Raw genomic sequence first — 56,373 nt, forward strand, 5'->3', positions numbered from 1 at the left:
GTTGTTATCTCCTCCTTGCATAAGCGGGGCTCCTGAGCTATAATGGGAACAAATGTTCTTGTTTAATGGGATTGAGATATGGAGGGGTCCATGATGGCCATCGATATGAGCTCGCAGCCGCCCGTTCAAATCGGCAAGGAGCTTGAATTAGTCAAACGTTATATTCTGCTTGGCATTCTGATGCTTATTCTCGATCATGATATTCGCGTCGTCGGCTCCGCGGCGACGAAGCTGCCCAGAGTGTACGAGTCGATGCTGCGCGGGCTGCAGGATCGTGTCATGCTGGAGCTGGCGGCTCTGCGCCGGCAATTTCGCGAAAGCGGGATTCACATCTATGAGGAGAAGCGGGGAGACGGCGGAATTACGACCAAATATATCTGCCAGGGTTATCATCATGAATTTTCGCTCCGCTGGACTTTTATCCGTGCCGAGACGGAGCGGCTTTTAAAGACGTACATGGTCAAATAACGTTCATCGTTTTGTCAAAAAACAAAAAAATTTTATCCCTTTGTGCAGTTTAAGGTTGAGAATAACGGACGATCTTAGGTAATATAGGGAGTAGACATTCTGATGACGAAGGGGAGCAAGGAGCAATGAAGTGGATTATGTTTATCATTTTCGCAGCAGCCTCACTTTTAGGCGTTTTTTTGCTGACAACCCAGCTTCCGGACAAACCTGTAGATGAAGCGGCTTCTCTGCCGCCTGGCACATCGCTCTTGAAGGTGGAAGCATCCAGTGATTTCGTTTATGACCAGAAAGAATACCATGTGAAAACAGGCGATAAAGTGATCCTGAAGCTTGTCAACAAAAGCGGGGTGCACGGATTGGCGATTCCCGAGCTGAATATTGACCTGCAGGGTGATAAATTGGAGCAAGAAGTTACGTTTGACAAACCCGGCACTTATGAATTGCACTGCTCCGTCATGTGCGGCGTAGGACATGCAGATATGAAATCCGTTATTATCGTGGGATAAACGGAAAAAAGGAGCCTAGAGGGCTCCTTTTTTTTGAAAAGATAAGCAATTGTGATTCCCATACCTTGCTTATCTTTCGAGGGGAATAACTTGCCTTGCCGCCGACAATAATGCCAGTCTTCTTGAAATTCACGTTTGTTCAGGTTTGGCTCCGGCGTCTGTCCCGTGCGATCATCCAATCGCAGAACAGACCGATCAAGGCCCAGCTGATAATGGTCAGGATATACATGAGAATCACATTCAGCTGATGAATGTCCATGAACATGTCAGCGAACCAGCCCGGGACGCTAAACATGAAGAACACCATGTTATGGGGATCATATCCCGTATAGTTATAAAGGCATAAACCAATGCCAATCAAGGTTGCTACGGTCGTAACCGGATAACGCACAGATAATCAGCCCCTTTTTGCAAAAGAATTGCCGATGGACGGCAGCTTAGGTTATTATGTGACAAAAGGGGTTTCATCATGCGGTACATAACCCGTAATAAAAAAGGAGAGGTTTTGTCATGATTACGCATATTGTATTTTTCAAATTGAAGGACCGTTCGCCGGAAAGCATTGCCCGCACGGTAAAGGTGCTCAAAGATATGGAGGGCAAAATCGATGAGCTTCGGTCCATTGAAGTCGGCACCGATGTGCTGCATTCCGAGCGCTCCTATGACATTGCCCTGGTTACAAAAGTGGATTCCATGGAAGCGCTCGCGGCGTATCAGGTGCATCCCGTACATAAAAAAGTCATCGAGCATATAAGCGAAGTCAGGGAATCATCGGTGAGCGTCGACTACGAGAGCTAAGTCATCCGTATGGAGCTTGCAGCCCGGGATGGAAATAACTATTCGGCAACAACAAATGCAAAACAGGGCAGGGGCATGATAGCATGTACTATGTGAATCAGGAACAGATATCGGCCAGACTGGACGTCATTCCGCAGCTTGTGGATGCGCTCGGCATGATTGCCGAGGGCTGGGATGGCGGACTGCTCGGCGGGCTTGCGCAGGAGCGGGCGCTGCATTTGGCCATTGAGACAGTTACCGATATTGGGAGCTGTCTGATTGATGGATTCATTATGCGCGATGCCAGCAGCTATGAGGATATCATCGATATTATTGCGGGCGAGGGCGTATTCCCGGAGGATATCCATGGGACTCTGCTGGAGCTGGTTCGGCTGCGCAAGCCGTTGGTGCAGGATTATTACGAGTGGGACAGAGCTCGGCTGCATCCGCTGTCGCTTATCCTTCCGGGTATCCTGCAGCAATTTCAATCCGCTGTACAAACCTATCTGGCGAAGGAATTGGGCGCATAAATACAGGAATTCACGGCATCGGCAGGGAGCATGGACCTTGCCGGTGCCTTTTTTATTGACCGATATAGGTCCCGCGATTTACGAAAGGTTAAAAGTACGATACAATGACGCTATCTAACGTACGGAAATTGCAGCAAGAACCGTGCGGCGCGCAAGGTGGTGGTTAAGGTGGAACAGGATGGCGAATATTTTGCACAGCAGGAGCTGCCTGCCCGGCATGAGGGATCGACGCGCCAAACCGTCCTCCTGCTGCTGAAGACGAAGGGGCAGATGAAGGCCGGTGATCTGGCGAAGCACCTTCAAATTACAGAGATGGCCGTCAGGCGCCACTTGAGCACACTGGAACGGGACGGACTTATTAAGCTTTCTATTGTAAGACAGGCAATGGGAAGACCTTCCCACATCTATCGATTGACCGAGCAGGCGGAGCATCTGTTTCCCAAGAATTATCATGTGCTGGCGATGGATCTGCTCCAGGAGCTGGAGGACGATCCGGATACTGCCGCTTTGGTAGACCGTTTGTTCGAAGGGCGCAAGCGCAAGCTGATCGAGCGTTATGCGCTGCGTATGGAAGGCAAGAGCCTTCCTGAGAAGGTGACGGAGCTTGCGGCGATTCAGAATGACGGCGGTTATATGGTACAGCTGGAGCAGGATCAGGAAGGCTTCGTGCTGCATGAATATAATTGTCCGATTGCCCAGGTGGCAAGCCGTTACCAGCAGGCCTGCCAATGCGAGCTGGCGCTGTTCAGGCAGCTGCTGGACACGGATGTGGAAAGAACGGAATGCCTGGCCAAAGGCGGGAGCAAATGCAGCTACCGGATTTCCGGAGGCTGACACGACAAGTCTGCTTTGATCAGGTGAACCAAGAAAAACTGCGGTTCAAAACAAACACGGCAGCGACTGCCGTGTTTGTTTAATGATCAGAGGCTTCCTGTTCGTTGGAATAGAAATCCAGTTTATGATCGATCATCGACATGAAGGACATGAGCTTATCCGCTTGAGCTTTAACCCGCGCCTTCTGTTTATGAAGCCTGTTCATCCGTTCTTCGATGGTTTCGCTTCCTTGGAGAGTGAGCTTGGCAAATTCCTTCATTTCGAGAATCGTCATGCCCGTGTCACGAAGACAGCAGGCAAATTTTAGCCATTCAATGTCTTCTTCTTCAAAAATCCGTATCCCGTTCTCACTGCGCTTGACAGCAGGAAGAATGCCTTCCTTTTCATAATACCGCAGGGTATGGATCGATAATCCGGTCTCCTCGGCAACTTGCCCGATTGTATAACTCATTTATAAATCCACCTTGTATTTTACGCCTATTATAGCGCTAATCGGGCGTTTAGGAAAAGATTCCGGCGATGTGCCCGTTGAATGCCGTATCGTCCAATTCTTTTCTTAGCTTTAAAACCTCTTTTGCATCCTCGCCAACAATGTATCTCAATTGATTTGTACCGTCGGTTGCCGCCTCATAGATGATTTCCGCAGCGTACTCCGGAGGAGATTGGATACCATTGCCCATTTTTCCGAAACCGGCCCCCGCCTTATTCAGAAATTCCTGATATTCCGTCAGCGACTCATCGTTAAAGAAATCCATGGATCTTCCGCCAAAGTCGGTTTTCACCATACCAGGCTCGATCAATTTGACCCGGATGTTTTGCGGAGCAGGGCCGCGGCTTTTCCGATTCCCGACGATGTTCCTGTTATCAATATGGTTTTCAATAAAGTGTGCCTCCTTGGCATGTTGATTATTTTGACTGCAAACACATCATATCGTCTAGAGTGAACTCTAGGTCAATGGGTTTTTTATGATTTTTGAATTCTCATCTTTCTTTGTGTCAAGTCAAGCCCATGCTGCTTATACTGTGATTAGAAATGGGCATTAGTCTATTGCGCAGCAAAGGAGGACGGATCAGGATGTTGAACCTTTGGCTGACTGCGGCCTTTGTTGCCGCGTTTGTGATGCTGGTGCTGGGCGTGCTCCTATGGCTGAGGTCTGTGGACCGCAAGCTGGATCAGCTGGTTTATGCGGCGAAGGCTATGGAACGCCATGCTCAAGAAGCTGCCGCACAGACCTGTCAGCTCATGGGAGCAGCCTCGGACACAGTCAGGACGCTGCAGAACCAGCTTGATGGAGCATCCAAACTGTTCGAATCCGTACGGCGGATCGGTGAAACGGCGGACCAGACGACAAAAGCAATCAGCAGCTTGTCCGGCGCTTTGTCGCAAACGACAGAGCGGTATGTGGAAAATGCTGGCGGCAAATACCAGCGGCATATTGCCGGCGCGCTGGATTTGGCTGAAGTCGGTTATAGTGCCTGGCAGTTCTGGCAGACAAAGCGCAAAGATAACAAAGATTCCTCTGCATGCACGGAGTATGGAGAAGGGCACGCTACTAAAAACAATCCTAAAAGGAGCGATTGAAATGGGTAAATTGAATCGGAGAAGCAGTTTTATGTTTGGCGCGGTTGCCGGAAGCATCCTCGGATCGGTTACAGCGCTTCTGCTTGCGCCAAAGGCCGGAAAGGAGCTGCGCCGGGATATTTCTGACGGCACACGGCAGGTAACGGACCGGACTGTAAGAGTAGTCACGCATGCCGGAGATTCCACAGCCCGCATTGTCAAGCAGGTGGGCAGCAAAGCCGCGATTCTGAGTGACAAGGCCAAGGATACAGCCGGCAGTGTCATCGGCAGCATCAGCAGCTGGCGCGGATCCCGGAAGGATGAACTGCTGGAGGGTATTGATCTTCCGGAGTTCGATAATACCAAGGAAGCGTTGAAGGAAACATTGGAGGAAGCCAAAGAGGAAATACAAACGATCCGCTAAAGTGTTTCCATATAGCAGATCCCGCATAAGGCGGCACAGTTAGGAGGGCAGGGCCGTCAAAGATGGCTCTGTCCTTTTTCCTGTTGTTGGGCCTGCAGTGACTGGCGATGGCGCAAGCGGTATTCCGAGGGTGCCAGGCCATAGGTTTTGCGAAACTGTTTGGAGAAGTAGAGGGCATCCAGATAGCCCACGGAAGAAGCGATCTGATCAATGGACAAGTGATGCTGCCCGAGCAGCAGCTCGCGCGCCCGTTCCATGCGGACCTTCAGCAAAAATTGCATAGGCGAAACGCCGGTTACCTGTTTGAACATTTTGGACAGGTGGGTACGGTGGTAGCCGAGTTTCCGCGACAAATCCTCAATGGAAATCTGCTGCGCGTATTGAAACGAAAGCCAGCGGACGGCCTGCTTGATCTGCCGCTCTATATCGGGAACAATGGTCAAGGAATTAAAGGCCAGCTTGCCTGCATTGCAGACTCCATATTCCTTAAGCAGGATACGCAGCAGGCCGCTTGCTTCCAGATCGGCCAGCTCCGGATACGGCGCCGTCTCCAGCGTATCCTTCATCCGGCGGTAGAGCTCCCGGAGAGGCCGCAGGTTATCGCTGTGAATAACAGGATTCAGCGGCGTTATGCCCATCGTCAGCAGAAGCGATTCCGCCATATGGCCTTTGAAGGCTACCCAGCGGTACGACCATGGTTCCTGGGCATCGGCGGTGTAGGAGAAGAGTACGTCCGGGAAGATGAAGAAGGTATCGCCTCTTGAGCATTCATACCGTAGGCCGTCGATTTCAAATACGCCCCGTCCGGAAAGAACGGTATGAACAAGGTAATAATTATGAACCGAAGGACCGATCTGATGATTGGGAAAAGGCTTTCCCTCGCCTGCGAACAGGACGGATAATTCTCCATGAGCGGGAAGGGAATTGGACTTTGTCGATATTTTGTAATGATCCGCCATTGCAGCTCATTTCCTTTCAGGGAACAGTTTCATTTCAATCAGAAACAACTTCCCTAAGCGTATAATATAAAACTACATATGTCCATATTGATCACGCAATAATTCCTACTCAACCCTATGTTTTTTCATTTATAGTAGGGATAAGGCAATACATTAAACCGCTTTCTAAGGTTCTAGCTTCAGTCACCTATTCAAGGGAGGATACTCATGTCTAAAATTACGTTTCTTGGAGCAGGCAGTACCGTTTTTGCCAAAAATGTGCTCGGCGATTGCTTGAAAACGCCGGCGCTGCAAGGATTCGAAATCGCGCTGTTTGACATTAATCCGGAGCGGCTGTCCGATTCCGAAACCATGCTGAACCATATTAAAAACACGAGCGGCAGCACAAGCATCATCAAAGCCTATACGGATCGCAAGGAGGCGCTGCGCGGAGCCAAATATGTGGTCAATGCCATTCAAGTAGGCGGCTATGATCCTTGTACGATTACCGATTTTGAAATTCCCAAAAAATACGGTTTGCGCCAAACGATTGCCGACACCGTGGGCATCGGCGGGATCTTCCGCAATCTGCGCACCATTCCGGTTATGCTGGATTTTGCACGCGATATCAAGGAAGTCTGTCCTGACGCGCTGTTCCTCAACTATACCAATCCGATGGCCGTTCTGACCAATGTCATGAACACATACGGAGGGGTGGAAACGGTTGGCCTCTGCCATAGCGTGCAGGCTTGCGTCAGCGGCTTGTTCGACAGCCTTGGCCTTGACAAGACTGGCGTAAAATCGAAAATCGCCGGCATTAATCATATGGCATGGCTGCTTGAGGTATCCAAGGATGGAGTCGACCTGTATCCGGAAATCAAGCGCCGTGCGCGCGAGAAGCAGAACGAGAAGCATTGGGACATGGTCCGTTACGAAATGATGCTGAATTTCGGCTATTATATTACCGAATCCTCTGAGCATAACGCGGAATACCATCCATATTTCATCAAGAAAAGCTATCCCGAGCTGATTGACCGCTTCAATATCCCGCTTGATGAGTACCCGCGCCGCTGTGTTGGCCAAATCAGCAAATGGCAGAAGCTCAAGGATGAGCTGGTTCATAATCCGGAGCTGCATCATGAGCGCACGCATGAATACGCTTCTTATATCTTTGAAGCGATCGAGACGAATGTTCCCTTCAAAATTGGCGGCAATGTAATGAATACGGGCGGTCTGATCTCCAATCTGCCGCGCGAAGCCTGCGTCGAGGTACCGTGTCTGGTTGACCGCAGCGGTGTGACTCCTACCTATGTCGGCGATTTGCCGCCGCAGCTGGCCGCGCTCAACCGTACGAATATCAATACCCAGCTGCTGACCATCGAAGCAGCGATCACGGGCAAGCGCGAGCATATCTATCATGCCGCGATGCTGGATCCGCATACCGGGGCCGAGCTGTCGATGGACGATATCCGCTCGATGTGCGACGATCTGATTGAAGCGCATGGCGACTGGCTGCCGAAATATAATTAATCCGAATCCATGCACAAGAACCGCCATCCTGTCAGGGGATTGGCGGTTCTTTTTTTTTGCATGCAGCCGCCGGTCAACGGCTCCGGGTACTCCGTTATTTCAACTATCCATTGCGTCTGCTGCACATCGGAACAGTCGAATAGGGACCTGCCCGTTCTTGAACCTTGTCCTATTTTAGGCTAAGATGAAGGTACCTTTTCAAACCCGCGTACATATTCTATTGATGTCTCTTAAAACGAACAAGAAAGCGGTGTGTCTGTGCAGCAACCGATAGCAATACTGGATTCCGGCGTAGGCGGCCTTACTGTAGCCAAGGAAGTCATGCGTCAGCTTCCACGTGAGAAAATCATATATTTCGGAGATACGGCCCGTACGCCTTATGGTCCCCGGCCAGCCGACGAAATAACGCGTTTTACGAGAGAAATTGTGGATTATTTGATTCAATATCGGCCTAAAATGATTGTCATCGCCTGCAATACGGCAACAGCGGTAGCCCTTGAGGATATCCGCTCGCGGGTAGCCGTTCCAGTCGTGGGGGTTATCCATCCCGGAGCGCGGGCAGCCAACAGCTCCACGCAAACGGGGGTTGTCGGCGTAATTGGTACGGAAGGCACGATAAGCAGCGGAGCATACGAGAACGCCCTTAAGCAGCTTTCGCCAACCATTGAGGTCGTCAGTCTGGCATGTCCCCGTTTTGTAACGTTGGTTGAGCAGGGGAATTTTCGCTCCGAAGAGACGTTCAACACGGTAAAAACTTCCCTGGGGTCTTTGCAAGCAGGGAATTTGGATACGCTCATCCTGGGCTGCACCCATTATCCGTTTCTGGCTGAAACGATAGGCGAGGTAATGGGCAAGGATGTGAGGCTGATCAGCTCCGACGGCGAGACGGCCCGGGAGATCAGCACCATCCTCCATGACCGCAACCGGCTGGAGCGTGCCGAGGATATGCCGGTGCATCAATTTTTCTGCAGCGGCGACCCGGTAATGTTCAAGAGGATTGCGCAGCAGTGGCTGGGCGAGCAAATCGAGCTCACTCCCATTGTATGGCAGGTCCCCCAGATTGCGAACCGGACTGTAGGTTGAAAATTCCAGGAAGATCCCTGCCAGAAGAATTGATCTGGTGCGGGTCTTCTTTTTTTTTGGTTGATATTCTCATAGTCATGCGGGAAGTGGGGTGTGCATAGCATGGGTCTAGAAGGAGCCATGTCAGCTTATGCCGTCCATATACTCGCGAGGAGGTTTAAATATGCTCCCTTACATCGTTCAACAAGGGGATACTCTGCTTCGAATTGCACGCAGGTTCGGGGTAAACAAGGAGTCGCTGCTCGCCGCAAATCCCCGGATAGCCGCTGCCCAGCAGCTGATTCCGGGCTTGCTGCTGTCTGTGCCTGCCCAGCATGAGACCGTTTATTGTGTTCAGCCCGGCGATTCGCTGCTGGGAATTGCCGAGCTTTTCTCCGCTGCTGTCCCCGGACTCGCCGCCGCTAATCCTCATCTGGATCTGAAGAAGCTGATCCCAGGTCAGCTGATAACCGTTCCGGCCGGGTCTTATGGCCGGATTATCGATGCCAGAGCCGAATATGGCCATGCCGAGCTGCAAAGGGATCTGGATGCGATGGAGAGCGAGTATCCTTTTCTGGAGAGGACTGTTATCGGATACAGTGTGCTCCATAAGCCTATTTATGCTGTTCGTCTTGGTGAAGGCCCCCGTAAAATTCAAATCAATGCGGCCATGCATGCCAACGAATGGATTACGGCTCCGCTGCTGATGAGCTTTGTGGAGGACGCGGCCGATGCATGCGCTCATGGCAGGAATGTTGGCGGAGTGGATATACGCAAATTGATTCAGGGAGCTGAGGTCTGGTTTGTCCCGCTCGTGAATCCTGATGGCGTTGAACTGGTGCAGGAAGGGATGCGTCAGGATCACCCCTTTTTCTCTGAGCTTCTGCAGTGGAACCGGCAGTCGCAGCGCTTCGCCAAGTGGAAGGCAAATATACGCGGAGTGGATTTGAATGACCAATTTCCGGCCTTCTGGGAAGAAGAGGTGAGACGGCGGGAAGCGTCAGGACCAGGTCCCCGCGACTATCCCGGTCCGGCCCCGCTGTCTGAGCCGGAAGCGCAGGCCTTGTACAGCTTCACGCAGGAACGGGAATTTGACATGGTAGTGGCGCTTCATACGCAGGGACAGGAAATTTATTGGAATTATCGCGGTTATGAGCCGGCGCAATCGGAACGGATTGCCCGCAGGCTGGCAAAGGCTGCAGGCTATAAGCCGGTCAAGCTTGGCGGGAGCGATGCCGGCTTCAAGGATTGGTTCATACATGATTTCCGCAAGCCCGGCTTTACGGTAGAGGTTGGCCTGGGCAGCAATCCGCTGCCGATCGACTCCTTTCCGGATCTGTACGATGAACTCCGGCCGCTGCTGCTGGCTGCTGTGGAAGCTGTGGCGCAGGAGGAAATCTGAACTGGCGGCGGCTCTTGATTCCGGGTCGGCAGGAGGACAGGGCTGCTTCTTTACTCCGATGCTCCAATGGACCCCGGCTTCTCCCGGATTCAAGGTCCTTTAGGAGCTTGCTTGCGAGGCATAGTTGAAGGGGGAAGGCTTATTTGTTATAATGAATAGTAAATAGTAATTATTACTGAAAATTACAGAAAGCTGGTGGTTATGTTGAGCATACTGGATGAAGTTGGTGCGGCCAATCGACAGTTAATCGCCATGGGATACAAAGTAACGCGTCAGCGCGAAGCTACCTTGAGAATATTATTTGAGAATGAGACCGATCATCTCAGTGCCGAGGAAGTTTTTATGCTGGTCAAGAAAAGCAATCCGGATATCGGCCTCGCTACGGTTTACCGGACGCTGGAGCTGCTGAATGAGCTGGATATTGTCGAGAAAATAAATTTTGGCGACGGTGTGGCGCGTTTTGATTTGCGCAGCAAGGATCACGAGCATATGCATCATCATCTGCTGTGCAGCGAATGCGGCGGAGTGAAAGAGATCAAGGACGACTGGCTGCAGGAGCTGGAAGAGCGGCTGGAGAAGGAATTTGGCTTCACGGTTTCCGATCACCGCCTGGAATTCACCGGGATTTATAAAAAATGCGCGAACAAGTCCTGCAAAAAAGAACGTAAAGCCGTATCCTGACAAGAAGCCTTTCCGGTGGGAGGCTTCTTTTTTTTTGTTATCCTTTTCTGATATTTTTGAAGAAGAACTAACATGCCGCCAAAAGGACAGTGAAGCCATTGCTTATATGCGCCTTAAATCGTTGATTTGCTGCTCAAGCATAGATGCTTGCCATATGGTAAACTTATAAACAGCAGCAAGAAGCTTGGCTTCGGCGACTGATGGCGGACTCCACGTTTTGCGGCGGCCGTTCATTCTTCCCGGTTTACAGCCCTTAAGGGAGGTTCATGATGAAACTTTTATCGCTCCGCCATTGGCGTCATGTGTTTGTCCGCATTTACCGCCTGCTTGTCTCACGGGATGTGAAGCTGATCCATAAGCTGCTATACGTCGTTCCGGTGCTGCTGTATTGGGTGCTGCCCGATGTCATGCCGTTCATACCGATCGATGACATTGCCGTGACGATGATTGCGGCGGAAGGCTACACGCGGTATATGGAACGCAAATATGGCGACCGGCTAAAGCCGTAAATAAGTGAACGATTGTAAAAAATAGCTGTCGTACATAGTTGAACAATCAGTCCGGTTTCTTTAAAATAGGAAAAGACATGCTTGATCATAAAGGAGATGCTTATCCCAATGAAATGCAAAATAACCCGCAATGCCGCGAAAATTTTACGCCAGGAGCTGGACAACCCTGAGAATGCAGGAAAGCTGCTCCGTGTCTACATTACTCACTCGCATGGCGACCATGCTCACTATGGCATGCGCATGGACGATGCCGGAGAGAATGACGAAATTGTAGAAACCGACAAGGACATAACGGTCGTGCTGGAGAAGAACGTGGAGATGCTCGACGGCGTTAAAATTGATTATCTGTATTTGCCTCAGGAAGGTTTTGTCATCACGAACCCGGTTAGAGGCAATCACGGCGACCACTAATCAGCAAGGCTGAGAGGCAATGGGAGATTGGGGAGACAGACGAATGGCTAATGACATTCGCATTTGCGATAAATGCAAGCATATCCGCACAAAGACGATGCTGCCGAAGCTGGCGCAGATAGCGCCTGAGACAGAAGTGCGGGTAGCCTGCAAATCCTACTGCGGACCATGCTCGCGCTTTGCTTTTATTTTCATTAATGGCCGCTATATCACCGCGCCGACCGAGGATGAAGTGATTGAAAAAGCGCGCAAATATGTAAAATAAGATCATGCCGGCCATCCAGCCGGTGTGCATGAAAGGCAAACGTCATCTTAGGCTGTTGACGTTTGCTTTTTCGTTATGAGGGTAATTGATCCTTGTAATCATCGGTCTTATTTGTGCTTGATTGCTTCCGCGTTGTAGAATGTTGTCAAGAGATGCTTAAATGATTTTGCTTTGCAAAAACGCTGCAGGAGGCCGTATATGAACTCAAAGTACTTGGCGGGATTATCATTAGCCATTATGGCCGCCGGATTTCTGGTTACGTTATTTTTACCCGAGAATACGTTCGTTTTCCTATTAAAGGGTGGCTTTGAAGCCGGATTGGTAGGGGGAATCGCCGACTGGTTTGCCGTCACCGCGCTGTTCCGCCACCCCTTCAGCATTCCCATTCCGCATACTGCGCTGCTGCTTAAGAATAAGAGCAGAATCATCCAGTCCCTGATCTCGGCGATGGAGAATGAACTGTTGAATAAAGAAAGCATCGAGAACAAGCTCAGCAAGCTTCATGTGCTGCGCATGGCTTCCACACAGCTGACCAAGCTGATGAGCAGGAAAAAAGCCAGAATTCAGATTCTCGATTTTCTGGTCCAGCTTATTGTCCGCCTTCCGCTGGAGAAAGCGGTCCCGGTTATTCAATCCTGGTTGGCGGCTTATCTGCTGAAGACGGATATGAAGGCTGTGGCGGAATCCGTGATCACCAAGGTCATGAACGACGGCTACGATGAGAAGGCGCTGGATTTTGTACTGGGCGAAGCGGCCAACTGGGCGGAGCGGCCCGAGACCGGCGTTATGCTGGGCAAGCTGGCGCTGGAGAAGCTGTCTGAGGTCAAGGCGGGCGGATTCATGGGCTTTGCGCTGCAGGCTTTCGGCGGACTGATGAATGAAGAGAAGCTCGGCTCGATTTTGCAGAATATGATATCGAACGGGATCAAGGATCTGATGCTTAAGGAAAGTACATACCGGGAGCTGATCGTCAGGGAAATCCGGATCCAGCTGTTCCAGCTGGCCGATAACGACGAGAAGCTGAATGCAGCGAAGGATTGGGCGCTTGGCCGCATTGAAGGTGAGAGCGGGGAAGCGTTTCTGCAGGCGAGACTGGAAGATTTGCGGAACCTGGCGCTGGCCAGGCTGGAGGAAGGACGTGCAAATGGCGGACGATCGTTATTCCGTGTCTACAGCGCCATCATTCGTCATCTGTCCCGGGAGCCCGAGAAAATTAATGAATGGGAAAACCGTCTGCTTGCGTACCTGATTCAATTGGTGGAGTCCAACCATTTCCGCATCGGGCAGCTGGTGAAGGAAAATCTGGATCAGATGGACGATGCCGCATTGGTCAGCATGCTGGAGGAGAAGGTCGGTCAGGATCTCCAGTGGATCCGTGTGAATGGAGCGCTGTGCGGTTTTTTCGTCGGGATCATCTTGTCTTCCATCCAGTTGTTTACTTAAGGTTTAAAAAGAAGCACCCGCATGGTCACGAAGCTGATGAAAATCAGCCTTTGGACGGCGGGTGCTTTTTCAAGCTTGCAGCATGTATACATTTGACATCATGGGTTTAGGGTCTCAAGGAAGAAACCAGCTTCAGCTGCCAGATGACAGCGAAGACGTTTCTTCTTATTTTTCAATATCAGGCTGCGAACGGAAATTTTTGATCAAATCATGCTCGATGACGCGATCGGACGCGATTAGCTCCTGACGGGCTTCTTCGGCTCCGCCCTTGCAGGCGGTGAGGGCAAGCGCTTGCCCTGTAGAGGCATCCTGACACTTGGCATGTTCGGCTATAAAATCATCTGCCGGCATATAAAACACTTTGCCGTCGGTGTAACCGCCGTTTCGGAAAACGACTTTCTTGCCCTCAAGCGGGTTGTCCGTAACAAGCGGCGTTCCCACCATGGTTTTATCAGCAGAGGAAATCCCGAGCAAATGGAGGACGGTAGGCGTCAAATCCATCTGTCCGCCAACCTGGCTGTAGGTTCCGGCTTTGGCTCCATCCGGCAGATGAACAATCAAGGGTACCTGCTTCAGCACATTCATCCGGTCAAGCTCACTCAGCGGTTTGCCCAGAAACTTCTCGAAGGGTTCCCATTCCTTGATGGAATTGTCGTGGTCGCCATAGAACAGAAAAATCGATTTGTCCCATAAATGCTCGGCTTTAAGCCTGTTGATCAGATCGCCAAGCGAATCGTCGACATAGTGGGCAGCCTCCAGGTAGTCGCCGAATATCGTTCCTTTGAAATCCCCGACATCCAGCGTTTGCGTGCTTGCGGCAAGCTTGTAAGGGTGATGGCTTGACAAGGAGATCAGAAAGGAGTAAAACGGCTGCTGCTCGCTCAGCATCAGATCAACGGACTGCTGGAAGAACGAACGGTCCCCCAGCGACCAGCCCAGGGGCTCGTCGATCGTGTAGCTTTTCTTGCTGTAAAACTTGTCATAGCTCATCGTGCTGTACATCGCATTGCGGTTCCAGAAGCCGCCGTCGTATGCGTGAAATACGCGTGTCTCGTAGCCGTTATCCTTCAGCATGGCAGACATGCTGTCGAAGGTGTTCTGCGCGAAGCGGATAAATACCGAGCCGCTCGGCAAGGGCTGAAGCGAAATATTGGCAGCCAGATCGGCATCGGATGTGCGGCCCTGGGCGGTTTGGTGATAGAAGTTTTTGAAGTACATGGACTCTTCAAGCAGTTTGTTCATATTCGGCGTAACTTCCTGGCCGTTTATCTTCTGGCCGATCAGGAAGTTCTGAAAGGCTTCCAGCTGGATCATGATGACGTTGGCGCCCTTATAGCGTCCGAACATGCTGTCATCCTCAAGCTGCTTGCGGACATTGCCGCGATCCTCGAACCACTGCTTCGCTTCCTGGATTTGATCCTCCGGAAGCTTGTTGTCATGCAGCCAATGATCCTCCGCATACCGGTACAGGTCATATCCGTGGAAGCCGATGACGCCTGTCACATTGTACAGGGACATATTCCACCAGTTGCCGGTGAACAGTCCGACGGCCCAGGTGCGCTGCGCATAGGTGACGGGCACGAAGACGAGCGTAAGGCCGCTTGCAAAAATGATCAGGCTGAGCGAAAGACGGAGCATCATTTTGCGCAGCTTGCTGGGTCTGGCGAAGGATAATGCAATATCGCGCTTGTGACGCTTGCGGAATATTGAATAGACGGCTACAGGCACAATCAGCAGCCAGTCGATAAAAATCCAGATATCCGCCCAGCCCAGCAGAGAGGCGATGCTGTCGCCAAGCGAGCTTACTTGTCCGGCCTGGGTAAGCACCGGTATCGAGATCATATCCTGAAAATAGCGGAAATAAATCAAATCGGCATAAATGATGACCGTGAGCAGCATATTCAGCAGCACGAGAGCGATGATCCGGCCGCGCGGCGGAAGCCACAGCGTCCAGAAGCAGACCAGCGCCAATGTACCCAGCGCCACCAGCACATCCTCCCCGTCCATGGCCATATTCGGAACATGCACGTAGCGGTCGAACAAAACCAGCTTAATCATCATCAATGCGAAGAAAAGCACAAGATCCAGGCCTTTAAGCCGGGCAGCAAGCGCCATGACGACACTTCTCCGCCCGGTTGGCTGCAGCGGTTGAGCCATAACAAGGGTGTCCTTTCCTGTTTACAAAATGTTAATAATGTCTTTCCCATTATAGTACATTTCGTATCCAGATCAAGGAATAGGAGGGCTTGGCCTTATGTTCGGAAAGGAGGCCGCGGGCCAAAATACTGATAAAGGGCGCATTCAATCCGGCCATTGTACAGCTTGCGCCTTTTGTCGGCATTGCGTCCAAAATAATGCTCCACCGACTTGGAAGGGCTAAGAGCGAAGAATGACCAGGTCGGCAGATACAGCGCCGTGTGGCCGAGCTCCCTCAGCGCTTTTTCGGCTTCCGTATCATCGCCAAGCCTCGAACCGTATGGCGGGTTCGTAATAATGCAGCCGTATTCGCCCTCCGGCTTCGCCTTGGACACTGGCAGAACGCTCAGCTTGATATCACGGGCAAAACCGGCCTTCTTCACAGCCGCTTCCGCAACATCAATCGCGTCCGGGTCGATATCGGAGCCGGCAATCGACAAGGGGATGTCGTCCTTCACCGAATCGAAGGCTTCCTCGCGCGCTGCTTCCCACAGCTCCTCGGGGATGAGCGGCCATTGGTCGCTGCTGAACGACCGGCGCAGTCCCGGAGCGATGTTCCAGGCAATCATGGCCGCTTCTATTGGAATTGTGCCTGACCCGCAGAAAGGATCGTACAGCGGACGGTCCGGACGCCAGCGGCTGAGCAGCACCATTGCCGCCGCCATCGTTTCCTTGAGCGGAGCTTCCGTCACCAGCTTGCGGTAACCGCGCTTATGGAGACTCGGACCTGTCGTATCCAGCGTAATGAGCGCCATATCATTCATCAATGAAACCTCGATCACATATTTGGCTCCGTCCTCGTGGAACCATTCCGTGCCGTAGGTTGCCTTCATTTTCTCCACAACCGCCTTCTTGACGATACTCTGGCAGGCTGGCACGCTTGTCAGCTGCGACTTCTGGGAGCGGCCGTTCACCGGAAATTCGCCGTCCTCCGGTATCCAGTCCGCCCAATTGACCGCCTTCGTTCCTTCGAATAATTCCTCGAAGGTGCGCGCGGGATATTCCGCCATCTTTACAAGGACGCGGTCAGAGGTTCTCAGCCACAGGTTGGTGCGGCAAATGTCAGCCAGACCACCGGTGAAATTCACGCGCCCGTTCTCCACCTGCACATCTTCATAGCCCAGATCCTTCAATTCGCGTGCAACAATCGCCTCAAGCCCCATGGGGGATGTCGCGATAAGCTGTAATTTTTCCAATGCAATCACTCCGATTCGCCTACTCCGGTTGTTTCCGGTCATTAAAAATCATACAATCAAGTATAGACATATGAAGGCGGCCTGACAAACTAAAACTCATGGTAGAGGAGAATGCATGGATGTCGACGGAACAATATGTGGAACAACTGCTTGGCGAGGATGCCGATCTGGAGAGGGTACATAAGCAAATCCGCGAGCATGATATGCCTGAGATTTCCATTGCGCCGGGCTACGGCAAGCTGCTGACGATGCTGGTCCGTATGAAAGGCGCGCAGCAGGTTCTGGAAATTGGCGCGCTTGGCGGATACAGCGGCATATGCCTGGCAAGAGGGCTCAAGGATGGAGGCAAGCTGACCTCGCTTGAGCTGAAGCAAAGCTACGCGGATGTGGCAAGAAGCAGCCTTGAAGCGGCAGGCCTCGGTGACCGTGTCGATTACCGGATCGGGGATGCCAAGGAGAGCCTTGCGCTGCTTGTCCAGGAGGGACGCACCTTCGATTTCTTCTTTATCGATGCGGACAAGGAAAGCTATCCGGTCTATCTCGATTATGCCATCAAGCTGGCCAATCCGGGAGCTGTTATTACCGGCGATAACGCACTCATGCATGGCAAGACGATCGATCCGGAGCGGACGGGGCCGGCTGTGGTGGCGATGCGGCAATTTAACGAGCGGATGCTGAGCGATGAGAGATTGATCGGTACCTTGCTGCCCGCTTATGACGGATTGGCAGTGGCGGTTGTGAAATAGAAGCTCTTGACCGAGCTGATGTTTATGCCGGATGATGAACGAGATTATAACAAAAACGGACTTCCCTCTATCGGGATGTCCGTTTTTTATACTATGATTGCATATCCGCTTTCCTGACAGCCTGCCGGCAACCCTCATGATTTACTGTTTACTGTGCGTTTGCGGGCCAGGGTGCTGCGCACCCAGACTGCATTGATGAGAAACAGAACGGATGAAGTGATAAAGACGCCGCCAATGCCGATCCAGCCCGATATCACGCCTCCGACAAGCGGGCCGAACATATTGCCCAGGCTGAGAGTGCTGGTGTTGAAGCTGTAGGCGCGTCCCTCCATTCCGTCGGGGGTAAATTTGCGGATCAGGGAGTTCACGGACGGGATCAGCCCTCCGAGGAATGCCCCCTGCAGAAAGCGGAAAATAAGCAGCTGCCATACATGTGTGGCCATCGCTTGGGGGATGAACATGACCGCCGCGCCAATCAGCGAGACGGCAAGAATCCGCTCCTGCCCGATCCGGTCGCTCAGCCTGCCCAGCAGCGGGGAAGCGACCATATTGGACATACCGGCCGCTGCGCTGACAAGTCCAGCCCAGAACGCAACGTTGACGTCGCTTCCATGCAGCTGCTGGACGTACAGAGGAAGCAGCGGCATAGGTCCGACCATGGCGAACTGGATCAGAAAGGTTACGGCAAACAGCGAGGTCAGCTGGGGAATCCGGCCCAATTGACGGAATCCTTCAAGTACCGATACATTGGGCCTTGCAGCCGCCTGCTTGTGATCGAAGCTTTCCTTTACGACGAGCATGGCAAGCGTTGAAGCCATAAACAGCAGCGTGCCGGTCAAATAAAAGATCGGGCGGAAGCCGATTTGATCGGCAAGAAGGCCGCCCAGCAGGGGACCGAGCATCGTGCCGGCAATACCCCCGGACTGCAGCGTGCCCATGGCAAAGCCTGTCCGGTCCTTGGGCGTTGTAGCCGATATCAGGGAGATGGCCGCGGGGTTGAAGCCGGATATGGTTCCGTTGATCATCCGCAGTACCAGCAGATGCCAGGGGGCGGTTGCGAAGCCCATCAGCACGATGACAACCGCCATTCCGAATCCGGAGCGAAGCAGCATAACCTTGCGTCCGTAGCGGTCGGACAGTTTGCCCCAGAGGGGCTGAAACAGAAAGGCGGTGACGAAATTGCCGGCGAAAATGATGCCCGCCCAAGTGGCGATTTCATGCGGATCCGTAAGTCCGATGCCATCCGACTGCAAGTAAAGGGACATAAAAGGAATGATCATAGTCATTCCGGCCATGACAAGGAACTGCCCCACCCACAGGACAGCCAGATTCTTCTTCCACTGCTCCATAATGACTGTTTTCTCCTAACCTTTGCTTATTCTGAACACAATAGGTTAAGTATAGCATAACAAGCCAGCCGCAAATCCTGACTTTGCAGCAATAATTTTGCCGCCGAAGGACGGCAAAGCCGTTTCTTCCTATAAGATGAAATCCGTCATTTGTCATATAGTTGTCATTGAAAGAAGAGAGAGGGCGGTTGTTACGCTTCATCAAAAAGGGCATAATGGTAACGTAGAGAATCCGATAGAAATGGGGAACGTCAATGAGCTACAACGATCGGTTCATCCGGGCAAGCAGGAGAGAACAAGTCGATCGCGTACCCGTCTGGTATATGCGACAAGCGGGACGCTATGATCCCGAATACCGTAAAATAAAAGAAAAATACTCGCTGCTTGAAATTTGCAGTCAGCCGGAGCTTGCTGCTGAAGTGACGATGATGCCGGTAAGAAAGCTTGGCGTGGATGCGGCCATTCTGTATTCCGATATTATGAATCCGGTGGCGTCGATCGGCATCGACTTTGATATTGTTCCGAATGTGGGACCTGTTATTGCCAATCCCATTCAATCTGCAGCTGACGTGGCGAAGCTCAGACCCATCGATGTCGAGGGCGACCTGTCCCATATCCTGGAGACGATCCGCATTCTGGACCGTGAGCTTAATGTGCCTCTGATCACTTTCGCAGGCGCGCCTTTCACCATAGCCAGCTATTTAATAGAAGGACGTCCGTCCAAGTCGTATATCCGCACCAAGACGCTGATGTACAGCCAGCCTGAGATATGGCATCAGCTGATGTACAAGCTGGGCGATATGGTTATCGCTTATGCCCGCGCCCACATGGCAGCGGGAGGCAAGGCGTTCCAATTGTTCGACAGCTGGGTCGGAGCGCTTGCTCCCCATGATTTCCGGCAGTTTGTGCTGCCGACCATTGAGCGGATCTTTACAGAGCTGTCTGACTTGAAGCAGCCCAAAATTTATTATCCAGGCGTGGCCTCCGGCGAACTGCTTCCAACCCTTGGAAAGCTGAAAACCGATGTCATCGGACTGGACTGGCGCGTGTCGATAACCGAAGGACGCCGCCGCGTCGGCAGTTCTTATGCGGTTCAGGGAAATCTGGATCCGTATGTGCTGACTGCGCCGATGGATGTCATTCAATCCTATGCCAAGCAGATTATTGACGAGGGAATAAGGCAGCCCGGATTTATTTTCAACCTGGGGCATGGCTTGTTTCCCGAGGCATCGCTTGATAAGCTGCGCGAGCTGACTTCCTATATTCATGATTATTCGGCCGAGGCGATTGCTGCGGCAGGGGAGCAGAAGGAGGCGCGCCATGTCTGAGCGTAAAATCGGCGTGCTTGTCATGTCCTATGGAACGCCCGAAAGTCTGGACGGTATCGAGGAGTACTATACGCATATCCGCAGGGGGAATCCCCCTACGCCGGAGCAGCTGGCTGATCTGAGCGGCCGCTATGAAGCGATCGTAGGCGGGTTCTTCCCGCTGCGGGAGAATACGAACCGCCAGGTCGCCGGCATTCAGGACAAGCTGGATACCTTCGCGCCGGGTCGTTATATGTGCTACCAAGGCCTGAAGCATGCCCGTCCCTATATTGAGGATGGAGTAGCCAATATGGCTGCAGACGGCGTCCGTGAGGCGGTTGGCATTGTTCTGGCGCCGCATTATTCCATCATGAGCGTGGGCGGCTATGTGGAACGCGCCAGAAAAAAGGCGGAAGAGCTCGGCATAGAGATGAATTTTGTGGAGAGCTATCATATGCATCCCAAGCTGCTTGAGGCATTGATCAGTCGTGTGAAAACGGGCTTGGGCCCTTTTGATGCTTCCAGGCCGGTTAAGGTTCTGTTCAGCGCCCACAGCCTGCCGGTCAGGATACGGGAGATAAATGACCCCTATGAGGCTCAACTGCTGGAGACCTCTGCTGCGGTCGCTGAAGGGGCAGGCGCTTCGGACTGGAGCTTTACGTGGCAGAGCGCAGGCCGCACGCGCGAGCCGTGGCTGGGTCCCGATATTCTGGAGACGCTCAAGGAAGTGGCCGGAAGCGGCTATACACAGGTATTGTCGGCTCCGATAGGTTTTGTTTCCGATCATCTGGAGGTTCTATATGATCTGGACATTGAAGCGATTGAGGCTGCCAGGCAGCTGGGCATTGATTTTGCCCGCATTGAAATGCTGAATACCGATCCGTTATATATGGAAACCTTGGCGGAAACCGTCATTTCACAGGATCAGTGGCAGCAGGCATAACGCCATAACACAGGGCAGAGGAGATGAACGACATGCGGGGAAGCGGACAACCTGATCGGTTAGTCGTCATTGGCGGCGGGATCAGCGGACTGAGCTCCGCTTTTTATTTGCTTAGGGAAGCGGAGAAGCGCGGACGCGACATACAAATTACGATTGTTGATCCGGCCGGAAGGCTGGGCGGGAAGATCAACACTTTGAAGCGGGATGACTTCGTAATCGAGCGGGGACCGGATTCATTCCTGGCCCGCAAGAACGCGATTATCGATCTGGCTTGGGATCTGGGAATCGAGCAGGAGCTGGTCGGTACCAATCCGGCGGCCAAAAAAAGCTATATTCTTCATAAGGGCAAGCTGCATCCCATGCCCCCCGGGCTTGTGCTGGGCATACCGACAGAAATTTCCCCATTTCTCAAATCAGGGCTGATCTCATGGGGAGGCAAGCTGCGGGCGCTGCTCGATTTTGTGCTGCCTGCCCGCAAGGAGGAGTCGGACGAAGCGCTTGGTGATTTCCTGTCGCGCCGGCTGGGCGATCAAATGATGGAACGCGTGGCGGAGCCGCTTCTGGCCGGTATTTATGCGGGTGATTTGCGCAAGCTGAGCCTTCAGGCGACATTCCCGCAATTTCGCGATGCCGAGCGCAAGCATCGCAGTCTGATTCGCGGCATGAGTGCGAACAGGCGCCTGGCCCCAGCCGTAGCGGCCAGCGCAAGCCGCCTTCCGGCTTCTGTACGCGGCAGCATGTTCCTGACCTTCAAGGGCGGATTAACGACAATGATTGAAGCCCTTGATCATGCGCTGTCAGGAGCAGAGCGCAGGATTGGCGTCAAGGCTGCGGCCTTTCGGCCGAATGATCCCGATGAGCGTGAGGAATCCGGCAGGAATGCAGAGACGGAGCCGGAAGCGGGGCAGACAGACGGGCAAGCCCAACCCTGGGCTCCATATGACATCCTGCTAAGCGATGGTGAAATTATTCAAGCCGATGGCATTGTCATCACAGCGCCAGCATATGATGCGGCAGAGCTGCTGGAACCCCATATGGATACGCAGGCGCTGCGGGCGATCAATTATGTCTCTGTCGCCAATGTGGTTATGGCCTTCAACAAACGGGATATTGCTGAGGATTTTAAGGGGTCCGGTTTTGTCATTCCGCGCTCCGAAGGAACAACCATAACAGCCTGTACCTGGACTTCGACGAAGTGGCTTCATTCCAGCCCGGACGATAAGGTGCTGCTGCGCTGTTATATCGGCCGTTCTGGCGATGAAGAGGTTGTCGATCTGCCTGATTCCCAGCTTGAGGATGCGGTACGGCGTGACATACGCGATATTATGGGTATCACGGCCGTGCCGTTGTTTACGGAAATCACCAGGCTGCATAAGTCTATGCCGCAGTATCCGGTCGGGCATGTGCAGCAAATTGCCGCGCTGCGGGCAAGGATGAGCGCAAAGCTGCCGGGTGTGTGGGTCACGGGAGCAGCTTTCGATGGCGTAGGACTGCCTGACTGCATCCGTCAGGGCAGGGAAGCAGCGTCCCGCGTGTATGATGCGATTACCAAGCGCAAGTAATTAATAAATATCCTCGGACATGATCAAATAATTAACTCCAGCAGGGAAAAACCTTATTACACTCGCTATAGCTCTGGCTACAGACCGTATAAGCAGGAAATACCTTGCTGCAGCCGTCGATCATGGCGTATAAAGCGGAAACAACTGTTCCAGCAAGGAAAAACCTTCTTGTGCCCGACCACACTCTGGTTGGATACAGTACAAGCCGAAAAAACCTTGCTGCAGCGCGGATTGTTTCGATTGCTGTTCAAATATGCAAGTATGCGAGGATGGTCCTTCTGCAGCTTTCTTTTCAACAGTTGTCCATCAGGCTTATAGATTGGCAGATCAGACATGCTTACATCCCGCCTGGTGATTCCGGCCTTGGCCTGTCTCGCATAAGCACTGCTTTTGACTTTTAGCTGAAATATACAATTCAAAAAAGGATGACGAAAGCGCAAGGCGCTTTTGTCATCCTTTTTGGCATCCATCCGGCATCCATCCGGCATCCATCCGGCATCCATCCGGCATCCATCCGGCATCCATCCGGCATCCATCCGGCATCCATCCGGCATCCATCCGGCATCCATCCGGCATCCATCCGGCATCCATCCGGCATCCATCCGGCATCCATCCGGCATCCATCCGGCATCCATCCGGCATCCATCCGGCATCCATCCGGTTAGTCAATCGGCGGCCCCATGCTGCCCTCGCGCTCTGCCTGTTTCCGGTGCGCAATACGGCTGCTGGCCGATGCGGCAATGGCCCCGACAATATCATCGAGGAAGGTATGACACTGCTCGCCTTCCTTGTCGTTGAGCACCTTCAGGATGCCCGGCTTCAGTTTATCGACGTAGCCGAAATTCGTAAAACCGATGCTTCCATATACATTGACGATGGAGAGGGCCAGAATTTCATCGCAGCCGTAAAGGCCCTCGTCGTTCTCAATCATATCCTGCAGCGGCGCAAGCAGCTTGCCTTCCTCCGCCAGCATATCGAGCTGAATTCCCGTCAGCACCGCGTTTTGTACCTCACGCTTGGAAAGCACAGCTTCAATATGTTGCTCGCACTCTTCCAGGGTCAGCTCGGGAAAGTAGGACTTCTGCAAAAAAATAACAAGTTCAGCAATTTGACTAATGGTAACGCCTCGTTTGGCCAGCCATTCTTTGGTCGTCGAAGCTACGATTTCACTGTTGAGGCTGTACATTTTAGACTTGGCCACAGGGCTCACCTCTTGTTTCTTGTTTAATGGACAAAACTGGTCTAATTGATGGAGAGGGCTCGTATACATAGTACTACAAAAGAGCAACTTGTACCAAATGAATGGAAGGGCTCGCGCTTGATTACTAAGTCTACGGGGAGGAATTATGAACATGAAACATTATCGCCTTGTTCGCCGGGCGGCGCTCGCCGGAGCGTTGGCGTTGCCCATTCTTACGACCGGCTGCGGATTATTCTCACAGGAAGAAAGCCCGTCCATCGATCCGCCGCAGAACAGCTCGCAGAATGTCAGCGGGGCCATTACCGACGTCGGACAGGCAGCCAATCATGCCGGTCAGACCCAGATGACCGTTTACTTGAAGGATCAGAATGGAATGCTGGCGCCCGTGGCTGTACAGGCTGCCCTGGGCGAGGGAGAGAAGCCAGGCCAGAAGGCGCTTGAGATGATGGTGGACGGGGGGGCCTACGCATCTCAGCTCCCGGAGGGATTCCAGGCCGTGCTTCCCAAAGGCACCGAAATCAAGGATTTTAACATCGTTCCCGACCAAAAGCTGGCAGTTGTTGATTTCTCCAAGGCATTCGCGGATTACAATGTGACGGAGGAGCGGCATATTGTCGAAGCGATAACCTGGACGCTAACCAGCATGCCGGATATTCAGAAGGTGGATATATGGATGGAAGGGGCGAAACTCGGTGAAATGCCTGTTGACGGCATGCCGATTGATCAGCCTCTGACAAGATCCGTCGGCATCAATCTCGAAGCAGCCGATGGCGTGAACAATTACAGCCAGACCACGCCGGTAACATTGTATTTCTCGGCTCTGACACCCAATAATGAATTATATTATGTTCCGGTCACAAGGCTGGTCAACCGTTCCGATAACCGGGCCAAATCGGCCATAGAGCAGCTGATCAGCGGTCCTTCCGAAGGACGTGCGCTTACGGCTGTCATGACGCCGGATGTAACGGTCAAGAGCGTTACGAAGCAGAATGATATTGTTACTGTCGAGCTGCAGGATGATGCGTATGTGGCAGGGCAGCAGGAGCCGGCAGAAATGCTTCAGGCTGTAGTCCTGGCATTAACGGCGAATACTGGTGCGGCCAAGGTTCAAATCAAGCTCAACGGCGAAACGGATTTCACCGATACCAATAACCAATCCTACAGCAGCCCTGTATCCGCACCCGAGCATGTCAACGCCTTTAAGTCCTGATCCTGACCTTATACAAGCGACAAGCCTGCCCGGGGCGAACCTGCTCCGGAGCGGGTTTTTTTGCCGTAGTTCCGGCCTTATTCCGGCACCTTATGAGGGGCTTCCCGCACGGGGGTGTGACGGTGCGCGATGGCTGTCAATCTCAGTCCGTTTGCCCGCCGCCGCCGCAAAGGATGCTTTTCCCCGTTGTCTTTGGTAGAATGATTGAGATGATTTATGAGGAGGACTACATAAGTATGAGAACAGATGGACGGCAATGGAACCAGCTTAGGCCGGTCACAATAACAATGAACCCAAATAAATATGCGGAAGGCTCCGTATTGATCGAATTCGGCGACACGAAGGTGCTCTGCACGGCTACGGTTGAGGAGCGGGTACCTCCTTTTATGAAGGGGCAGGGAAAAGGCTGGATTAACGCGGAATATTCCATGCTGCCCAGAGCCACGCAATCCCGCAATCAGCGTGAATCGGCAAGAGGGAAGCTCACCGGACGTACAATGGAGATCCAGCGGCTGATCGGCCGTGCGCTGCGCTCGGTTGTGGACCTGCAGGCGCTTGGAGAGCGGACGATTACGCTGGACTGCGATGTTATACAGGCGGATGGAGGGACAAGAACGACTTCCATTACAGGCGCTTTCATCGCTATGGCCCTGGCGGTAAACAAGCTGTCGAAGAATGTGGATTATGCCAAATATCCGATCACGGATTTTCTGGCCTCGGTCAGCGTCGGTGTGATCCAGGAGAAGACGCTGCTGGATCTGAATTATGAGGAAGATTCCAAAGCCAAGGTCGATATGAACGTTGTGATGACCGGTTCCGGCAAATTCGTCGAGGTTCAGGGAACCGGAGAAGACGCCCCCTTCTCGCGCGAGGAGCTGGATGGATTGCTTGGAGTGGCGGAAGAAGGCATTCAGGCGCTGATCGCCAGCCAGCGCGATGTGCTCGGGCCGCTGGGCAGCCGAATCGGAGCGTCGCGCGTATGACGGCAGGCAGTACAGTAGTCGTAGCTACCAAAAATCCCGGCAAGGTGCGTGAGTTTGCCCATGCGTTCGGCAAACTGGGACTGCAGGTCGTCAGCATGTTTGATTATCCCGATCTCCCTGAGATTGTGGAGGATGGAGCTACCTTCGGCGAGAATGCCCGCAAGAAAGCGAAGACCGTTGCCAAGGCGCTCGATTTGATGGTGCTGGCTGATGACTCCGGACTTGTAGTGGATGCGCTCGATGGACGTCCGGGAATCTACTCGGCACGGTACGCAGGAGAAGGAGCCAGCGACGCGCTGAATAATGCCAAGCTGCTCGATGAGCTGTCGCAGCTGGGTGCTGCGGTTTCCATTAAGGCAGAGCAAGGCACTGCTCCCCAAGGCAAAACAAAGCTGCTGAGCAAAGCGAGATTTGTCTGCGCGCTCGCCTTGTATAATCCGTCGAGCGGCAGCTTCGTGGAAGCGGAGGGTTATGTCGACGGATTCATAACCGATACGCCATCAGGAGCCGGCGGCTTCGGTTATGATCCTTTGTTCTGGCTTGCGTCCCATGGCAGGACCATGGCTGAGCTTTCAACGGAGGAGAAGCAGGCGATCAGCCATCGGGGACAAGCTCTTGCTTCCTTGTTGATCCAGCTGGAACAGCAAGTTTAGAAAGCGGCAGGAAGAAGCGGCTCTATCCGACCATAGGCGGAAGAAGCAAGTTTCTACCCTCAGTAATATAAGCAAAGTATGCGAGAGTTTTATACTTTCTTAAGAATTTGAACATAGCCAAGCCCCACAGCAGACCGCACTTGCATGGTCTGCTGCGGGGCTTCTTTTTTGCAAATTTCCGTTAACGAATGACGATTTTATATTCCCGGAGCCACATATCGGTCTGGAGCAGATAGGCGAACAGCTGAGGTCCGGACATGAGCTGGCCAAACCAGGGAATATTGGAGCTGGCGTTATCCGATTCGGCAAGCTCGCGGATTTTTTTGACGTTAATTAACGGAAGCAGGGGAGATTGGCCTTCATTCAGCACATCAAGCAATCTTGAGCGTACAGCCTCCAGATAATTGGGATTATGCGTTTTCGGGTAGGGACTTTTTTTGCGGTAGAGCACATCAGGCGGCAGTACCCCCTCCAGAGCGAGGCGCAGAATGCCCTTCTCCCGGTCGCCGGCCGTCTTGATTTCCCAAGGGATATTAAAGACATAATCAACAAGCCTGTGGTCGCAAAAAGGGACCCGGACCTCAAGGCCGACCGCCATGCTCATCCGGTCTTTGCGGTCCAGAAGTGTTGGCATAAACCGCGTAATGTTCAGATAAGACATCTCCCGCATTCTTCTGGCAGCCGCATCTTCGCCGTCCAACCTGGGCACCTGCGCAATCGCATCCGAATAACGGTCGCCGATGTATTCCAGCGGTTTGATCCAGGCGGCAACGTCCTGTGAAAGCAGACCCGCCCTCATCTCCGCAGCCAGCGCCCATGGGAAGGTGCCGGCATTCAACGCCTCCTCACGGTGGAACCAGGGGTACCCGCCGAATATTTCGTCTGCCGCCTCGCCGGAAATCGCAACCGTGGCTCCCTTTTTGATTTCCCGGCAAAACAGCAGCAGCGAAGCATCCACATCCGCCATTCCGGGCAAATCTCTTGCCAGCATGGCATCGCGCAGCGCATCGACAAGCTCGGGCGTGTCAAATTGAACAGGATGATGGACAGTATCCAGATGTTTGGTCATCCGCTCGATCCAGGGCGCATCGGAATTGGGTTGAAAAGCGTGAGCCTTGAAATGTTTATCGTTATCCACATAATCAACGGAAAAGGTATGGACCTTATCCTGCCCGTTTTGCTCATAATAACGAACGGCATAGGTCGTAAGGGCACTGGAATCCAGTCCTCCGGACAGCAGCGTGCAAAGCGGGACATCGGATACGAGCTGGCGCTCGACGGTGTCTTTGAGCAGGTCGCCTACGGTGCGGGCCGTCTCCTGGACGTTCTGGGTATGCGGCCGGCTTTCCAGCTTCCAGTAGGTTACAATGGAGACCCCGGAACGGGTGACGGTGGCGCACTGGCCGGGCAGCAGCTCGCTGATGTCGCGGTAGACCCCCTGGCCCGGTGTTCGCGCAGGTCCCATAATGAAAATTTCTGCCAGACCCTCCGCGCCAACAACGGGTTTAACGGAAGGATGGGCGAGCAGCGCTTTGAGCTCCGAACCGAATACGAACCGCCCATCCTGCTTGGCAATGAACAAGGGCTTTACACCCAGCCGGTCTCTGGCAAGGAACAGATGCTCCTCACGCGAATCCCAAATGGCAAAGGCGAATATGCCGTTGAATTTCTCAATGCATGCCTGACCCCATTCCATATAGGCAACCAGCAGCACTTCCGTGTCGCAGGTGGTAGTAAATCTTCTGCCGCGCCCCTCCAGCTCCCGCTTCAGTTCGGGGGCGTTATACAGCTCGCCGTTATAAACAATGACATACGTATCATCCTCAGTTGTCCGTATCATCGGCTGGGCGCCGTTGACGGGGTCAATAACAGAAAGCCGGCGGTGACCCAGTGCACAACTGCGGGAGAGCCATGTACCTGAGGCATCCGGCCCGCGATTTTCCAGCGTTTCAGTCATTTGTTCCAGGGTGGCGTACTGCTTGGTCAGGTCGTCGGTCCAATCGATCCAGCCCGTGATTCCACACATGTTCTCTCATTCCTCTCTAAGCAGGGCTTAAACAGCGGTACTATGATGGTTATGCCGTCAGCCAGCATAAAATGTCTGTCCGGATGGGGATGCTAGAGAAGCGAAGCGTACGGATCCATTATCGAATGGAAGGCGCGGAAGTGGAATGAGAACGGGAAGGGGCAATCACGAATATGGAAGAGCATACACAAGATTCAACCAGCCGTAAAACCTATTATGTTTCCGTCCAGGCGGGTTCGATTCTGGAGGATCAGGGAGCAACAGCCTATGAACTGGCAATAACCGCAAGTGAAGAGGAGCTGGGCCTACTGCAGGAGCTGATGGGGGAATTGTCCAGTATGGATGAAGCGCAGGCATTTCATTTTGGAGGAACTTTTTTCGAGACATCCTCGGACAAACAGATCAACGCCGGTGTTGACGGGTTGCTCATGGATATCTATAAGCTGCTGTACGAAAGAGGCACGGAGGAAACCAGGCGGCATATCTCGACGATGGGCTTGTTCTCCGAAGAAAGTCTTTAACTTGTCAGGACTATATTCAACTTGAGATGTAAAGTCTCTTCCCTATGTTCATGCTACAATGGGAGCATCTGATGATGGAGGAGGCTTCCCCTATGGGTTCAACCTTGCTGCGTAATGTCAAGATGGTGACGATGAATGACAAGGATGATATTCTGACCGGAGATATTTTAATCAAGGATGATATCATCGCTGAGGTTGGCGGCAGGATTACGGACCTTGAGCCGGATACGACAGTCATTGAAGCCCGCGGAAAGCTGCTGCTTCCCGGATTCGTGCAGACCCATATCCATTTATGTCAAACGCTTTTTCGCGGCCGCGCGGACGATATGGCGTTGATGGACTGGCTGCGGACAAGGATATGGCCTCTTGAGGCTGCCCATGATGCGGAATCTATTTATTATTCGGCCATGCTCGGCATTGGCGAGCTGCTGCTCAGCGGGACCACGACAATTCTGGACATGGAGACCGTCAGCCACACCGAGTCCGCCTTTGAAGCCATGGCGCAGAGCGGCATCCGGGCTGTATCCGGCAAGGTTATGATGGACGCGGGCGGCGATGTACCGAGGGGTCTTCAAGAGCAAACCGAAGCCTCCCTGCAGGAGAGCACAAGGCTGCTGGAGAAGTGGCATGGCCATGATGGCGGCCGTCTCAGCTATGCGTATTGTCCGAGATTTGTCGTCTCGTGCTCGGAGCGTCTTCTTACTGAGGTGCGTGATTTATCTGCCAGTTACGGAGTGCTGGTTCATACGCACGCGGCGGAGAATCAGGAGGAAATCGCACTTGTAATGACTCAGCGCGGTATGCGCAACATTGTCTATCTTGATCATATAGGCCTGACCTCCCCCCGGCTGGTTCTCGCTCACTGCATCTGGCTGGACGAGGAAGAGCGGGCCATCATGAAGCGAACCGGAACGAAGATGACCCATTGTCCGGGTTCCAATTTGAAGCTTGCCTCCGGCATAGCGAATGTGCCCGAAATGCTGGATGAGGGCATTGGTATGGGGATTGGCGCAGATGGAGCACCCTGCAACAATACGCTGGATATGTTCCAGGAGATGCGGCTGACCGCTCTGCTTCACAAACCCAGATGCGGACCGGAAAGCATGGATGCCAGGAGAGTGCTGAGGATGGCTACGATCGGCGGAGCGCAGACACTCGGTATGGATCATCTGACCGGTTCCATCGAGAAGGGCAAGAAGGCCGATCTGGTTCTGCTGAACCTGAATGATTTTCACACCTTTCCCTCTTTTGATGCCGACCCGTACTCCCGTGTTGTGTATGCCGCCTCCCGCGGTAACGTCGATTCTGTATGGGTAGACGGCAAAAACGTCGTTCAGCGGGGGCGAGTACGGACGATGGACAAGAAGCTTGTGCTCCGGGAAACGGATAAATCCATCGCCAGACTGCTCGCAAGGATTTGACCTGACGATACTTTTGGCGAGTCTGCAGAAGAGCAGGCCCGCCATTTCTGTATTTTAGCGACTCGTCCTCTTGCAGTATGCGGGAATGGCAGTCATAATGGAACAAGGCAAGAAAGCGCCATCAAAACATAAAGGCGGTTGATATCATGAAGTACAGACAACTGGGCAGCACTGAATTGCACATTAGTGAAATCAGCTTCGGAACATGGGCTATCGGCGGATCCTGGGGCGGGACGGACGATGGTTCGGCGCTCAAAGCGCTGTCACGTGCAATGGAAGAGGGCGTCAACTTCTTCGATACCGCAGATGTTTATGGCGAAGGACATAGTGAGGAACTGCTCGCCAAAGCGACAAAAGGGCGGGAGGACGAGATTTACATCGCAACCAAGTTTTGCCGTGCCGGTGATCTTCTGGATCCGGCTTCCTATTCCTACGAGTCGGTGCGGGCCTATTGCGAGGCAAGCTTGAAGCGGTTGGGCCGTGAAAGAATCGATCTGTACCAGGTGCATTGTCCGCCTACGGATATTCTGCGAAGCGGCGAGGTATTCGGCGCGCTTGACCGTCTGCGCGAGGAAGGTAAAATCCGTGAGTACGGAGTAAGCGTGGAAACCGTCGAAGAGGGCTTTATTTGCTTGCAGCATCCCAATGTGAAGGCGCTGCAGGTGATATACAACCTGTTTCGGCAGAAGCCGGAGCTTGAGCTGATTCCCAAGGCTTTCGGGCAGGGAGTGGGCATTCTGGTGCGTCTGCCGCTTGCCAGCGGGCTGCTGACGGGCAAGTTCACGGAGAAATCAACATTTGCTCCTGACGATCACCGGAACTTCAACCGTAATGGCGAAAGTTTTAATGTAGGTGAGACCTTCGCCGGAATTGCCTTCGAGATGGGCGTATCACTGAGCAAGGAGCTGTCATGGATTGCCGAGGGCAGAACGAATATGGCCAGCGCCGCGCTGCGCTACCTTCTGGATAATCCCCATATTACCTGTATCATACCGGGATTCCGAAACGTCTCGCAGGTGGAAGATAATTTGCGGGCGGCCAACGTTCCGGGTTATACGCGAAGCGAGCTCGACAAAATCCATCAATTCTACGAGCAAGAGGTTCACAACTATATCAGAGGACCTTATTGAATAAGAGAATAGTTAAGCATGGGCAGGCCCGGACGAGCGAATTCCTTCGCTTGTCCGGGCCTCTTTATGTTGTTCCATGCTGCAAATCATTTCCTTCGGGAATGCTACCCGTTCACAATTTCCCCGCCATTGATGTGAAGGACTTGACCACTCATGTAAGAAGAATCCTCGCTTGCGAGATACACATAAGCGGGAGCCAGTTCCTCCGGCTGTCCGGCACGCTTGAGCGGGACATCGGCGCCGAATTTGGCCACCTTCTGCTCATCAAAGGTTGAAGGAATAAGAGGTGTCCAGATAGGGCCGGGCGCTATGGCGTTGACGCGAATGCCCTGATCGGCAAGATTGAGCGACAAGGAGCGGGTAAAGGAAACGATGGCTCCTTTGGTCGCCGAATAATCGAGCAATGTCGGGCTTCCCCGGTAGGCGGTTACGGATGTCGTGTTAACGATTGCTGCACCGCTTGCCAAATGAGGCATAGCCGCCTGCGTTAAATAAAACATTCCGAAAATATTGGTTTTGAAGGTCCGTTCAAGCTGTTGGGGAATAATGAGCTCAATCTTATCCTGGGGATGCTGCTCCGCCGCGTTATTCACGACGATATCGAGTTTTCCCAAGCTTTTAACGGTTTCCTCCACGGCCTCGCGGCAGAAGTTCGGATCGCCGATATCTCCCTCCAGCAGAATGCAGCGGCGGCCGGCCGCTTCCACGAACTGCTTGGTTACCTCCGCATCGCTTTGTTCATTCAAATATAGAACGGCTATTTCGGCGCCTTCCTTGGCATAGGCAACCGCAACGGCACGGCCGATCCCGCTGTCTGCTCCGGATATAATGGCTACCTTGCCTTGCAGCTTGCCCGCTGCCTTCAATCCGGAAGATTCAAATTGCGGACTTGGCGTCATTTTGGATTCCAGTCCTGGCTGCCGGCTTTGATGCTGCGGCGGTAATGTGGTTGGCCTTGCTGGTGTTTCGCCTGGAGATGTCATAGGCTGCTTCGTCATTTGAGAAACAACTCCTTTCGATAAGCTATCATTCCACGAATACGATGTTCTTACGCGTTCCATTGAACTATTACCCCGGGCATGCAGAAATGAAAAAAATATAGCTCCCCTGGATAAGAGAAGAAAAACTGAAAAGTTAAGTCTTAAGAACTGGTTTAAATGTCGAAACCGCGATAAATGTAATAAATTTGTAACTTATTTTATAATTTTATTGTTAAAAGGCCCAAAAATCCTTGAAGATAATGGAACAAAATAGTAATATACGACTAAGCTTTCCGGTCTATTATTTCCACGGCGAAGACAAATTGAATACTAGGCAAAGCTATTGAAAAGTAGTGACGCAAAACTACAGGGGCATCATCCAACAGTGGAAATGCCAGCCAGTTGCATCCATTTAACAGCTGTTTAGGCTTGCCATGCCCATTATGCTGTTTTTTGCTATGCGGATCATTTATGGGTTTTTCGCATCACAAAATAAATTGGTTACAGAAAAGAGGCTATTACATGAAGATGTCACCAGTTCAAGATGTACGTCAATGGTTTCCGAGCGATGATGGGAATGAGCAGGACCGGATGCAATTGATGAAGCTTATGGAGCAGCTGATGACGGGCTTCGATCTTTTGAAGGACCCAGAGAGGGTAAACCTGAAGGGCAGCAAGGACCGGTCAGGCGATTTTTATGGACAGCTGAATGAGAGCAGTGTCATCCCCCCGCAGGGGAAAGCGATGGAAGATGTAACCCGGGGCCTGATCGAACTGATGCATGCGCATCCCTACCATACCAAATATTTTATGACCAATATTCTGCCTATGGCATCGATTCCAGGCATTATGGGAATGCTCGCCGCGATGCTTGTCAATGGCAATAATTTGTGGGATGTATATGGCCCGGCTGGCGCTGAGGCTGAAGTGCGGGTCGTCAGCATGATGTCCAAGCTGGTCGGTTATGACCATACGAGAAGCGGCGGCTACACAACCTGGGGCGGACAAGGGGCAATCTTCACCGGTCTGCGGCTGGCAATAGTCAAATTCGCTCCGGATGCTTCGCGCACGGGAGTGCCGAATAACCTGTATGCCTTCTGTTCGGATTCGGCTCATTACAGTCTGTACAAATCCATGGAAGCAACAGGACTTGGAAGCGACCGTCTGGTCAAAATCCGGACAAGAAGCGACAGCTCCATGGACACAGCGGATTTGAAATGGAAACTGGAGCAGGTTATTCGTTCAGGCGGAGTTCCGATCTATATCGTCGCCACTACGGGGACGACCGATGCTATGGGAATTGACGATATTTCCGAAATTATGAATATTGCCGTACAAGCTGCCGCGGCTAATGGATTAAACAGGCCGCATATTCATGCGGACTCGGCGCTGGGAGGATTTTTCGCTTTTTTCAATGATTATGATTTTGCCCTTAATCCGCTTGCATTGGATATGGAAACGCTGGGAGCTCTCCATGCGATCGCTGGTAAAATGAAGCATATCCATCTTGCCGATACCATGTGCTTTGATTTTCAAAAGCTGGGACAAACGCCGTATCTGACGAGCCTGCTCCTGGTTAAAGAAGCTGAATCTCTGCGGCTGCTTGATTTGAATCCCGATGAAACGCCTTATGTGGGATACCGCGGATACGGCCAGTATCATACCGGTTACACGCTGGAATGCTCCAGAATGGCCAGCTCGATCAGTATCTACAGCGCTCTGCTGGCTTTTGGCATTGAAGGGTATCAACAGCTGCTGGCGCAGTTTGTATCGGTCAATTTGGCTTTCCGCAGGCAGCTCATGAAGGAAGTTCCCGAGATGGTGATCGCAAATCCCGACAATCCCGGTATTACGACACTGCTGAGGATTTATGAGAACCGGATTTCCCGATTTCAAGAGGAATTGGCCGGGGAGTGCCCGCTTGATGAGCTCCTCCGGAACAACCGGCTTAATGAACGATTATTCGAACTGCTCGGGGAGCGGCGCGATGAAATGTTTTTTGGGGACACCAAGAAGCATCTGCTGGTTTTATCCCAGGAAGGTGTGGAAGTCCCCTTATACGCCAGCAAGCTGTTTGTGATCTCGCCTTATACACAGCTTGAGCATGTCCCGGCAATTGTCGGCTACTTAAAGGAGAGAGTAGACGAAATTTATGAGCAGTACCATTCTCCGTATCAATCAGGGAGGTCCGTCGAAGTTGTTTAATTCCTTATTGCGTCCCGTGCGGGAACGACTGTCGCTCAAAGTCATCATCAGCATCCTGCTACTGCAATTATTTACATGCGCCGCATTTGCAGGCACAACTTATTACGTCAATACGAATCTGGTCGATAAGCTGCTGCAGCAGTTCGATCTGAGGCTGAATACGGATATCGGAGTTGTCTCGGATCTGGTAGCCGGCATTCCCGGTTACGAGGCCGAAGTAAAGGATGCAAGCGATCCGCTTTATGCCGCCCTGAAACAAAATCTGGAACAGGTTAAAGTTAAGAATGGTCTGGAGAATGTGTATGTGCTCTCCAAAAGCGGCGGAAAGGACCATATCGTCGTGTTAGCCGATGTGCCGGACGATTACGGGACCGACTATCCTTTTACGGCTGATATGAACAAGGCTCTGACTGACAACAAGACAATTGTCAGCGAAATCTACAAGGATGAATTCGGTATTCATAAATCCATCTTCGTTCCCTACACGGATGGAAACACGAGCACCCTACTCGGTATCGATCTGGATGCTTCTGTTATACCCAAAATGTCATCGACCATATTTTGGTCCACCGTCATCATAACCATCATCGTTTTATTGATCGGCTCCATCGTATCGCTGGCGATCAGCCGGATCTTCACCAAGCCGATACGCAGGCTGATGTCGGCCACGGAGAAGGTGGCGGCCGGAGACTTGAGCGAGCAGATTATACTGAAGCGTGAGGATGAGATGGGCAAGCTGTCCCAGTCGTTCGGACAGATGAGCCAGAACCTGCAGGAGTTGATCCGCCAGATTCTATCATCATCGGACGAGATCTCGGGAACGACACGCAATTTGCATCAGGCATCGGGAGAGACAAGCCAGAGCGCGCTGCAGGTAGCGGTATCCATGAACAAAATGAGCGAGGGCATCAATGGGATCGTCGAAGGGCTCACGAACAGTTCGGAAGCTGTATCTGAAATTGACGGGGAGCTCTCGGAGGTTACTCAGGATGTGGAGGAGATGCAGTCAATTGCGGTTCTGGTCAGAGAGCAATCCGAAGGCGGGCGGGAATTGGTAGAGAAGACGTTGCATCAGATGGAGGTCATACAGGAGGCGATGCGGCACTCCCTCGAGGCCGCTGAGCTTCTGGGCCATAATTCGCGGGCTATCGGAGATATTGTAACTATTATTTCCAATATTGCCAGCCAAACGAATTTGCTGGCGCTTAACGCATCAATTGAAGCGGCCCGTGTCGGTGAGCAGGGCAAAGGCTTTGCTGTAGTTGCAGGGGAAGTACGGAAGCTCTCCGAGCAATCTTCACAGTCCGCTTTGTCTATATCCGAGCTGGTTTCGGTCACACAGGAAAACAGCCGGCTGGTTATCAACCGTATTGTTGAAGGCAATGAAGCCGTCACGCAGGGACATGCCTGGATTAGCGAGACGCATGCCAATTTCGAAGGTATTTTCAAGGGAGTGGGCCAGTTTTCCACGTGCACCGAGCAGCTGCAGGAGGCTGTTGTCAATGTGGAGCGGTCGTTCGGGCAGATCACCTCGGCCATGCAGCAAATTTCCGGCATTACACAGGAGCAGGCAGCAAGCTCCGAGGAGGTCGCAGCGGCTGCCGAGCAGCAAAGCGCTACGATGCAGGAATTGACCGAATCCATCGGCAGGTGCTCGGATCTGGCGGCAGAGCTTCTGAAATCGGCAAGCCGTTTCAAAGTAAAAGTGCAGTAAGCTTTTTATGAATGTGCTGCATATTGGGTATCGCCCCAAGCAGGGAACCTTTTCCTATTTTTTAGGAGCAGGTTCCCGTTCTTGTATAACGCCCGGGCCCAGGTGCGATACAAACAAGAAACGTCTGGAAAATAGTTTTGTTCGCTTGTACATATCAACCGCTTGGGTATAATGAGGTAATAAGGCGGATACGGGAAAGGAGAGCGAATGGAACTACTGGAATACGTTACAGCCGCTTGGCTCTCCAAGCATCTTGGGACATCCCAACAAAATATATCGCTTGCCGGCAAACGGGCGCTCAATCCGGAGTATAGGGGTGATTTTCTTAAACCGGATGCACTGTTAGATGGTGGCAGGCCAATATGGCTAAAGGATAGAGCGATTGAGTTTATCGCACAGCGGGGTTCAGTAAACTGAGGGACGGTTGATCAAATGAGTGTTTTTTTGTTGTTCATGTTATTTTCCATTATTGAAAGCATCGCATTGTTTTCTATTTCATTCACCCTTTACAGACTTAAATTCACTCAATATCTTTGGCCTTCGCTTATCATGATGATCGTCATTAACCTTGTGAGTTTTTACTTGCGAAAAGAAGTAGCGCTCGCGGATTACGCTCCGGTTGCCATTTTGGTGCTGCTGGTTCTTTTTATGATGGCTGTAGTTAAAATTCCTGCATTCTGGGCTTTAATTGTATCTTTGACAGGCTTATGTTTTTTTGCATTGCTGCAGACAGGCTTGATAATGCAGTTATCCTTTGGATACCTATCCGTTCAGGAAATTAATTCTCATGCCTGGAAAGGGTATCTGCTGCAGACATTGACGGGTCTTATCGGGTATCTGATTAGCGGTTTTTTATATAAAAGAGGAATAGGGTTCTCATTTGAATTCGAAAAACCAATTTATAAGTTGGTAACTTTGCTGGTAATGATTATAATGATATTAATCGCACTGGCATTCGGAGCTGTGCTGTTTATTGGGAATCTATACATAGCCACAATAATCTACTTTATCGGACTGGCTTTTCTGCTCTATTTTGCACTGAAGAAGGAGACAGAAGATGCAAACATTGGCCTTTAGATTGGCTGCCGGCTTAAAGCGGAGGGCCCCTGACCATCCAAGCTCTGTCGAAGAATTGCAATTTTCCATAGAGGCGCTTTTCAATACTTTCGGAACCTTAATTGCTGCATTGATCTTGAGCTTAATGACAGGAAAAACGCAGGAAACGATATACGCCATGCTGGCCTTCGCTGTATTAAGAGCGGTTTCCGGAGGCATTCATCTTAAACATAGCTGGACATGCCTGGTATCGACTTCCATAGCGGCCAATATTGTCGGTTTCTCCTCAATTTCCAACTTGACCGTGTACTGTCTGACTATCGTATGCATACTTCTCGCCATCCTCTACGCGCCATCAAGAATCGAGCAGCAAACCAGGATTCCTTCAAAGTATTTTCCGTTATTAAGGTGGATTTCCGTTCTTATTGTTTGTTCAAATTTTTATTTCCAATCCTCAATTGTTGCCATTTCGTTCCTCATTCAATGCATTCTCTTGATCAAATGGAGAGGAGGTGACACTAAATATGAAAATGAAATCGCTTAAAAGCAAAGTATTCTATTTTGTTTGTACTGCTTTGGCCTCCGCTGCGGTACTGATTGTTTCTACTGCCAGCATCATTTGGGTACATCAGCCAAAAACGCCGGCAAGTCTTCTTAAAAAGCAGAAATAGCCTGGGAGATGTTTGAAATGGATTTATTATCAGTTATAAGAAATAACGATGGCAGCGGCGGGCTGTGCAGCGTAGAGATTAAAGCTGTGGTGTTCCTTGAGTACATCGGGGGCAGTACGCCGCAAATCAAAATTCACACAACAAATGAAGAATTTTATATATGGGGCACTTTAAAAACATGGACAAAGGCCTTGCAGGACAGCGGGTACGACTTCTTTCCGGTGGACCGGAACTTTTCCATTCACATCAGGAATATCAAGAGGCTGGATGATCAGTACAAACGGGCATATTTCGAATATGAATTAGGCAGGGACTCCAAGAGCTGTACGTTGGCTTGGGAGAAATACAAAGCTGTCGAGAAGAAACTCAAACAGATCAATCAACCTTTCGTAGAAACGAAAGCCAGTGATGATTCCCGAATGATTTCCATAAAGATCAAAGAGGCTCTTTCCCGGTCATGAGAAACAGCCTCTTTGATCTTTAATTTGTTTTAGACAGGATGCTTCGAGATCCGATACGGTTTAACACGTTGCAGTTCAGGTTTTGGACCGAAGAGTTAATCATCGTTTTAAAAGACGTAATCTTAATAGCTAAATAGTGAAACAAAAAAACCTCGAATCCCTTGATATGGCTGGGATTCGAGGTTTTTTTCAATTTATTAAAATGATTGTATGTAAACGCGAGTGGCGTCCCAGGAGGGATTCGAACCCCCGACCCACGCCTTAGAAGGGCGTTGCTCTATCCAGCTGAGCTACTGGGACACGTAAGTGATATTATAGCATGCATTTTTTGAAAAGCGCAAGAGGAATTTTAAATATGTTTTTATTGTGACTGACCGTTCAACCAGGCTTCATTTGAACACCGTTTAATTGACTTTTGAACTTTGTTCAAATAGTATGGAGTTATATTTGAACGATTGGTCAATGAAGTCATATAAAGAGATGAGGAGTGGAAGGATGAAAGGAATTATCCGATTTTCAATAAACAACAAATTCGCCATCTGGATCATGACGATTATTGTCACGGTTGGCGGATTGTATGCGGGTCTGAACATGAAGCAGGAGACCATTCCGAACATTAGTGTTCCCATACTGGTGGTCAATACCGTGTTCCCGGGCGCAGCTCCGGAAGAGGTGGCGGACAAGCTGACCATCCCGCTCGAGCAGCGGCTGAAGAACATGAATGGCGTCACCGCATTCACCTCAACTTCATCAGAGAACGTTTCTTCCATCGTTGTGGAGTATGATTACGGCAAGGATATGAAGGAAGCGGAGAGTGAGCTGAAAGCTGTCACCGATGGTTTTGAACTGCCAAGCGGCGCACAGGATACGCAGATATCCAAAATCAGCCTTAATGATTTTCCGATTATGTCTCTGAGTATCTCCAGCGGCAGCGGAATGACGCTTGAAGAGGTCACGAAGCTGGTCGAGGAAGATTTGAAGCCATCACTTGAAGGCATTGACGGAATGGGCGCGGTAGCGATCTCCGGCCAGCAGGTGAAGGAAGTTCAGTTAACCTTTAATAAAGACAAGATGGCCGAGCTTGGCCTCAGTGAAGATACGGTTAAAGGAATAGTACAAGCCTCGGCCGTCAAAGCGCCTCTGGGCCTGTTTGAAATGGACAAGACCGAGAAAGCCATCGTCGTTGATGGCAATGTTACTACCCTTGATCAGTTGAAAAATATTGAGATCCCCGCAATTCCATCCGGTGCAGGCGGAACATCGCAGCAGGGCGCTGCTGGAGGCTCAGGACAGGCAGCAGGTGCTCCCGGAGGAGGGTCAGCAGCCGGCAATGCCGGAACAGGGCAAGGCGCTGTGAATCAGGCTCCCCAAGGTGCACAAGCGCCAACAGAAATCCCGACTGTTAAATTGTCGGAAATTGCCAATATCGAATTGGTCTCCATGCCGGAGTCCATCTCCCGGACGAACGGGGAGCCTTCTATCGGCATCAATATTACAAAATCCTCAGATGCCAATACCGTTGACGTTGTCAATGCGGTGAAGGACGAGACGGCTCAATTCCAGAAAGAGCATGCGGAAATTAAATCGCTTGTGATGCTGGATCAGGGCAAGCCGATTGAGGAATCAGTCAGCACGATGATCGACAAGGCGCTGTTCGGCGCACTGTTTGCAGTTATTGTCATTCTTTTGTTCCTGCGCAATTTCAGAACGACGATTATATCCATTATTTCAATACCGCTGTCACTGGTTATCGCTCTCTTGCTTCTCCAGCAGATGGATATCACCCTTAACATTATGACGCTTGGCGCGATGACGGTCGCGATCGGGAGGGTCGTCGATGACTCGATTGTCGTCATTGAGAACAATTACAGGCGGATGTCTCTGCGTTCCGAGAAGCTCAGAGGCAAGGCGCTGATCACCGAGGCGACCAGAGAGATGTTTATGCCGATTCTCTCGTCGACTTTGGTCACGATTGCCGTATTCCTTCCGCTTGGAACCGTTACAGGACCCATTGGTCAAATCTTTATGCCGTTTGCGCTGACAATGGTGTTTGCGCTGCTTGCTTCACTGCTCGTAGCCATCACAGTCGTGCCGATGATGACCCATTTGATGTTCCGCAAAGGTCTGAAGGAAAGTCAGAAGCATGAGGAACGTCCCGGCGTTATCGCCGTCCGGTATCGTAAAATTCTGGGATGGGCGCTTAATCATAAGCTGATTACCTTCATTGGCGCTATTGTCATACTGGCCGCAAGCTTCTTCCTGGTTCCGAAGATCGGAGTTAGCTTCCTTCCGGAAGAGCCGGAGAAATATGCCATGGTGACATATTCGCCAGGACCGGGAAAAACCCTGGCCGACGTCGAGCAGACCTCGCTTGATGCGGAGAAGCTGATCATGGAACGCGCAGGTGTAACTAATCTGCAGTATTCGGTCGGCGGACAGAGCCCGTTCGGCGCATCATCAGGCAAAAGCGCATTGTTCTATGTCCAGTATGAGAGTGATGTGAAGGACTTCAACGCTGAAAAAGATAAGCTGGTCGAAGCCCTTAAAACGGTGGAACCGTCAGGCAATTGGGGACAGATGAATCTCGGAGGCGGCGGTCTTGGCGGCAGTCAGTTGAGCTTGTCCGTATACGGTGACAGTTTTGATGCTATTAAACCGGTCGTTACGCAAATCGAGGATCTGATGAAGAAGGACAGCTCCTTTGAGAAAGTTGACAACTCTCTCTCCCAGCAATATCAGCAGTATACGCTTGTCGCCGATCAGCAAAAGCTGAGCAAGCTTGGCCTGACAGCCGGCCAGATCGTCATGAAGCTCAGTCCGGTGCGCGAACGTCCGGTGTTGACGCAGGTGACTGTAGACGACAAGGATTACAATGTGTATGTGCAGGTGGATACGAAGCAGTACGGTTCCATTTCCGACATTGAGAACGAGACGATCACTTCGCCGCTTGGCGTGACCGTACCGCTCAAAGATGTCATCAAAGTGGAAGAAGGTACATCGGCAGACACGGTATCCCGCAAAGACGGCAAGCTTTATGTGGGCGTATCGGCGAACATTGTGTCCAAAGATGTGAATAAGGCCAGCACAGACCTGAAGGCTGAAATCGACAAAATAGAACTGCCTGCGAATGTGACAGTCGACTTTGGCGGCGTCGCCGAGCAGATCAACGAAACCTTTACCCAGCTTGGTCTGGCCATGGCTGCGGCCATTGCGATCGTTTACCTGCTGCTGGTTATCACCTTTGGCGGAGCTCTGACGCCGTTTGCTATATTGTTCTCCCTGCCGTTTACCATTATCGGAGCGTTAGTCGGTCTGTATTTGGCCGGGGAAACAATCAGTGCGGCGGCGATGATGGGAGCGCTCATGCTGATCGGGATCGTGGTTACCAACGCGATTGTGCTGCTTGACCGCGTACTGCATATGGAGAAGGCGGGCCTCAGCACCCGTGAAGCGCTCATTGAGGCGGCTGGAACCCGGCTGCGTCCGATTTTGATGACAGCTCTTGCCACCATTGGAGCGCTTCTGCCGCTCGTGCTTGGCTTTGAAGGCGGCAGCGGCGGACTAATTTCCAAGGGGCTGGGTGTGACCGTAATTGGCGGACTGGCCAGCTCGACGGTACTGACACTGCTCATCGTGCCAATCGTTTATGAATTCCTGGCTAAATTCCGCAGAAAGCCCGCAATTGAAGAGTAAGGAAGGCGGTGTCTGACACGTGGAAGGCAAAAAACAGCAAATTCTCGAAGGCGCCATGAAGCGTTTTTCGGAAAAGGGCTACAGAGGGACGTCCATTCAGGATATTGCTGACGCCCTCGGCATTTCCAAAGGTTCTCTGTACTTCTATTTCAAATCAAAAGAAGATCTGTTATTCTCCATCTTCAAGTACTACATTGGGAAAATGGGTAAAAGAGCGAAGGAGATTTCCGAATCCACGGAACTCTCCTCCCGCGACAAGCTGCGGAAGCGGATTACGATGAGCTACGAGCTGTATAACCAGCATAAGAGCTTCATCAACATCATTATGCAGGAACGCTTTGATCTGAATGAGGAGCTGCATGATCTGATCCTTCAATTAAGAGCAAGCGGGCTTCTGGCCACACGTACCGCCATACGCGAGCATTACGGGCCGGATGTTGAGCGTTATGCCAACGATGCGGCTATATTCTTTAACGCTTTTATTGAGGGCTATATGGGTTTTGTCATTCTGGAAGGCAAGAAGTTCGATATCGAGCGGCTGGCAGCCTATATTCTGGAGCGCATGGATCAGTTGATGGCAGGTATGGTTGCGGGCAACGCTGAAGTGATTATGGACCGTGAAGTGCTGGAGGATTGGAGATGCATTTCCTCCGAGCTTCGCAGCGCTGATGGGGATCATAACGTCAGCGCTGATATTGAGGCTATCCGTACGATTATCTCCGAAGCAGACGTACCTTCCGATGTCGCTGCAGAGATGAATTCCTCACTCCAGTTGCTGGAGAATGAACTCGACAAATCGGACCCGCAGCCCGTCCTCATCAAGGGAATGCTGGCCCTTCTGAAAAGTACCAAAATCGTGGAGCTCAAGAAGCTTGTGACCAAGCTGGAGGCTGGCATAAGTGAATTGACCTGAACGCATGAATAATCATCATGCAAGGCAGTATAAAAGCGGACTGTTTAGGCGCATAAAGCGCATAACAGTCCGTTTTTTGCATGTCTATTCAAAAATGGTCGATATTTGACGGTTAGCGGGCACGTTATAGTGGTAATAAGTACGGACGGTCGAACCAGAACCGCTCTGGGCATGTTCAGACCTGCTCCAGCCTTCCATTTATTGTAGCTGGGGGAGAAACAGCATCAGGATACCAGGAAGCGCGAGAAGGGCCGTTATGGCCGTTATACCCTGTTGCTCACGGCTCCTTGCTCTTTTCACTTATTCAATGCAAGGAAATCGGCGAATGCAGGACGGATGCCGTTCAGGAGCAGATACAGCTTGACGTAAACGGCTAAAAGACCCGCTTGGCAGCGGGTCAATTAATGGAGTTTTCAAGGTCCGGAACATATGGAGGGTTACGTTCCAAATGTTAATTAATAACCGAATCCACCAAAGCCGCATCCACGGGAGATAATGACCAGCAAGATAAAGAGTACGAGAATAAATCCGATTCCTGTGCCAAATCCGCCATAGCCAACACCACCAACACCAGCGTAGCCCATTCAAAAGCACCTCCTTGCGTCTAGGGTACTCTTTAAGGTATGCACACCTGCCCCAGTGCGATTGGGTATTTATCACATAACGTCATTGGCCCAGGTAATGGAATAGGAACTGGCAGAGCGGGCATAGATAAAGCATGCTATCATATTGGACGTTGTTTTTGTTTGCTTCATTAAAAATACTTGCCGCATGGAGATCGGAATGGGCCTGGTTCAATGCCTGTCCCCAATCCGTCCCAAGCCATATTCGAGACTGGGTTTTTCAGCCGCAAGAAAACAAAAAAAGCCTTGCAGATCAAGGCTTTCAGGAATTATTTAGTGGAGCGGGTGAAGGGAATCGAACCCTCGCCTCAAGCTTGGGAAGCTGGCGTTCTGCCATTGAACTACACCCGCATTAGAAAGTTGGCAGTCTACTGCGACCAATAAATGATAGCACAGGGTGCAATGGAAATCAATAACAGACAGTGTTATAATCGAACACATATCAAAAGCAGGCTCCGCTGCCGGTGCGGATGGACTGATAAGGTGGTGATACTATTACAACTTCAAATTCCCCTCAAGGCGACAGTAAGGAAAATGTGTATTTGTTTCCGCGCATGCTTGATCAATACCAGCTGCAGCTGACACGGATGCTTGAAGCCGAGCAGTATGGCGAAGCCAAACAATTGCTCCGGTTTCTGATGAACTGCCAGGGCGAGGAGAAACGCCACTATGAAGAATGGGGCAGCCTGCTCACTTGGCTCGATATGGCTTTTCCCACTTTTGAAGCGTCTGACCATGGCTATGGTTCCCTGGAGAATGCTGAGCTAAAAGCCGATGAGGACGAGGATTCCTTCAGAAGGGACGCCCTGGCGCCGGAAGAATATGATGATGCTTACGTTCAACAAGTCCTGTATATTATGCGGAATCATCCTATACCCGATCAGCAGGTGCTGGCCTTGGAGAGAGCCGCTCATATTCAGCATCCCGATGTGGATGAAGCGATTGTCGCCTGGCTTACGGGCAGCGAGCTTCACCCGGCCCTGCAGTTCAAGGCGCTCCAATGTCTGCATCGCCGGGGCGTAACGGGGAAATTACCGCTTTTGCGGATGGGGGAGCAGGTAGAGCTTGAAATTGAGCAGACGCCGCTTTCGATGGATGGCTTTCCCGAGCCTGTTTCCAGAGTGCTCGAGAGAGTGGAATCGGTGACGGAGGTTATTGACGTAACCATGCCACATTTTGCGCGTGAAATGTGGAAGGAGTGCCTCCAATGCTTTTATGGAACCACCATCTACGACCGGCTGGTCAACGGCGACGATGAAACCATTGATTGCTTTGCGGGCGCGCTTCACCTCATCGTAGAATTATCACTTTATGACAGGGCAAGCGACGATGATATCCGCGATACATACGGTATAACGCAAGCGCTCCGATTTCAGTATGAACAGGCTTGCCGCTCGCTCAGGCAGGTAGCATTGCTGCAGGACCGGGAGGATGGAAGCGAGTCTTGATATTCGCCCGGATGTTGATTATAATAGAATGGTTTATTAGCGTGAATCATCGGACGCGAGAAAAGCGTTAGTTAATTTGGAGGGGAAAGCATAACATGAAAGCAACTTGGGAAAAAATAGACAAGAACCTTGTCTCCATCGACGTCGAAGTCGAGACCGAGCAAGTGAGTGAAGCGCTGGACAAGGCCTTCAAGAAAGTCGTTGCAAAAGTAAACGTACCTGGATTCCGCAAAGGAAAAGTGCCCCGCGGTATTTTTGAAGCCCGTTTCGGTATCGAAAGCCTCTATCAGGATGCAATTGACATTCTTCTTCCGGATGTATATTCCGAAGCGCTGAAAGAAACAGAGATCATTCCGGTTGACCGGCCTGATATCGAAGTGGAGCAGTTCAGCAAAGGACAGCCTTTCAAATTCAAAGCCAAGGTAACCGTCAAGCCTGAAGTTCAATTGGGCGAATACAAAGGCATTGAAGTTCCGGCTGTAGATGAAACGGTTACGGAAGAGGAGATTGCGGCTGAGCTTGATCGTCTGCAGCAGCGTCATGCCGAGCTGACTGTTCTTGATGAAGGGGCGGCTGAACCTGGCGATGTGACCTCGATTGATTTTGATGGTTTCGTTGACGGGGAAGCGTTTGAAGGCGGCAAGGGAGAAGGACACTCGCTGGAGCTGGGCTCCAATTCTTTCATCCCCGGCTTTGAAGATCAGGTAGTCGGCATGCAAATCGGCGATTTCAAGGACATTGAAGTGACATTCCCTGAAACCTACCACGCCGAGAATCTTGCAGGCAAGCAGGCGGTATTCAAAGTAAAGCTTCATGAAATCAAACGCAAGAACCTGCCTGCGCTTGACGATGAATTTGCCAAAGACGTAAGCGAATTTGATACGTTGGATGAATTCAAGGAAGATCTCGTGACCAAACTGGTCGAGAACAAGAAAAAAAGCAATGAGCAGGCCCGTGAAACGGCTGTAGTGGAAAAGGTGGCCGATGCGGCCGTTATTGATATTCCCGATGCTATGATTGAATCCGAAACAGATTTTATGGTTCGTGATTTCGAGAACCGCCTGCGCATGCAGGGGATGAATCTGGATATGTATTACCAGTTCTCAGGCCAGGATGAAGCAGCCCTGCGCGCTCAAATGAGCAGCGATGCCCAGAAGCGCGTCCGCAACAATTTGGTGCTTGAGCAAATTGCCAAAAACGAAGGCATCGAAGTTGGCGACGAGGACCTGAATGAGGAACTGGAGACGTTGTCCAAGCAGTACAGCCGTACGGCAGACGAGCTTCGCGAGATTTTCGCAGCTAACGGCAACCTGGACAATATCAAGGAAGATCTGGTTCTTCGCAAGACGATCAAGTTCCTGTTGGACAACAGTAAAGTTACAACTGAAGTTGCTTAATATCGCTCCCGACGGGCGATGTGTAGCCGCCATGAGGAAGTAAGGCACGTGTGCACGTGCCTTATTTCTCCCTTTAGAGGATTTAAGTTTACAAATGGGATACCTGTCCCGTACATAATGGTTTGCCAGTATCGTATAATGTAGTATTCGTAAAAAATGACATTGCCTGCGTAACATGTTAAAATAAATACGGTATTAAAAGTCGATAAGAGAAAGAAGGTTGGTCGCATGAATCTGGTACCTATAGTCGTTGAACAAACGAATCGGGGAGAAAGATCTTACGATATTTACTCTCGTCTTTTGAAGGATCGGATCATTTTTCTAGGAAGTGCGATCGACGATGATGTGGCAAACTCGATCATCGCACAGCTGCTGTTTCTGGCTGCTGACGATCCTGAGAAGGATATCCATCTGTACATTAACTCGCCAGGCGGTTCGGTAACCGCAGGGATGGGGATTTACGATACGATGCAATTCATCAAGCCGGATGTCTCGACGATTTGTGTGGGACTTGCAGCCAGCATGGGTTCGCTGCTGCTGACGGCTGGAGCCAAGGGCAAGCGTTTCTCGCTTCCCAACAGCGAAGTCATGATCCATCAGCCGCTGGGCGGCGTTCGCGGCCAGGCATCCGATATCAAGATTCACGCGGACTGGATTTTGAAAACCAAGCAAAAGCTCAATCAGATTTATGTTGACCGCACCGGACAGCCTTATGAGAAAGTTGACCGCGATACGGACCGTGACTATTTCATGAGTGCGGAAGAAGCGCTCAATTACGGCTTGATCGACAAGGTCGTCTCATCAAGCAATATAAGCAACCTGTAACAAATCGAAGAAGGGGTGATCCCATGTTTAAATTCAATGAGGAGAAGGGCCAGCTGAAATGTTCTTTCTGCGGCAAATCTCAAGATCAGGTGCGTAAACTTGTCGCCGGTCCTGGCGTGTATATATGCGATGAATGCATCGAGCTTTGTACGGAGATCGTGGAGGAAGAGCTCGGTCATGAAGAAGAGCTTGATCTGAAAGACATTCCGAAACCAAAAGATATCCGCAACATCCTTGACCAATATGTAATCGGCCAGGAGCAGGCGAAGAAGTCGCTGTCTGTTGCCGTATACAACCATTACAAGCGTGTCAACTCGCAAAATAAGCTTGAGGACGTTGAACTGCAAAAAAGCAATATTTTGCTGGTAGGCCCAACAGGCTCCGGTAAAACGCTGCTCGCACAGACGATGGCCAAAATCTTGAATGTTCCGTTTGCCATCGCTGATGCTACCTCGCTGACGGAAGCCGGTTATGTAGGCGAAGACGTCGAGAATATTTTGCTGAAGTTGATTCAAGCGGCTGATTATGATGTGGAGAAAGCGGAACGCGGCATCATCTACATCGATGAAATTGACAAAGTAGCTCGCAAGTCGGAGAATCCTTCCATTACCCGTGATGTATCGGGCGAAGGTGTTCAACAGGCGCTTCTCAAAATTCTCGAAGGTACGGTTGCATCGGTTCCGCCTCAGGGCGGGCGCAAGCATCCGCATCAGGAGTTCATCCAAATCGACACCACGAATATTCTGTTCATCTGCGGCGGCGCGTTCGACGGTCTGGAGCAGCTTATCAAGCGCCGGATCGGCAAGAAGGTCATCGGCTTCAACGCTGCCGGAGACAGCCAGAAGGATTTGAAAGCAGGCGAGTACCTGTCCATGGTGCTTCCGGAGGATCTGCTCAAATTTGGTTTGATTCCGGAGTTTGTAGGCCGTCTGCCGGTTATTTCCACCTTGGAGCCGCTTGATGAGCCTGCGCTCGTTCGTATTCTTTCCGAGCCTAAGAATGCGCTTGTGAAACAGTATCAGAAGCTGCTTGAAATGGATAACGTCAAGCTGGATTTTGAGCCTGCCGCATTGGATGCGATTGCCAAAGAAGCGATCAAACGCAATACGGGCGCCCGCGGCTTGCGTGCGATCATCGAAGGCTTGATGCTGGATGTGATGTATGAGGTTCCTTCCCGCGATGATGTGAATAACTGCATCATTACCGAGAAAGTGGTTCAGGATCGGGTTATGCCTGAATTATCCTCCAAGAAAAGCAAGAAGAAGGAAGAAAGCGCCTGATTCAATTAAAGAACGCTCTAAAGTATCCACCTCTGTCCAAGCGGCCTTGCAGGTCGTTTTGACAGGGGTGGACTTTGACGTTAACGGGAGGGAGACGTTGCCTGATATGTATACACGTAGAGATACCATACCGGTTAAGTTAGGTCCGCTCACCATTGGGGGAAGCGACGAAGTAATCATCCAGAGCATGTGCACGACCAAGACGGCGGATGTGGAAGCGACCGTCGCCGAAATTCTTCGTCTGGAGGAAGCCGGCTGTCAGGCTGTCCGTGTCACGGTTAACAATAAAGAAGCGGCGGAAGCCATCAAAGAAATCAAAAAGCGCATTCATATACCGCTCGTTGCGGATATACATTTTGATTACCGTCTGGCACTGGCTGCCATTGAGAACGGCGTGGATAAGGTGCGGATCAATCCGGGCAATATCGGCCGCCGCGAGAAGGTTGAAGCTGTTGTGAAGGCGTGCAAGGAGCGGGGTATTCCGATACGAATCGGCGTCAACGCGGGTTCGCTTGAGAACCACCTGCTTGAGAAATACGGCTATCCGACTCCCGAAGCAATGGTGGAAAGCGCCCTTTTTCATATCGGCATTTTGGAAGAACTTGATTTTCATGACATTATCGTTTCTCTCAAAGCATCCGATGTGCCGATGGCTATAGCCGCTTACCGGATGGCGGCCGAGCAGATTCGCTATCCTCTTCACCTGGGCATTACCGAAGCAGGAACGCTGCATACGGGCACCATTAAGAGCTCTGCGGGGATTGGCGCGCTGCTTGCGATGGGAATCGGGAACACCGTACGGATCAGCCTGAGCGCAGATCCGGTGGAAGAGGTCAAGGTAGCGCGGGAGCTTTTGAAGTCCTTCGGTCTGATCACCAACGCGGCGACGCTCGTTTCCTGTCCGACCTGCGGGCGGCTGGATATTGATTTGTTCACCATCGCCAACGAAGTTGAAGAGTACATCAGTAAAATCAAAGTCCCCATTAAGGTCTCCGTTCTGGGCTGTGCGGTTAACGGGCCGGGCGAAGCCAGAGAAGCAGATATCGGCATTGCCGGAGCACGGGGAGAAGGCATGCTGTTCCGGTACGGGGAGATGATCCGCAAGGTGCCTGAAGCTGATCTTCTGGCTGAACTGAAGAAAGAAATCGATGAAATCGTCCGCGTCTATGAAGCAACGGGGGAGATTCCCGGACGCAAGGCTCATTCTGTACCGCATGCGTAAAAGCAGCAAACGATTCAAACTTTAGAATCAAATAGCGATTATTCCATCCGGCTGGGGGCAATACTGACAGGTATGAGTCCCGATATGCCGGATTTTTTTTAATAGCAGACCGCACGCTGCTGCTATATCCAAAAGGGATAACACTTACTTCACCGCCAGGAATGGCCCAAGCCTGCCTGCATGCAGTTTTCGCTGCCGCAAGCATGCAGAACGGACCATTTGCCCAGCGGTTTGAGAGGAGTATTAATCGCTATGAGTTTAAATTTGATTCTGATGCTGATTCAAGTATTTTTTGCGATCGTGATCGGACTGTACTTTTGGAATTTATTACGCAGTCAGAAGACCAACCGCACCGCTGTTGACAAGGAGTCCCGCAAGGAAATGGATAAGCTCCGCAAGCTTCGCTCGGTATCGCTTACCAAGCCATTGTCCGAAAAAACGCGCCCCCAGACCATTAACGATATTGTCGGTCAGCGCGACGGCTTGAGAGCCCTCAAAGCGGCTCTGTGCAGCGCCAATCCCCAGCATGTGATCATTTATGGACCCCCTGGGGTAGGAAAGACTGCGGCAGCCCGTGTCGTTCTGGAGGAAGCCAAGAAGAATCCAACCTCTCCATTTCTGCCGGATGCCAAGTTTACGGAGATTGACGCCACCACCGCCCGCTTCGACGAACGCGGGATCGCGGATCCGCTGATCGGCTCTGTACATGATCCGATTTATCAGGGGGCTGGTGCCATGGGTGTGGCCGGGATTCCGCAGCCGAAGCCGGGTGCAGTAACCAAAGCCCACGGCGGCATGCTGTTCATCGATGAAATCGGTGAGCTGCATCCCATACAGATGAACAAGCTGCTTAAAGTGCTGGAGGACCGTAAAGTGTATCTGGAGAGCGCTTATTACAATTCCGAGGATACTTCAGTGCCCATGTATATTCATGATATTTTTCAAAATGGGCTTCCGGCGGATTTCAGACTGGTGGGGGCTACCACGAGGTCACCGCAGGAGCTTCCGCCAGCACTGCGTTCCAGGTGCATGGAGATCTATTTCCGTCCGCTGCTGCCTGCCGAAATTGCCCAAATCTCGGTTAATGCCCTGAAAAAAATCGGCCTGCCGCCTTCGCAAGATGCGATTGATGTGGTTACCCGCTATGCCACCAACGGCCGTGAAGCGGTCAATGTGATTCAGCTTGCCGCCGGCCTTGCCTTGTCTGAATCGCGTGAGGGGATCACAGCTGCGGATGTCGAATGGGTGGTCAACAGCAGCCAGATTCCGCCGAGACCCGACCGCAAAGTCCCTGCGCTCCCGCAGATCGGTTTCGTCAATGGTCTTGCCGTCTATGGACCGAATATGGGAACGATGCTGGAGATTGAAGTCAGCGCGATTCCAGCCAGGGCCGGCAAAGGCAGCTACACTATTACAGGCGTTGTGGAAGAGGAAGAGCTCGGCGGCGGAAGCAGCAGGACAATACGGAGGAAAAGCATGGCAAAAGGCTCGGTCGAGAATGTTCTGACAGTGCTGCGAAGAATCGGGTTTAAGCCTGAAAACTTTGATTTGCATATTAATTTCCCCGGTGGAACACCGATCGACGGTCCTTCAGCCGGAATTGCTATGGCAACCGCCATTGCTTCCGCAATCAAGAGCGAGCCCATTGACAATAAACTTGCCATGACCGGGGAAGTTGGCATCCATGGAGATGTGAAGCCGGTGGGCGGTGTGCTCGCCAAGGTGGAGGCAGCGTTCCAGGCAGGCGCGGATACAGTTATCATCCCGCGTGAGAACTGGCAGGCGATTTTTGCGGATCTGCAAGGGCTGCAGATCATCCCGGTCGGTCATATCGACGAGGTGTTCAGGCATGTATTCCGCGATATGGATAAGCTTATTCCGGCGCATCAGCCGACTGCTGCAAGTGATGTTTTTATCGCACCGAGCCTTCCCTATTTGCAGGCTGATTCCGTTGAGTGATAAAATAGGGATAGGCACTCAAGTAAGAGCCTTATTTTTCCGTTAGACAAAAGGGTTGAAATTGCTTCAAGAACGGAGGTGCTGGTATGGGACCTGCAAAATGGAAAGGCCGAAGGCTGCCTCTGCTTCCACTCAGAGGGCTGCTTGTATACCCCAGCATGGTGCTTCATCTTGATGTCGGCAGAGAGAAATCGGTACGCGCATTGGACCGTGCCATGCTTGACGATCATATGATCCTGCTGTGTTCACAGTCAGAGGTAAATATTGAAGAGCCTACACAAGAGGATATTTACCGCGTCGGCACGATAGCGCGCGTCAGACAGATGCTCAAGCTGCCGAACGGCACGATACGTGTATTGGTGGAGGGTGTCAACAGGGCGGAGATTGTGGATTATTTGCCCAATGATGATTTTTACGAAGTTACCGTCAAGGAAATGCCGGAAGCGGAGTCCAGCGATCCTGAAATCGATGCGCTCATGAGAACGGTATTGAACCAGTTCGAGCATTATATCAATTTATCGAAGAAGGTCACTCCTGAGACGCTCGCGGCCGTTTCTGATATTGATGAGCCAGGCCGGCTTGCCGATGTCATAACGAGCCACTTGACTCTCAAGATTAAAGACAAACAGGACATTCTGGAAACCATTGATGTCCGTGACCGGCTTGAGAAGCTGCTCGATATTTTGAATAATGAGCGCGAAGTGCTGGAGCTTGAACGGAAAATAAGCCAGCGCGTCAAAAAACAGATGGAAAAGACGCAAAAGGAATATTATTTGCGTGAGCAAATGAAGGCTATCCAGAAGGAGCTAGGGGAGAAGGAAGGCCGCGCCGGAGAAGTGGAAGAGCTTCGGACGCTTATGACAGAGGCCGAGCTTCCGGATAAAGTTAAAGAGAAGGTCGAGAAGGAAATCGACCGTTTGGAGAAAATGCCGGCTTCTTCTGCTGAGGGCGGTGTTATCCGCAATTATATCGATTGGCTACTTTCGCTTCCCTGGAATAAGAAAACAGAAGATGATCTTGATGTATCCAAAGCCGAACAAATTCTCAATGAGGATCATTACGGCTTGGAGAAGCCGAAGGAACGGGTTCTGGAATACTTGGCCGTGCAGCAGCTTGTGAAAAAGCTGAAAGGGCCGATTCTGTGTCTGGTGGGGCCGCCAGGGGTAGGTAAAACATCACTGGCACGTTCCATCGCCAAGTCGCTCGGACGCCAATTTGTACGTATCTCGCTTGGCGGCGTGCGGGATGAAGCGGAGATCCGCGGCCATCGCCGTACGTACGTCGGAGCCATGCCTGGGCGGATTGTACAGGGCATGAAGACAGCGGGAACGCGCAATCCGGTATTCCTGCTCGATGAGATCGACAAAATGGCGATGGATTTTCGCGGAGACCCGGCATCGGCACTGTTGGAGGTGCTTGATCCGGAGCAGAACAACACATTCAGCGACCATTTTATTGAGGTGCCGTTTGACTTATCGAATGTGATGTTCGTGACAACGGCAAACGCTGTGCACAATATTCCGCGCCCCTTATTGGATCGTATGGAAATGCTCTTTATTCCCGGTTATACGGAGCTGGAGAAGCTGCAGATTGCCGAGCGTTATCTACTGCCTAAGCAGAAGCGGGAGCATGGCCTTCAGGAGGAGCAGCTTCTGCTCGACGATATCGCAATGATGCAGGTCATCCGAGAGTATACAAGAGAATCCGGGGTTCGTAATCTGGAGCAGCAGGTCGCGGCAATATGCCGTAAGGCAGCCAAAGCGATCGTGTCCGATCCGGAGCGCACCCCTATTCAAGTGGATACGGCCAAAGTGAAGGAGTGGCTCGGGCCCTCCAAATTCCGCTACGGTATGGCTGAGATCGAGGATCAGATTGGGGCAGTTACCGGACTTGCCTGGACGGAAGTCGGCGGCGACACGCTGGTCATTGAAGTTACGGTATTGCCCGGAAGCGGAAAACTGACCTTGACCGGTCAGCTTGGCGATGTCATGAAGGAATCGGCTCAGGCTGCTTTTAGTTTTACGCGTTCCAAAGCCAAGGAGCTGAACATTGATCCGGATTTCCATGAGAAGAACGATATTCATATCCATATCCCGGAGGGAGCGATTCCCAAAGATGGCCCTTCTGCCGGCATTACGATGGCAACGGCGCTCATCTCCGCGTTAACCGGCCGTCATGTGTCCAAGGAAGTGGCCATGACCGGAGAGATTACGCTGAGAGGCCGTGTACTGCCAATCGGAGGATTGAAAGAAAAATCCTTGGCAGCGCATCGCGCAGGGATCAAAAAGGTGCTGCTCCCCAAAGAAAACGAGCGTGATCTGCGCGATATTCCGGAGAGCATAAGAAACGATCTGGATTTTATTCCGGTCAGCCATATGGATGAGGTGCTGCAGCACGCCCTTACGCAGCTGCCTATTCAGACGCATTAGAAAGCAGGTTATTCAAGAATGAATGTCAACAAAGCCGAATTTGTGATTAGCGCTGTAGAGCCTTCCCAATATCCTGAGGACGCCTTGCCGGAGTTTGCTCTGGCAGGGCGTTCGAATGTCGGGAAATCATCATTGATCAATAAATTGATCCAACGCAAGAACCTGGCCCGCACGAGCTCTCAGCCCGGCAAAACCCAGCAGCTTAATTATTACCGTATCGAAGACAGACTTTACTTCGTCGATTTCCCCGGATACGGGTATGCCAAAGTGTCCAAGACGCAGCGCGAGCAGTGGGGCAAAATGATCGAGAGATTTCTGCAGAACCGCGAACCGCTCAAAATGGTCATGCTCATCATCGATGTTCGTCATGAACCGTCCAAAGACGATAAAATGATGTACGATTGGTTGAAGTTTTATGATATTCCGGTCTGTATCATAGTCACCAAAGCGGATAAAATTCCGCGCAGCAAGTGGGACAAACATATTAAAATGATTAAGAACACATTGGGGACCGTCCCCAGTGATGCAATGGTGCTGTTTTCTAGCGAGACGGGGCTTGGACGCGACGAGGTCTGGAGCATTATTGTGGAGCGGATCGCGGAAGCGCGGGAAGAGGATGAACAGCAGGAAGAGCAGGAAGTCCGCGATGAAGCATCCGAATAACGAGCAAAGTGCATAATATGATACGTTCATGAGTGATTCTTCGTGATTCTTCTGGAATTTGAGTGAATTTCAAGAACAACCGGCAGGAATAAACGGCAATGATGAAGTATAATATATTTAAGCAAAGGTTTACAAAGGGCATGTTTATAGAATTGAGGAGATTTTTATGGCTCAGCGGATAGCCACGGAATATGTCAAAGCTTCTCTGCAACTAACGGCTGATGAGATGGCGGGATTTGTTCGTTTCTTTGAAGATCATCATGTGCAGCAGCAGGTCATGGTGCTCGATAACGGCAATCACGAAATGATTCTCGAAGACCAAGCAGGACATGAAGAAGTCCGCTTAATTTTTGAACGTCAAGAAGATCATTACATTTGTGAACTTTCCTGCCGGTTGGTTAAACCAAAATTAACAAATGCTATGCGCAAAGCAGTTTCCGTTTTTCGCGGGAATGCCATTGTCAATCGGATTTATCCTTCTTATACGATGGTTTATTATTATGAAATGGGCGCTGTACGCAAGATTGTAGAGAATGCCGGTGGAGAATTGCGTGTTGTTTTTGAGTATAAGAATACCGTTGGCCAACTTGAGGAACGGTTCCGCAGCACAGAAATCGAACGTGAGATCAAAATCATCCACCACACCATCAATGAACTGCTCGATTTACGCAACCAATGCACAGACCGGGATCAGATTGCCGGAATCGACGAGCAATTAAAGCACCATACCCGTCATTTGTTCGTTTTGGAAGCATAATCACTTGACATTATATGCATGATTGAAAGCCGCCGCCTTGGCGGCTTTTATTTTTTGCGGCCACTATGCGGCTCGGGGCTCTGGCGCTAATGCTGCAGTCATGGGACTGAGGATAAAACTTCATATAAAGAATTTAAAAAAACTATTGCATTTATCAGCGATAGATGTTATTTTTATTCTCGTTGAAAAGAATATTAGGAACCAGGATTCACTCAGGACATGGTAATGTTGCGAGAGATTTTTCCCTCGGGCAGTGAATGACGTAGGTCCTAGCGGATGAAAGTTTTCAAAC

54 protein-coding genes, 2 tRNA genes and 1 riboswitch are annotated in these 56,373 nt (G+C 51.4%); of the genes, 43 read left to right on the forward strand and 13 right to left on the reverse strand.

From position 1 onward, the window contains the following. The first annotated feature begins 90 nt into the window (after window positions 1-90). A complete protein-coding gene (locus tag ACFOLF_RS29835; protein WP_379112747.1) occupies window positions 91-468 on the forward strand; it encodes a hypothetical protein in 378 nt (125 codons plus the stop codon). A 125-nt stretch (window positions 469-593) separates the two neighbouring features. Further along, a complete protein-coding gene (locus ACFOLF_RS29840; protein ID WP_210037597.1) occupies window positions 594-974 on the forward strand; it encodes a cytochrome C oxidase subunit II in 381 nt (126 codons plus the stop codon). Between the two features lie 139 nt (window positions 975-1,113). Here ACFOLF_RS29840 and ACFOLF_RS29845 read toward each other — a convergent pair whose 3' ends face one another. Continuing rightward, window positions 1,114-1,365 carry a hypothetical protein gene (locus ACFOLF_RS29845; protein ID WP_210037598.1) on the reverse strand — a complete coding sequence of 84 codons (252 nt, stop codon included), beginning with the start codon at window positions 1,363-1,365 and terminating at the stop codon, window positions 1,114-1,116. A 119-nt stretch (window positions 1,366-1,484) separates the two neighbouring features. Between ACFOLF_RS29845 and ACFOLF_RS29850 the strand changes: the two genes are divergently transcribed. The 3 genes from ACFOLF_RS29850 (at window position 1,485) to ACFOLF_RS29860 (ending at window position 3,115) form a co-directional block, all read left to right on the forward strand. After that, window positions 1,485-1,772 (forward strand): Dabb family protein, encoded by a 288-nt coding sequence (locus tag ACFOLF_RS29850; RefSeq protein ID WP_210037599.1) that lies wholly within the window; start codon window positions 1,485-1,487, stop codon window positions 1,770-1,772. An 83-nt stretch (window positions 1,773-1,855) separates the two neighbouring features. Continuing rightward, a complete protein-coding gene (locus ACFOLF_RS29855; RefSeq protein WP_210037600.1) occupies window positions 1,856-2,281 on the forward strand; it encodes a DUF86 domain-containing protein in 426 nt (141 codons plus the stop codon). A 168-nt stretch (window positions 2,282-2,449) separates the two neighbouring features. After that, window positions 2,450-3,115 carry a helix-turn-helix transcriptional regulator gene (locus tag ACFOLF_RS29860; protein ID WP_379112744.1) on the forward strand — a complete coding sequence of 222 codons (666 nt, stop codon included), beginning with the start codon at window positions 2,450-2,452 and terminating at the stop codon, window positions 3,113-3,115. Window positions 3,116-3,194: 79 nt separating this feature from the next. Here the strand turns inward: ACFOLF_RS29860 and ACFOLF_RS29865 are convergent, their stop codons facing one another. Both ACFOLF_RS29865 and ACFOLF_RS29870 read right to left on the reverse strand, forming a co-directional pair. Further along, window positions 3,195-3,566, reverse strand: a complete 372-nt coding sequence (locus ACFOLF_RS29865) for a MerR family transcriptional regulator (RefSeq protein WP_210037601.1) — start codon at window positions 3,564-3,566, stop codon at window positions 3,195-3,197. A 49-nt stretch (window positions 3,567-3,615) separates the two neighbouring features. Next, window positions 3,616-3,870, reverse strand: a complete 255-nt coding sequence (locus tag ACFOLF_RS29870; protein WP_210037602.1) for a hypothetical protein — start codon at window positions 3,868-3,870, stop codon at window positions 3,616-3,618. A 320-nt stretch (window positions 3,871-4,190) separates the two neighbouring features. On the opposite strand from ACFOLF_RS29870, the gene ACFOLF_RS29875 reads away from it, so the two are divergent. Together ACFOLF_RS29875 and ACFOLF_RS29880 are read left to right on the forward strand one after the other, a co-directional pair. Continuing rightward, entirely contained in the window at window positions 4,191-4,697 is a 507-nt protein-coding gene (locus ACFOLF_RS29875) for a DUF948 domain-containing protein (RefSeq protein ID WP_210037603.1), read from the forward strand. Between the two features lies 1 nt (window position 4,698). Further along, window positions 4,699-5,100, forward strand: a complete 402-nt coding sequence (locus ACFOLF_RS29880; protein ID WP_210037604.1) for a YtxH domain-containing protein — start codon at window positions 4,699-4,701, stop codon at window positions 5,098-5,100. 56 nt (window positions 5,101-5,156) lie between these two features. Here the strand turns inward: ACFOLF_RS29880 and ACFOLF_RS29885 are convergent, their stop codons facing one another. Then, a complete protein-coding gene (locus tag ACFOLF_RS29885) occupies window positions 5,157-6,059 on the reverse strand; it encodes an AraC family transcriptional regulator (RefSeq protein WP_210037605.1) in 903 nt (300 codons plus the stop codon). A gap of 207 nt (window positions 6,060-6,266) precedes the next feature. Between ACFOLF_RS29885 and melA the strand changes: the two genes are divergently transcribed. The 8 genes from melA (at window position 6,267) to ACFOLF_RS29925 (ending at window position 13,341) form a co-directional block, all read left to right on the forward strand. Continuing rightward, window positions 6,267-7,568: an alpha-glucosidase/alpha-galactosidase gene (gene melA, locus ACFOLF_RS29890; RefSeq protein ID WP_210037606.1), complete on the forward strand. Its 1,302-nt coding sequence runs from the start codon at window positions 6,267-6,269 to the stop codon at window positions 7,566-7,568. A 258-nt stretch (window positions 7,569-7,826) separates the two neighbouring features. Next, window positions 7,827-8,651 (forward strand): glutamate racemase, encoded by an 825-nt coding sequence (gene racE / locus ACFOLF_RS29895; protein ID WP_379112742.1) that lies wholly within the window; start codon window positions 7,827-7,829, stop codon window positions 8,649-8,651. 163 nt (window positions 8,652-8,814) lie between these two features. Next, the gene (locus ACFOLF_RS29900; RefSeq protein ID WP_210037608.1) at window positions 8,815-10,032 is read left to right on the forward strand and encodes a M14 family zinc carboxypeptidase; all 1,218 of its coding nucleotides are present in this window, start codon (window positions 8,815-8,817) and stop codon (window positions 10,030-10,032) included. A gap of 201 nt (window positions 10,033-10,233) precedes the next feature. Next, window positions 10,234-10,713, forward strand: a complete 480-nt coding sequence (gene fur, locus ACFOLF_RS29905) for a ferric iron uptake transcriptional regulator (RefSeq protein WP_210037609.1) — start codon at window positions 10,234-10,236, stop codon at window positions 10,711-10,713. Window positions 10,714-10,979: 266 nt separating this feature from the next. After that, window positions 10,980-11,222: a hypothetical protein gene (locus ACFOLF_RS29910; protein ID WP_210037610.1), complete on the forward strand. Its 243-nt coding sequence runs from the start codon at window positions 10,980-10,982 to the stop codon at window positions 11,220-11,222. Between the two features lie 108 nt (window positions 11,223-11,330). After that, window positions 11,331-11,633 (forward strand): iron-sulfur cluster assembly accessory protein, encoded by a 303-nt coding sequence (locus ACFOLF_RS29915; protein ID WP_210037611.1) that lies wholly within the window; start codon window positions 11,331-11,333, stop codon window positions 11,631-11,633. Window positions 11,634-11,676: 43 nt separating this feature from the next. Then, entirely contained in the window at window positions 11,677-11,898 is a 222-nt protein-coding gene (locus ACFOLF_RS29920; protein ID WP_210037612.1) for a DUF1450 domain-containing protein, read from the forward strand. A 198-nt stretch (window positions 11,899-12,096) separates the two neighbouring features. Beyond that, window positions 12,097-13,341, forward strand: a complete 1,245-nt coding sequence (locus ACFOLF_RS29925) for a DUF445 domain-containing protein (protein ID WP_210037613.1) — start codon at window positions 12,097-12,099, stop codon at window positions 13,339-13,341. 165 nt (window positions 13,342-13,506) lie between these two features. On the opposite strand, the gene ACFOLF_RS29930 is transcribed toward ACFOLF_RS29925, so the two are convergent. Together ACFOLF_RS29930 and ACFOLF_RS29935 are read right to left on the reverse strand one after the other, a co-directional pair. After that, window positions 13,507-15,498, reverse strand: coding sequence for an LTA synthase family protein (locus ACFOLF_RS29930; protein WP_210037614.1), 1,992 nt, complete (start codon window positions 15,496-15,498; stop codon window positions 13,507-13,509). 95 nt (window positions 15,499-15,593) lie between these two features. Continuing rightward, complete coding sequence (locus tag ACFOLF_RS29935) at window positions 15,594-16,733, reverse strand: THUMP domain-containing class I SAM-dependent RNA methyltransferase (protein ID WP_210037615.1); 1,140 nt, start codon at window positions 16,731-16,733, stop codon at window positions 15,594-15,596. A gap of 119 nt (window positions 16,734-16,852) precedes the next feature. Between ACFOLF_RS29935 and ACFOLF_RS29940 the strand changes: the two genes are divergently transcribed. Next, on the forward strand, window positions 16,853-17,479 hold the full coding sequence (locus tag ACFOLF_RS29940) for an O-methyltransferase (protein WP_210037616.1): 627 nt from the start codon (window positions 16,853-16,855) through the stop codon (window positions 17,477-17,479). A gap of 134 nt (window positions 17,480-17,613) precedes the next feature. On the opposite strand, the gene ACFOLF_RS29945 is transcribed toward ACFOLF_RS29940, so the two are convergent. Continuing rightward, on the reverse strand, window positions 17,614-18,828 hold the full coding sequence (locus ACFOLF_RS29945; protein ID WP_210037617.1) for an MFS transporter: 1,215 nt from the start codon (window positions 18,826-18,828) through the stop codon (window positions 17,614-17,616). Between the two features lie 254 nt (window positions 18,829-19,082). Between ACFOLF_RS29945 and hemE the strand changes: the two genes are divergently transcribed. The 4 genes from hemE to ACFOLF_RS29965 all read left to right on the forward strand — a co-directional run bounded on the left by hemE (window position 19,083) and on the right by ACFOLF_RS29965 (window position 23,305). Further along, entirely contained in the window at window positions 19,083-20,156 is a 1,074-nt protein-coding gene (gene hemE, locus ACFOLF_RS29950; RefSeq protein WP_210037618.1) for a uroporphyrinogen decarboxylase, read from the forward strand. After that, entirely contained in the window at window positions 20,149-21,078 is a 930-nt protein-coding gene (gene hemH, locus ACFOLF_RS29955) for a ferrochelatase (RefSeq protein ID WP_210037619.1), read from the forward strand. The genes hemE and hemH overlap by 8 nt, the downstream gene beginning before the upstream one ends. A 32-nt stretch (window positions 21,079-21,110) precedes the next feature. After that, a complete protein-coding gene (hemG, locus tag ACFOLF_RS29960) occupies window positions 21,111-22,640 on the forward strand; it encodes a protoporphyrinogen oxidase (RefSeq protein WP_210037620.1) in 1,530 nt (509 codons plus the stop codon). 425 nt (window positions 22,641-23,065) lie between these two features. Next, window positions 23,066-23,305 carry a hypothetical protein gene (locus tag ACFOLF_RS29965; protein ID WP_379219574.1) on the forward strand — a complete coding sequence of 80 codons (240 nt, stop codon included), beginning with the start codon at window positions 23,066-23,068 and terminating at the stop codon, window positions 23,303-23,305. Here the strand turns inward: ACFOLF_RS29965 and ACFOLF_RS29970 are convergent. Continuing rightward, a complete protein-coding gene (locus ACFOLF_RS29970) occupies window positions 23,302-23,826 on the reverse strand; it encodes a phosphatidylglycerophosphatase A family protein (RefSeq protein ID WP_379113753.1) in 525 nt (174 codons plus the stop codon). The two genes, ACFOLF_RS29965 and ACFOLF_RS29970, sit on opposite strands and share 4 nt — an antisense overlap. Before the next feature lie 166 nt (window positions 23,827-23,992). Between ACFOLF_RS29970 and ACFOLF_RS29975 the strand changes: the two genes are divergently transcribed. From ACFOLF_RS29975 to ACFOLF_RS29985, 3 genes are all read left to right on the forward strand, one after another. After that, the gene (locus ACFOLF_RS29975; RefSeq protein WP_210045608.1) at window positions 23,993-25,051 is read left to right on the forward strand and encodes a GerMN domain-containing protein; all 1,059 of its coding nucleotides are present in this window, start codon (window positions 23,993-23,995) and stop codon (window positions 25,049-25,051) included. 236 nt (window positions 25,052-25,287) lie between these two features. After that, window positions 25,288-26,034: a ribonuclease PH gene (rph, locus tag ACFOLF_RS29980; RefSeq protein WP_210045609.1), complete on the forward strand. Its 747-nt coding sequence runs from the start codon at window positions 25,288-25,290 to the stop codon at window positions 26,032-26,034. Beyond that, window positions 26,031-26,687: a non-canonical purine NTP pyrophosphatase gene (locus ACFOLF_RS29985; RefSeq protein WP_210045610.1), complete on the forward strand. Its 657-nt coding sequence runs from the start codon at window positions 26,031-26,033 to the stop codon at window positions 26,685-26,687. The genes rph and ACFOLF_RS29985 overlap by 4 nt, the downstream gene beginning before the upstream one ends. Window positions 26,688-26,868: 181 nt before the next feature. Here ACFOLF_RS29985 and asnB read toward each other — a convergent pair whose 3' ends face one another. Continuing rightward, a complete protein-coding gene (gene asnB / locus ACFOLF_RS29990) occupies window positions 26,869-28,713 on the reverse strand; it encodes an asparagine synthase (glutamine-hydrolyzing) (protein ID WP_210045611.1) in 1,845 nt (614 codons plus the stop codon). 173 nt (window positions 28,714-28,886) lie between these two features. Between asnB and ACFOLF_RS29995 the strand changes: the two genes are divergently transcribed. From ACFOLF_RS29995 to ACFOLF_RS30005, 3 genes are all read left to right on the forward strand, one after another. Beyond that, window positions 28,887-29,234: a hypothetical protein gene (locus tag ACFOLF_RS29995; protein ID WP_210045612.1), complete on the forward strand. Its 348-nt coding sequence runs from the start codon at window positions 28,887-28,889 to the stop codon at window positions 29,232-29,234. A gap of 92 nt (window positions 29,235-29,326) precedes the next feature. Continuing rightward, window positions 29,327-30,655 carry a 5'-deoxyadenosine deaminase gene (locus tag ACFOLF_RS30000; RefSeq protein ID WP_210045613.1) on the forward strand — a complete coding sequence of 443 codons (1,329 nt, stop codon included), beginning with the start codon at window positions 29,327-29,329 and terminating at the stop codon, window positions 30,653-30,655. A 146-nt stretch (window positions 30,656-30,801) separates the two neighbouring features. After that, on the forward strand, window positions 30,802-31,785 hold the full coding sequence (locus ACFOLF_RS30005; protein WP_210045614.1) for an aldo/keto reductase: 984 nt from the start codon (window positions 30,802-30,804) through the stop codon (window positions 31,783-31,785). 104 nt (window positions 31,786-31,889) lie between these two features. Here ACFOLF_RS30005 and ACFOLF_RS30010 read toward each other — a convergent pair whose 3' ends face one another. Then, entirely contained in the window at window positions 31,890-32,783 is an 894-nt protein-coding gene (locus ACFOLF_RS30010; protein ID WP_379113747.1) for an SDR family oxidoreductase, read from the reverse strand. Window positions 32,784-33,088: 305 nt separating this feature from the next. Further along, window positions 33,089-33,175, forward strand: a riboswitch (cyclic di-GMP riboswitch). A gap of 112 nt (window positions 33,176-33,287) precedes the next feature. Here ACFOLF_RS30010 and ACFOLF_RS30015 point away from each other — a divergent pair. The 6 genes from ACFOLF_RS30015 (at window position 33,288) to ACFOLF_RS30040 (ending at window position 38,872) form a co-directional block, all read left to right on the forward strand. Further along, window positions 33,288-34,970, forward strand: coding sequence for a pyridoxal phosphate-dependent decarboxylase family protein (locus ACFOLF_RS30015; RefSeq protein WP_210045615.1), 1,683 nt, complete (start codon window positions 33,288-33,290; stop codon window positions 34,968-34,970). Next, on the forward strand, window positions 34,963-36,684 hold the full coding sequence (locus ACFOLF_RS30020; RefSeq protein ID WP_210045616.1) for a methyl-accepting chemotaxis protein: 1,722 nt from the start codon (window positions 34,963-34,965) through the stop codon (window positions 36,682-36,684). The genes ACFOLF_RS30015 and ACFOLF_RS30020 overlap by 8 nt, the downstream gene beginning before the upstream one ends. A gap of 432 nt (window positions 36,685-37,116) precedes the next feature. After that, window positions 37,117-37,761, forward strand: coding sequence for a hypothetical protein (locus tag ACFOLF_RS30025; RefSeq protein ID WP_210045617.1), 645 nt, complete (start codon window positions 37,117-37,119; stop codon window positions 37,759-37,761). After that, window positions 37,742-38,284: an accessory gene regulator ArgB-like protein gene (locus tag ACFOLF_RS30030; RefSeq protein ID WP_210045618.1), complete on the forward strand. Its 543-nt coding sequence runs from the start codon at window positions 37,742-37,744 to the stop codon at window positions 38,282-38,284. The genes ACFOLF_RS30025 and ACFOLF_RS30030 overlap by 20 nt, the downstream gene beginning before the upstream one ends. After that, window positions 38,265-38,411, forward strand: coding sequence for an AgrD family cyclic lactone autoinducer peptide (locus tag ACFOLF_RS30035; RefSeq protein WP_210045619.1), 147 nt, complete (start codon window positions 38,265-38,267; stop codon window positions 38,409-38,411). Before ACFOLF_RS30030 ends, ACFOLF_RS30035 begins: the two co-directional genes overlap by 20 nt. A gap of 8 nt (window positions 38,412-38,419) precedes the next feature. Beyond that, window positions 38,420-38,872, forward strand: coding sequence for a LytTR family transcriptional regulator DNA-binding domain-containing protein (locus tag ACFOLF_RS30040; protein WP_210045620.1), 453 nt, complete (start codon window positions 38,420-38,422; stop codon window positions 38,870-38,872). Between the two features lie 223 nt (window positions 38,873-39,095). Here ACFOLF_RS30040 and ACFOLF_RS30045 read toward each other — a convergent pair. After that, a tRNA-Arg gene (locus ACFOLF_RS30045) sits at window positions 39,096-39,172 on the reverse strand. Window positions 39,173-39,367: 195 nt separating this feature from the next. On the opposite strand from ACFOLF_RS30045, the gene ACFOLF_RS30050 reads away from it, so the two are divergent. Together ACFOLF_RS30050 and ACFOLF_RS30055 are read left to right on the forward strand one after the other, a co-directional pair. After that, window positions 39,368-42,565 carry an efflux RND transporter permease subunit gene (locus ACFOLF_RS30050; RefSeq protein WP_210045621.1) on the forward strand — a complete coding sequence of 1,066 codons (3,198 nt, stop codon included), beginning with the start codon at window positions 39,368-39,370 and terminating at the stop codon, window positions 42,563-42,565. A 19-nt stretch (window positions 42,566-42,584) separates the two neighbouring features. Continuing rightward, the gene (locus ACFOLF_RS30055; RefSeq protein ID WP_210045622.1) at window positions 42,585-43,478 is read left to right on the forward strand and encodes a TetR/AcrR family transcriptional regulator; all 894 of its coding nucleotides are present in this window, start codon (window positions 42,585-42,587) and stop codon (window positions 43,476-43,478) included. A 455-nt stretch (window positions 43,479-43,933) separates the two neighbouring features. Here the strand turns inward: ACFOLF_RS30055 and ACFOLF_RS30060 are convergent, their stop codons facing one another. Then, the gene (locus tag ACFOLF_RS30060; RefSeq protein ID WP_210045623.1) at window positions 43,934-44,062 is read right to left on the reverse strand and encodes a sporulation protein YjcZ; all 129 of its coding nucleotides are present in this window, start codon (window positions 44,060-44,062) and stop codon (window positions 43,934-43,936) included. Window positions 44,063-44,378: 316 nt separating this feature from the next. Further along, window positions 44,379-44,452 (reverse strand) — tRNA-Gly (locus ACFOLF_RS30065). Window positions 44,453-44,637: 185 nt separating this feature from the next. Between ACFOLF_RS30065 and ACFOLF_RS30070 the strand changes: the two genes are divergently transcribed. The 9 genes from ACFOLF_RS30070 (at window position 44,638) to ACFOLF_RS30110 (ending at window position 56,081) form a co-directional block, all read left to right on the forward strand. After that, window positions 44,638-45,549, forward strand: coding sequence for a hypothetical protein (locus tag ACFOLF_RS30070; protein ID WP_379113745.1), 912 nt, complete (start codon window positions 44,638-44,640; stop codon window positions 45,547-45,549). A 95-nt stretch (window positions 45,550-45,644) separates the two neighbouring features. Beyond that, the gene (gene tig, locus ACFOLF_RS30075; protein WP_210045624.1) at window positions 45,645-46,946 is read left to right on the forward strand and encodes a trigger factor; all 1,302 of its coding nucleotides are present in this window, start codon (window positions 45,645-45,647) and stop codon (window positions 46,944-46,946) included. Window positions 46,947-47,174: 228 nt separating this feature from the next. Next, window positions 47,175-47,771 carry an ATP-dependent Clp endopeptidase proteolytic subunit ClpP gene (gene clpP / locus ACFOLF_RS30080; protein WP_210045625.1) on the forward strand — a complete coding sequence of 199 codons (597 nt, stop codon included), beginning with the start codon at window positions 47,175-47,177 and terminating at the stop codon, window positions 47,769-47,771. A 23-nt stretch (window positions 47,772-47,794) separates the two neighbouring features. Further along, on the forward strand, window positions 47,795-49,051 hold the full coding sequence (gene clpX, locus ACFOLF_RS30085; RefSeq protein ID WP_210045626.1) for an ATP-dependent protease ATP-binding subunit ClpX: 1,257 nt from the start codon (window positions 47,795-47,797) through the stop codon (window positions 49,049-49,051). A 106-nt stretch (window positions 49,052-49,157) separates the two neighbouring features. Next, entirely contained in the window at window positions 49,158-50,273 is a 1,116-nt protein-coding gene (gene ispG / locus ACFOLF_RS30090) for a flavodoxin-dependent (E)-4-hydroxy-3-methylbut-2-enyl-diphosphate synthase (RefSeq protein ID WP_210045627.1), read from the forward strand. Window positions 50,274-50,525: 252 nt separating this feature from the next. Next, complete coding sequence (lonB, locus tag ACFOLF_RS30095; RefSeq protein ID WP_210045628.1) at window positions 50,526-52,232, forward strand: ATP-dependent protease LonB; 1,707 nt, start codon at window positions 50,526-50,528, stop codon at window positions 52,230-52,232. An 86-nt stretch (window positions 52,233-52,318) separates the two neighbouring features. Continuing rightward, window positions 52,319-54,661: an endopeptidase La gene (gene lon, locus ACFOLF_RS30100; protein WP_210045629.1), complete on the forward strand. Its 2,343-nt coding sequence runs from the start codon at window positions 52,319-52,321 to the stop codon at window positions 54,659-54,661. An 18-nt stretch (window positions 54,662-54,679) separates the two neighbouring features. Further along, complete coding sequence (gene yihA / locus ACFOLF_RS30105; RefSeq protein ID WP_210045630.1) at window positions 54,680-55,324, forward strand: ribosome biogenesis GTP-binding protein YihA/YsxC; 645 nt, start codon at window positions 54,680-54,682, stop codon at window positions 55,322-55,324. A gap of 166 nt (window positions 55,325-55,490) precedes the next feature. Continuing rightward, a complete protein-coding gene (locus ACFOLF_RS30110; RefSeq protein WP_210045631.1) occupies window positions 55,491-56,081 on the forward strand; it encodes a non-ribosomal peptide synthetase module in 591 nt (196 codons plus the stop codon). The last annotated feature ends 292 nt before the right edge of the window (window positions 56,082-56,373 follow it).

The sequence above is a fragment of the Paenibacillus sepulcri genome (assembly GCF_042647105.1).
Taxonomy (GTDB): domain Bacteria; phylum Bacillota; class Bacilli; order Paenibacillales; family Paenibacillaceae; genus Paenibacillus_Z; species Paenibacillus_Z sepulcri.

Bases quoted from the DNA above. Each gene is read 5' to 3' on its own strand.
- ACFOLF_RS30040 (WP_210045620.1), top strand. From the start codon at position 38,420: ATGTTTGAAATGGATTTATTATCAGTTATAAGAAATAACGATGGCAGC.
- clpX (WP_210045626.1), top strand. From the start codon at position 47,795: ATGTTTAAATTCAATGAGGAGAAGGGCCAGCTGAAATGTTCTTTCTGC.
- ACFOLF_RS30000 (WP_210045613.1), top strand. From the start codon at position 29,327: ATGGGTTCAACCTTGCTGCGTAATGTCAAGATGGTGACGATGAATGAC.
- ACFOLF_RS29940 (WP_210037616.1), top strand. From the start codon at position 16,853: ATGTCGACGGAACAATATGTGGAACAACTGCTTGGCGAGGATGCCGAT.
- ACFOLF_RS30015 (WP_210045615.1), top strand. From the start codon at position 33,288: ATGAAGATGTCACCAGTTCAAGATGTACGTCAATGGTTTCCGAGCGAT.
- ACFOLF_RS30010 (WP_379113747.1), bottom strand. From the start codon at position 32,783: ATGACGAAGCAGCCTATGACATCTCCAGGCGAAACACCAGCAAGGCCA.
- ACFOLF_RS29925 (WP_210037613.1), top strand. From the start codon at position 12,097: ATGAACTCAAAGTACTTGGCGGGATTATCATTAGCCATTATGGCCGCC.
- ACFOLF_RS30050 (WP_210045621.1), top strand. From the start codon at position 39,368: ATGAAAGGAATTATCCGATTTTCAATAAACAACAAATTCGCCATCTGG.
- rph (WP_210045609.1), top strand. From the start codon at position 25,288: ATGAGAACAGATGGACGGCAATGGAACCAGCTTAGGCCGGTCACAATA.
- ACFOLF_RS30110 (WP_210045631.1), top strand. From the start codon at position 55,491: ATGGCTCAGCGGATAGCCACGGAATATGTCAAAGCTTCTCTGCAACTA.
- ACFOLF_RS29870 (WP_210037602.1), bottom strand. From the start codon at position 3,870: ATGGATTTCTTTAACGATGAGTCGCTGACGGAATATCAGGAATTTCTG.
- ACFOLF_RS30030 (WP_210045618.1), top strand. From the start codon at position 37,742: ATGCAAACATTGGCCTTTAGATTGGCTGCCGGCTTAAAGCGGAGGGCC.
- hemH (WP_210037619.1), top strand. From the start codon at position 20,149: ATGTCTGAGCGTAAAATCGGCGTGCTTGTCATGTCCTATGGAACGCCC.
- ACFOLF_RS29835 (WP_379112747.1), top strand. From the start codon at position 91: ATGATGGCCATCGATATGAGCTCGCAGCCGCCCGTTCAAATCGGCAAG.
- tig (WP_210045624.1), top strand. From the start codon at position 45,645: ATGAAAGCAACTTGGGAAAAAATAGACAAGAACCTTGTCTCCATCGAC.
- ACFOLF_RS29985 (WP_210045610.1), top strand. From the start codon at position 26,031: ATGACGGCAGGCAGTACAGTAGTCGTAGCTACCAAAAATCCCGGCAAG.
- ACFOLF_RS29970 (WP_379113753.1), bottom strand. From the start codon at position 23,826: ATGTACAGCCTCAACAGTGAAATCGTAGCTTCGACGACCAAAGAATGG.
- ACFOLF_RS29915 (WP_210037611.1), top strand. From the start codon at position 11,331: ATGAAATGCAAAATAACCCGCAATGCCGCGAAAATTTTACGCCAGGAG.
- ACFOLF_RS30025 (WP_210045617.1), top strand. From the start codon at position 37,117: ATGAGTGTTTTTTTGTTGTTCATGTTATTTTCCATTATTGAAAGCATC.
- hemG (WP_210037620.1), top strand. From the start codon at position 21,111: ATGCGGGGAAGCGGACAACCTGATCGGTTAGTCGTCATTGGCGGCGGG.
- ACFOLF_RS29850 (WP_210037599.1), top strand. From the start codon at position 1,485: ATGATTACGCATATTGTATTTTTCAAATTGAAGGACCGTTCGCCGGAA.
- ACFOLF_RS29855 (WP_210037600.1), top strand. From the start codon at position 1,856: ATGTACTATGTGAATCAGGAACAGATATCGGCCAGACTGGACGTCATT.
- asnB (WP_210045611.1), bottom strand. From the start codon at position 28,713: ATGTGTGGAATCACGGGCTGGATCGATTGGACCGACGACCTGACCAAG.
- melA (WP_210037606.1), top strand. From the start codon at position 6,267: ATGTCTAAAATTACGTTTCTTGGAGCAGGCAGTACCGTTTTTGCCAAA.
- ispG (WP_210045627.1), top strand. From the start codon at position 49,158: ATGTATACACGTAGAGATACCATACCGGTTAAGTTAGGTCCGCTCACC.
- lon (WP_210045629.1), top strand. From the start codon at position 52,319: ATGGGACCTGCAAAATGGAAAGGCCGAAGGCTGCCTCTGCTTCCACTC.
- yihA (WP_210045630.1), top strand. From the start codon at position 54,680: ATGAATGTCAACAAAGCCGAATTTGTGATTAGCGCTGTAGAGCCTTCC.
- ACFOLF_RS29910 (WP_210037610.1), top strand. From the start codon at position 10,980: ATGATGAAACTTTTATCGCTCCGCCATTGGCGTCATGTGTTTGTCCGC.
- hemE (WP_210037618.1), top strand. From the start codon at position 19,083: ATGAGCTACAACGATCGGTTCATCCGGGCAAGCAGGAGAGAACAAGTC.
- ACFOLF_RS29865 (WP_210037601.1), bottom strand. From the start codon at position 3,566: ATGAGTTATACAATCGGGCAAGTTGCCGAGGAGACCGGATTATCGATC.
- ACFOLF_RS30060 (WP_210045623.1), bottom strand. From the start codon at position 44,062: ATGGGCTACGCTGGTGTTGGTGGTGTTGGCTATGGCGGATTTGGCACA.
- ACFOLF_RS29930 (WP_210037614.1), bottom strand. From the start codon at position 15,498: ATGGCTCAACCGCTGCAGCCAACCGGGCGGAGAAGTGTCGTCATGGCG.
- ACFOLF_RS29885 (WP_210037605.1), bottom strand. From the start codon at position 6,059: ATGGCGGATCATTACAAAATATCGACAAAGTCCAATTCCCTTCCCGCT.
- ACFOLF_RS29975 (WP_210045608.1), top strand. From the start codon at position 23,993: ATGAAACATTATCGCCTTGTTCGCCGGGCGGCGCTCGCCGGAGCGTTG.
- ACFOLF_RS30005 (WP_210045614.1), top strand. From the start codon at position 30,802: ATGAAGTACAGACAACTGGGCAGCACTGAATTGCACATTAGTGAAATC.
- ACFOLF_RS29880 (WP_210037604.1), top strand. From the start codon at position 4,699: ATGGGTAAATTGAATCGGAGAAGCAGTTTTATGTTTGGCGCGGTTGCC.
- ACFOLF_RS29875 (WP_210037603.1), top strand. From the start codon at position 4,191: ATGTTGAACCTTTGGCTGACTGCGGCCTTTGTTGCCGCGTTTGTGATG.
- ACFOLF_RS29945 (WP_210037617.1), bottom strand. From the start codon at position 18,828: ATGGAGCAGTGGAAGAAGAATCTGGCTGTCCTGTGGGTGGGGCAGTTC.
- ACFOLF_RS29920 (WP_210037612.1), top strand. From the start codon at position 11,677: ATGGCTAATGACATTCGCATTTGCGATAAATGCAAGCATATCCGCACA.
- lonB (WP_210045628.1), top strand. From the start codon at position 50,526: ATGAGTTTAAATTTGATTCTGATGCTGATTCAAGTATTTTTTGCGATC.
- ACFOLF_RS29900 (WP_210037608.1), top strand. From the start codon at position 8,815: ATGCTCCCTTACATCGTTCAACAAGGGGATACTCTGCTTCGAATTGCA.
- ACFOLF_RS29840 (WP_210037597.1), top strand. From the start codon at position 594: ATGAAGTGGATTATGTTTATCATTTTCGCAGCAGCCTCACTTTTAGGC.
- clpP (WP_210045625.1), top strand. From the start codon at position 47,175: ATGAATCTGGTACCTATAGTCGTTGAACAAACGAATCGGGGAGAAAGA.
- ACFOLF_RS29995 (WP_210045612.1), top strand. From the start codon at position 28,887: ATGGAAGAGCATACACAAGATTCAACCAGCCGTAAAACCTATTATGTT.
- ACFOLF_RS30035 (WP_210045619.1), top strand. From the start codon at position 38,265: ATGAAAATGAAATCGCTTAAAAGCAAAGTATTCTATTTTGTTTGTACT.
- ACFOLF_RS29965 (WP_379219574.1), top strand. From the start codon at position 23,066: ATGACGAAAGCGCAAGGCGCTTTTGTCATCCTTTTTGGCATCCATCCG.
- fur (WP_210037609.1), top strand. From the start codon at position 10,234: ATGTTGAGCATACTGGATGAAGTTGGTGCGGCCAATCGACAGTTAATC.